This is a genomic window from Pseudomonas sp. MWU12-3088 (assembly GCF_023242405.1).
GTDB classification, from domain to species: domain Bacteria; phylum Pseudomonadota; class Gammaproteobacteria; order Pseudomonadales; family Pseudomonadaceae; genus Aquipseudomonas; species Aquipseudomonas kribbensis.
Genome location: NZ_JALJEA010000009.1, coordinates 1 through 57,671, shown reverse-complemented (window position 1 = coordinate 57,671; position 57,671 = coordinate 1). Strand labels below are relative to the sequence as shown.

At 62.1% G+C, this 57,671-nt stretch carries 49 protein-coding genes (1 of these 49 running past the window's edge); 20 read left to right on the top strand and 29 right to left on the bottom strand.

Going from position 1 to position 57,671, the window contains the following annotated elements; translation table 11 throughout:
• The 4 genes in view from atuD to M5B98_RS20460 are tightly spaced (at most 29 nt apart) and all read right to left on the bottom strand, a layout consistent with a single transcriptional unit that may run on beyond the window.
• Positions 1-463: the 5' portion of a citronellyl-CoA dehydrogenase gene (gene atuD, locus M5B98_RS20475; protein WP_085710720.1), read on the bottom strand. Its footprint begins 695 nt before the window's first position; 463 of the gene's 1,158 nt are visible here — the first part of the coding sequence; it begins with the start codon at positions 461-463; the stop codon falls past the left edge of the window.
• A 29-nt stretch (positions 464-492) separates the two neighbouring features.
• Positions 493-2,109, bottom strand: coding sequence for a geranyl-CoA carboxylase subunit beta (atuC, locus tag M5B98_RS20470; RefSeq protein WP_248743793.1), 1,617 nt, complete (start codon positions 2,107-2,109; stop codon positions 493-495).
• Between the two features lie 3 nt (positions 2,110-2,112).
• Positions 2,113-2,982: an SDR family oxidoreductase gene (locus M5B98_RS20465; protein WP_248743792.1), complete on the bottom strand. Its 870-nt coding sequence runs from the start codon at positions 2,980-2,982 to the stop codon at positions 2,113-2,115.
• A gap of 12 nt (positions 2,983-2,994) precedes the next feature.
• Positions 2,995-4,785, bottom strand: coding sequence for an acyclic terpene utilization AtuA family protein (locus M5B98_RS20460; protein WP_248743791.1), 1,791 nt, complete (start codon positions 4,783-4,785; stop codon positions 2,995-2,997).
• A 187-nt stretch (positions 4,786-4,972) separates the two neighbouring features.
• Between M5B98_RS20460 and M5B98_RS20455 the strand changes: the two genes are divergently transcribed.
• The 3 genes from M5B98_RS20455 to M5B98_RS20445 all read left to right on the top strand — a co-directional run bounded on the left by M5B98_RS20455 (position 4,973) and on the right by M5B98_RS20445 (position 7,587).
• A complete protein-coding gene (locus tag M5B98_RS20455; RefSeq protein ID WP_248743790.1) occupies positions 4,973-5,596 on the top strand; it encodes a TetR/AcrR family transcriptional regulator in 624 nt (207 codons plus the stop codon).
• 91 nt (positions 5,597-5,687) lie between these two features.
• Entirely contained in the window at positions 5,688-6,485 is a 798-nt protein-coding gene (locus M5B98_RS20450) for a substrate-binding periplasmic protein (protein ID WP_248743789.1), read from the top strand.
• A gap of 88 nt (positions 6,486-6,573) precedes the next feature.
• Complete coding sequence (locus M5B98_RS20445; protein ID WP_248743788.1) at positions 6,574-7,587, top strand: GNAT family N-acetyltransferase; 1,014 nt, start codon at positions 6,574-6,576, stop codon at positions 7,585-7,587.
• A 73-nt stretch (positions 7,588-7,660) separates the two neighbouring features.
• Here M5B98_RS20445 and M5B98_RS20440 read toward each other — a convergent pair whose 3' ends face one another.
• On the bottom strand, positions 7,661-8,215 hold the full coding sequence (locus M5B98_RS20440) for an RNA polymerase factor sigma-70 (protein WP_007955779.1): 555 nt from the start codon (positions 8,213-8,215) through the stop codon (positions 7,661-7,663).
• A 380-nt stretch (positions 8,216-8,595) separates the two neighbouring features.
• Here M5B98_RS20440 and M5B98_RS20435 point away from each other — a divergent pair, with 380 nt between their 5' ends.
• Both M5B98_RS20435 and M5B98_RS20430 read left to right on the top strand, forming a co-directional pair.
• Positions 8,596-21,597 carry a non-ribosomal peptide synthetase gene (locus M5B98_RS20435; protein WP_248743787.1) on the top strand — a complete coding sequence of 4,334 codons (13,002 nt, stop codon included), beginning with the start codon at positions 8,596-8,598 and terminating at the stop codon, positions 21,595-21,597.
• A gap of 121 nt (positions 21,598-21,718) precedes the next feature.
• Entirely contained in the window at positions 21,719-22,534 is an 816-nt protein-coding gene (locus tag M5B98_RS20430; RefSeq protein ID WP_248743786.1) for an alpha/beta fold hydrolase, read from the top strand.
• A 53-nt stretch (positions 22,535-22,587) separates the two neighbouring features.
• Here the strand turns inward: M5B98_RS20430 and dsbG are convergent, their stop codons facing one another.
• The 4 genes from dsbG to M5B98_RS20410 form a co-directional block, all read right to left on the bottom strand.
• Complete coding sequence (gene dsbG, locus M5B98_RS20425) at positions 22,588-23,358, bottom strand: thiol:disulfide interchange protein DsbG (protein WP_248740231.1); 771 nt, start codon at positions 23,356-23,358, stop codon at positions 22,588-22,590.
• The gene (locus M5B98_RS20420) at positions 23,334-24,209 is read right to left on the bottom strand and encodes a TlpA disulfide reductase family protein (RefSeq protein WP_248743785.1); all 876 of its coding nucleotides are present in this window, start codon (positions 24,207-24,209) and stop codon (positions 23,334-23,336) included. Before M5B98_RS20420 ends, dsbG begins: the two co-directional genes overlap by 25 nt.
• On the bottom strand, positions 24,209-25,942 hold the full coding sequence (dsbD, locus tag M5B98_RS20415; RefSeq protein ID WP_248743784.1) for a protein-disulfide reductase DsbD: 1,734 nt from the start codon (positions 25,940-25,942) through the stop codon (positions 24,209-24,211). Before dsbD ends, M5B98_RS20420 begins: the two co-directional genes overlap by 1 nt.
• A 153-nt stretch (positions 25,943-26,095) precedes the next feature.
• Positions 26,096-27,049 carry a tetratricopeptide repeat protein gene (locus tag M5B98_RS20410; protein WP_248743783.1) on the bottom strand — a complete coding sequence of 318 codons (954 nt, stop codon included), beginning with the start codon at positions 27,047-27,049 and terminating at the stop codon, positions 26,096-26,098.
• 191 nt (positions 27,050-27,240) lie between these two features.
• Here M5B98_RS20410 and M5B98_RS20405 point away from each other — a divergent pair, with 191 nt between their 5' ends.
• From M5B98_RS20405 to M5B98_RS20385, 5 genes are all read left to right on the top strand, one after another.
• Positions 27,241-27,921: a response regulator gene (locus tag M5B98_RS20405; protein ID WP_114884486.1), complete on the top strand. Its 681-nt coding sequence runs from the start codon at positions 27,241-27,243 to the stop codon at positions 27,919-27,921.
• Positions 27,921-29,243, top strand: a complete 1,323-nt coding sequence (locus M5B98_RS20400) for an ATP-binding protein (protein ID WP_248743782.1) — start codon at positions 27,921-27,923, stop codon at positions 29,241-29,243. Before M5B98_RS20405 ends, M5B98_RS20400 begins: the two co-directional genes overlap by 1 nt.
• 101 nt (positions 29,244-29,344) lie before the next feature.
• Positions 29,345-29,830, top strand: coding sequence for a GNAT family N-acetyltransferase (locus M5B98_RS20395; RefSeq protein ID WP_248743781.1), 486 nt, complete (start codon positions 29,345-29,347; stop codon positions 29,828-29,830).
• 143 nt (positions 29,831-29,973) lie between these two features.
• The gene (locus M5B98_RS20390; RefSeq protein ID WP_248743780.1) at positions 29,974-31,386 is read left to right on the top strand and encodes an aspartate aminotransferase family protein; all 1,413 of its coding nucleotides are present in this window, start codon (positions 29,974-29,976) and stop codon (positions 31,384-31,386) included.
• An 83-nt stretch (positions 31,387-31,469) separates the two neighbouring features.
• Positions 31,470-31,694 (top strand): MbtH family protein, encoded by a 225-nt coding sequence (locus tag M5B98_RS20385; RefSeq protein WP_248743779.1) that lies wholly within the window; start codon positions 31,470-31,472, stop codon positions 31,692-31,694.
• Between the two features lie 71 nt (positions 31,695-31,765).
• Here the strand turns inward: M5B98_RS20385 and M5B98_RS20380 are convergent, their stop codons facing one another.
• From M5B98_RS20380 to M5B98_RS20335, 10 genes are all read right to left on the bottom strand, one after another.
• Entirely contained in the window at positions 31,766-32,665 is a 900-nt protein-coding gene (locus M5B98_RS20380) for a metal ABC transporter substrate-binding protein (protein ID WP_248743778.1), read from the bottom strand.
• Complete coding sequence (locus M5B98_RS20375; RefSeq protein WP_114884478.1) at positions 32,666-33,565, bottom strand: metal ABC transporter permease; 900 nt, start codon at positions 33,563-33,565, stop codon at positions 32,666-32,668.
• A complete protein-coding gene (locus tag M5B98_RS20370; RefSeq protein WP_248743777.1) occupies positions 33,565-34,308 on the bottom strand; it encodes a metal ABC transporter ATP-binding protein in 744 nt (247 codons plus the stop codon). Before M5B98_RS20370 ends, M5B98_RS20375 begins: the two co-directional genes overlap by 1 nt.
• On the bottom strand, positions 34,305-35,234 hold the full coding sequence (locus tag M5B98_RS20365) for a metal ABC transporter substrate-binding protein (protein ID WP_248743776.1): 930 nt from the start codon (positions 35,232-35,234) through the stop codon (positions 34,305-34,307). Before M5B98_RS20365 ends, M5B98_RS20370 begins: the two co-directional genes overlap by 4 nt.
• A gap of 35 nt (positions 35,235-35,269) precedes the next feature.
• Positions 35,270-35,836, bottom strand: a complete 567-nt coding sequence (locus tag M5B98_RS20360) for a DUF6162 family protein (protein ID WP_248743775.1) — start codon at positions 35,834-35,836, stop codon at positions 35,270-35,272.
• Complete coding sequence (locus tag M5B98_RS20355; RefSeq protein WP_248743909.1) at positions 35,833-36,141, bottom strand: hypothetical protein; 309 nt, start codon at positions 36,139-36,141, stop codon at positions 35,833-35,835. Before M5B98_RS20355 ends, M5B98_RS20360 begins: the two co-directional genes overlap by 4 nt.
• Before the next feature lie 20 nt (positions 36,142-36,161).
• Positions 36,162-36,701, bottom strand: coding sequence for a thiamine pyrophosphate-binding protein (locus M5B98_RS20350; protein ID WP_248743774.1), 540 nt, complete (start codon positions 36,699-36,701; stop codon positions 36,162-36,164).
• On the bottom strand, positions 36,698-37,900 hold the full coding sequence (locus tag M5B98_RS20345; protein ID WP_248743773.1) for a PepSY-associated TM helix domain-containing protein: 1,203 nt from the start codon (positions 37,898-37,900) through the stop codon (positions 36,698-36,700). The genes M5B98_RS20350 and M5B98_RS20345 overlap by 4 nt, the downstream gene beginning before the upstream one ends.
• 223 nt (positions 37,901-38,123) lie before the next feature.
• Complete coding sequence (locus M5B98_RS20340) at positions 38,124-38,999, bottom strand: alpha/beta fold hydrolase (protein ID WP_248743772.1); 876 nt, start codon at positions 38,997-38,999, stop codon at positions 38,124-38,126.
• Positions 39,000-39,139: 140 nt separating this feature from the next.
• Complete coding sequence (locus M5B98_RS20335; protein ID WP_248743771.1) at positions 39,140-39,601, bottom strand: VOC family protein; 462 nt, start codon at positions 39,599-39,601, stop codon at positions 39,140-39,142.
• 259 nt (positions 39,602-39,860) lie between these two features.
• Here M5B98_RS20335 and M5B98_RS20330 point away from each other — a divergent pair, with 259 nt between their 5' ends.
• The 3 genes from M5B98_RS20330 (at position 39,861) to M5B98_RS20320 (ending at position 42,586) form a co-directional block, all read left to right on the top strand.
• Entirely contained in the window at positions 39,861-41,075 is a 1,215-nt protein-coding gene (locus tag M5B98_RS20330; RefSeq protein WP_248743770.1) for an SfnB family sulfur acquisition oxidoreductase, read from the top strand.
• 2 nt (positions 41,076-41,077) lie between these two features.
• Complete coding sequence (locus tag M5B98_RS20325) at positions 41,078-41,743, top strand: methionine ABC transporter permease (RefSeq protein ID WP_248743769.1); 666 nt, start codon at positions 41,078-41,080, stop codon at positions 41,741-41,743.
• Between the two features lie 72 nt (positions 41,744-41,815).
• The gene (locus tag M5B98_RS20320; RefSeq protein WP_039770347.1) at positions 41,816-42,586 is read left to right on the top strand and encodes a MetQ/NlpA family ABC transporter substrate-binding protein; all 771 of its coding nucleotides are present in this window, start codon (positions 41,816-41,818) and stop codon (positions 42,584-42,586) included.
• 36 nt (positions 42,587-42,622) lie between these two features.
• On the opposite strand, the gene soxR is transcribed toward M5B98_RS20320, so the two are convergent.
• Positions 42,623-43,081, bottom strand: coding sequence for a redox-sensitive transcriptional activator SoxR (gene soxR, locus M5B98_RS20315; RefSeq protein WP_248743768.1), 459 nt, complete (start codon positions 43,079-43,081; stop codon positions 42,623-42,625).
• A 90-nt stretch (positions 43,082-43,171) separates the two neighbouring features.
• Between soxR and M5B98_RS20310 the strand changes: the two genes are divergently transcribed.
• Complete coding sequence (locus tag M5B98_RS20310; RefSeq protein ID WP_248743767.1) at positions 43,172-43,537, top strand: antibiotic biosynthesis monooxygenase; 366 nt, start codon at positions 43,172-43,174, stop codon at positions 43,535-43,537.
• Here M5B98_RS20310 and M5B98_RS20305 read toward each other — a convergent pair.
• The 4 genes from M5B98_RS20305 to msuE are packed head-to-tail and all read right to left on the bottom strand — an operon-like array spanning position 43,534 to position 47,578.
• Entirely contained in the window at positions 43,534-44,637 is a 1,104-nt protein-coding gene (locus tag M5B98_RS20305) for a sigma-54 interaction domain-containing protein (protein ID WP_085710689.1), read from the bottom strand. The genes M5B98_RS20310 and M5B98_RS20305 overlap by 4 nt on opposite strands.
• 23 nt (positions 44,638-44,660) lie before the next feature.
• Complete coding sequence (locus M5B98_RS20300) at positions 44,661-45,848, bottom strand: acyl-CoA dehydrogenase family protein (protein ID WP_248743766.1); 1,188 nt, start codon at positions 45,846-45,848, stop codon at positions 44,661-44,663.
• 10 nt (positions 45,849-45,858) lie between these two features.
• Entirely contained in the window at positions 45,859-47,004 is a 1,146-nt protein-coding gene (ssuD, locus tag M5B98_RS20295) for an FMNH2-dependent alkanesulfonate monooxygenase (RefSeq protein ID WP_007955828.1), read from the bottom strand.
• 10 nt (positions 47,005-47,014) lie between these two features.
• Positions 47,015-47,578, bottom strand: coding sequence for an FMN reductase (gene msuE / locus M5B98_RS20290; RefSeq protein ID WP_248743765.1), 564 nt, complete (start codon positions 47,576-47,578; stop codon positions 47,015-47,017).
• A gap of 388 nt (positions 47,579-47,966) precedes the next feature.
• Here msuE and M5B98_RS20285 point away from each other — a divergent pair, with 388 nt between their 5' ends.
• The 4 genes from M5B98_RS20285 (at position 47,967) to M5B98_RS20270 (ending at position 52,191) form a co-directional block, all read left to right on the top strand.
• Positions 47,967-48,236, top strand: coding sequence for a hypothetical protein (locus M5B98_RS20285; RefSeq protein WP_248743764.1), 270 nt, complete (start codon positions 47,967-47,969; stop codon positions 48,234-48,236).
• Positions 48,237-48,337: 101 nt separating this feature from the next.
• Positions 48,338-48,952 (top strand): LysE family translocator, encoded by a 615-nt coding sequence (locus M5B98_RS20280; protein WP_085710685.1) that lies wholly within the window; start codon positions 48,338-48,340, stop codon positions 48,950-48,952.
• Positions 48,953-49,158: 206 nt separating this feature from the next.
• The gene (locus M5B98_RS20275; RefSeq protein ID WP_248743763.1) at positions 49,159-50,325 is read left to right on the top strand and encodes an aminotransferase class V-fold PLP-dependent enzyme; all 1,167 of its coding nucleotides are present in this window, start codon (positions 49,159-49,161) and stop codon (positions 50,323-50,325) included.
• Positions 50,326-50,382: 57 nt separating this feature from the next.
• Positions 50,383-52,191 carry an aminopeptidase P family protein gene (locus M5B98_RS20270; protein ID WP_248743762.1) on the top strand — a complete coding sequence of 603 codons (1,809 nt, stop codon included), beginning with the start codon at positions 50,383-50,385 and terminating at the stop codon, positions 52,189-52,191.
• Here the strand turns inward: M5B98_RS20270 and M5B98_RS20265 are convergent.
• Positions 52,184-53,092: a LysR family transcriptional regulator gene (locus tag M5B98_RS20265; protein ID WP_248743761.1), complete on the bottom strand. Its 909-nt coding sequence runs from the start codon at positions 53,090-53,092 to the stop codon at positions 52,184-52,186. The genes M5B98_RS20270 and M5B98_RS20265 overlap by 8 nt on opposite strands.
• 112 nt (positions 53,093-53,204) lie before the next feature.
• Here M5B98_RS20265 and M5B98_RS20260 point away from each other — a divergent pair, with 112 nt between their 5' ends.
• A complete protein-coding gene (locus M5B98_RS20260; protein ID WP_248743760.1) occupies positions 53,205-54,203 on the top strand; it encodes a zinc-dependent alcohol dehydrogenase family protein in 999 nt (332 codons plus the stop codon).
• Here the strand turns inward: M5B98_RS20260 and M5B98_RS20255 are convergent.
• Positions 54,200-54,790, bottom strand: a complete 591-nt coding sequence (locus M5B98_RS20255) for a 2-hydroxychromene-2-carboxylate isomerase (protein ID WP_248743759.1) — start codon at positions 54,788-54,790, stop codon at positions 54,200-54,202. The genes M5B98_RS20260 and M5B98_RS20255 overlap by 4 nt on opposite strands.
• A gap of 33 nt (positions 54,791-54,823) precedes the next feature.
• Complete coding sequence (locus M5B98_RS20250) at positions 54,824-55,552, bottom strand: SDR family oxidoreductase (protein WP_248743758.1); 729 nt, start codon at positions 55,550-55,552, stop codon at positions 54,824-54,826.
• 92 nt (positions 55,553-55,644) lie between these two features.
• On the opposite strand from M5B98_RS20250, the gene M5B98_RS20245 reads away from it, so the two are divergent.
• Positions 55,645-56,214, top strand: coding sequence for a TetR/AcrR family transcriptional regulator (locus M5B98_RS20245; RefSeq protein WP_248743757.1), 570 nt, complete (start codon positions 55,645-55,647; stop codon positions 56,212-56,214).
• Between the two features lie 10 nt (positions 56,215-56,224).
• Here M5B98_RS20245 and M5B98_RS20240 read toward each other — a convergent pair whose 3' ends face one another.
• Positions 56,225-56,506 (bottom strand): hypothetical protein, encoded by a 282-nt coding sequence (locus tag M5B98_RS20240; RefSeq protein ID WP_096821152.1) that lies wholly within the window; start codon positions 56,504-56,506, stop codon positions 56,225-56,227.
• 168 nt (positions 56,507-56,674) lie between these two features.
• A complete protein-coding gene (gene rhtA / locus M5B98_RS20235; RefSeq protein ID WP_248743756.1) occupies positions 56,675-57,562 on the bottom strand; it encodes a threonine/homoserine exporter RhtA in 888 nt (295 codons plus the stop codon).
• Between the last annotated feature and the right edge of the window lie 109 nt (positions 57,563-57,671).

The following is a 57,671-nucleotide window of genomic DNA, read 5'->3' as shown; positions in this document are numbered from 1 at the left end:
TCTTGCTGCCGTTGATCACATAGTCGTCGCCGTCCTTGCGCGCAGTGGTCTTGAGCCCGGCGACGTCGGAGCCGGCGCCGACTTCCGACACGCCGATGCAACCGACCTGTTCGCCGGTGATCGCCGGGCGCAGGAATTCGTCGCGCAATTCATCGGAGCCGAAGCGGGCGAGGGCCGGTGTACACATGTCGGTCTGCACGCCGATCGACATCGGAATGCCGCCGCAGTGGATGGTGCCGAACTCTTCGGCGGCGACGATCGAATAGCTGTAATCCAGGCCCATGCCGCCGAATTTTTCCGGTTTGGAAATCCCCAGCAAACCGAGGTCGCCGGCCTTGCGGAAAATTTCGTGGATCGGAAAGCGCCCGGCCTTTTCCCATTCATCGACGTGGGGGTTGATCTCGTGCTCGACGAACTGGCGGACGGTGCGACGCAGGGCTTCGTGTTCCGGGGTGAAGATCATTTTTATTGTTCTCCTTGAGTCCGTGGCAATCAGAACCGGCTGACGCCGAAGCTGTTGGGGGCCAGTGTGCGGATGCCCGCTTCGTGGCAGATGTCCAGCAGATAGCCGAGCAGGGTGCGGGTGTCGCGCGGATCGATCAGCCCGTCGTCCCACAGGTTGGCGCTGCCGTAGAGGGCGGTGGACTGGCTGTCGAGTTTCTGCGCGGTGACCTGTTCCAGCATGTCGAGCATTTTCGGGTCGGGAACCAGACCGTCTTTCAACTGCTTGGCTTCGGTGACGATGCGCAGCACCTTGCCGGCCTGGGCGCCGCCCATCACCGCCGTGCGGCTGTTGGGCCAGGCGAAGATGAAGCGCGGATCGAGCCCGCGTCCGCACATCGCGTAGTTGCCCGCGCCATAGGAGCCGCCGACTACGATCGTCAGTTTCGGCACCCGCGCATTGGCCACGGCCTGGATCAGTTTCGAGCCGTGCTTGATCACGCCGTGCTGTTCCGATTCGGTGCCAACCATGAACCCGGTGGTGTTGTGGAAAAACAACAGCGGCGTCTGGCTCTGGTCGCATAGCTGAATGAACTGCGCGGCCTTGCTCGCGCCGTTGGGCGTGATCGGGCCGTTGTTGCCGATGAAGCCACAGGCGCGGCCCTGAATCTTCAAGTGGCCGCAAACGGTCTGCTGATCGAACTCACCCTTGAACTCCAGGAAGCGTGATTCGTCGGTGATCCGAGCAATGATTTCGCGTACGTCGTAAGGCTTTTTCGGGTCGTCCGGGATCAGGCCGAGCAGTTCGTCGATGGGGTACAACGGCTCTTTGAATTGTGGTTCGGGCAGCCACGGCAGTTGCTCGTTCCAGTTCAACAGGCTGACGATTTCCCGCACCTGACGCACGCCGTCAGCATCGTTTTCTGCCAGGTACTCGGCGGTGCCGGCGACTTGCGCGTGCATCTCTGCGCCGCCCAGTTCTTCGTCGGTGGCGACTTCACCAGTCGCTGCCTTGAGCAAGGGTGGGCCTGCGAGAAACAGCTTGGCCTTGCCGCGCACCACCACCACGTAATCCGACAGCCCCGGCTGATAGGCGCCGCCAGCGGTGGCCGAGCCGTGCACCACAGTAATCTGCGGCAGCCCCATGGCAGACATCCGCGCCTGATTGGCAAAGCTGCGTGCGCCTTCGACGAAAATCTCCGCCGCATAATTGAGGTTGGCACCGCCGCTTTCGGCGAGGGTTATCACCGGCAGTTTGTTTTCCTGGGCGATCTGTTGAAGGCGCAGGGATTTTTTCAGGCCCGACGGGGAAATCGTCCCGCCCTTGATTGCGCTGTTGTTCGCCACGATCAAGGCGCGCACACCGGACACGTAACCGATGCCGGCGATCAGGCCGCCACCGGCCGAGCTGCCGTCCTTGTCATCGTGGAGTTTGTAGCCGGCCAGGCTCGCCAGTTCGAGGAACGGCGCGCCGGGGTCGAGCAGCAGGTTCAGGCGTTCACGGGGCAGCAATTGTCCGCGTTTGTCGAATTTCGGTTTGGCTTCGGCAGCCTTGTTCAGCAGGTTCTGTTCGAGCTGCTGGACTTGCTCGATGGCGGCGAGCATGGCTGCGCGGTTGCGGATAAAGGCTTCGCTGTGCGGGTCGAGCTGTGACTGAATGACCGGCATGGCTTACTCCTTGTCCTTCAAGACGTCTGGCATATAGGCCCGGTGAAATCCGTTGAAGGATTCGCTGTGGGTCGCCTTGTGCAACGGCCATGCGCGACTGCCCAGGCTGGCCGCGCCATCGATGCGCAACGTACTGCCGCTGATGAACGCAGCCGCGGGGCTTAGCAGAAACACGATCGCGGCGCTGACCTCGGATTCGGTGCCGATGCGCTTGAGTGGCACGTGTTCGCGCAGGGTCGGGATCACGGCTTTGAACGCGCCTTCATAGGTGTCCATGCCGCTGGAGGCGATCCATCCCGGCGCCACGGCATTCACCCGGACGCCGGCGTAACCCCATTCGAAGGCGGCAGTCTTGGTGAAGTTGTCCATGCCCGAACGCGCAGCGCCCGAGTGGCCCATTCCCGGCATGCCGCCCCACATGTCGGCGAGCATGTTGACGATGCTGCCGCCGTGTTTGCTCATCGACTGGTTGAACACTTCCCGGGCCATCAAAAAACCGCCGACCAGATTGGTGCGCAGCACGGTTTCGAAGCCTTTCTGATTGATCGAGGCCAATGGCGACGGGTACTGGCCTCCGGCATTATTGACCAGTCCGTGGATTGGGCCGTGTTCGCGGATCAGCTCGCTGACCAGCGCTTTCACCGCTTCTTCGTCGCGAATATCGCAAGCCTTCCAGTACGCTCGGCCACCGTCCTCGGCAATTTCGGCGGCAACGGTTTGCAGCTTTTCCGGCTTGCGTCCGACCAGCACCACGGTGGCCCCGAGCGCCGCCAGTTCATGGGCGGTGCAACGCCCGATGCCGCTGCCGCCACCGGTGACGATCACGGTCTGGCCGCTGAACAGATCGGCCCTGAAAATCGATTCATACGCCATGGTGCCAATCCTCTAGTCGAACTGTTCGGCGATGCTCTGCGGCACCGGGATCTGGATTTCCAGCAATTGCTGGGCGAAGGCTTTGCCCTGCGGGTCGATGCGCAGGCTCGCCACGCCACCGCCACCGAGGGCGTTTTCCAGCAGGAAATTCAGGCTGTGAGTACCCGGCAGATACCAGCGTTCGACCCGGCCGTGAATCGGGTCGAGGACATGACTCATCCAGTCGACCACCACCGCCGGTGTCAGCGCTTCGGCGATCCACGGCAGGTATTCCGGGCGACGCGGCATGACACCGATGTTGCTGTGATTGCCCTTGTCGCCGGAGCGCGCCACGGCCAGTTTCACCAATGGCACGCTCGCGTCGGCGCGCCCATGGGGTTTGGGCGTTTCGTGGGGCAGGGGCAGATCCTGACTGTCGAGTGTGGCGGAGGCGGGCAGGGCGAACGGATGACGCTCGCCGGCCATGTCGATCTGCAAGCTGCAGGCGCTTTTGTCGATCAGGAACGAGAACAGCCGGATCAGTGGATACACCGTCGGCCGTCCGCCGACGATGCCGGTCAGGCCCGGCGCCATGCCGGTGGCGGCCTGGGCGATTTCCCGGGAGAACAGGACCAGGGCCTGTTTGTTCGGGTGGCGCACGGCAAGTTTGATCACCACTTCGCGGCTGTCCCGGCGCTGGCCGTGGGGGCCGTAGGTGGCTTCGCTGCCGAGCAGTTCGATATGGGTTTCGGTGTAAGGCCCGAGACCTTTCTGGTCGAGCATTTCCGAGGTCTTGTCGATGATCGCCTGACTGACGCGCCGGGCTTTTTCCACCGCATCGATACCGGCGATCAGGCAACTGGCGGTGCAGCGGAAACCGTCCGGGTATGTCGCGCTGACCTTGTATTTGCCGCTGGGCGGCAGGCCTTTGGCGCCGTGGACCCGGACTGTATTTTTGCCTTGCTGCTGAAGTTTGACCTGACTGAAATCGCAGACCACATCGGGCAATAGATAGGCCTGCGGATCGCCGATTTCGTAGAGCATCTGTTCGCCGACGGTCAGCGGCGTCACCAGTCCACCTGAGCCTTCGGGTTTGCTGACGATGAACTGGCCGTCGGCGCTGACCTCGACGATCGGAAAGCCGATGTGTTCGTAATCCGGCACGTCGCGCCAATCGGTGAAATTGCCGCCGGTGCACTGCGCGCCGCATTCGATGATGTGCCCGGCCAATGCGGCCTGGGCGAGTTTGTCGTAGTCGTGCCACGACCAGCCGAATTCATGCACCAGCGCGGCGCTGACCACCGCGCTGTCGACCACCCGGCCGGTGATGACGATGTCGGCGCCCAGGCGCAGGGCTTCGACGATGCCCGGCGCGCCGAGGTAGGCGTTGGTCGACACGCACATCGGCGGCAGCGGGGCGCCGCTGAACATTTCCGTGATGCCTTGGGTGGCGAGCTGTTTGAATTGCGGTTGCAGGTCATCGCCCGACAGCACGGCGATTTTCAGCGCCACGCCGGCCTTGTCGCAGGCCGCTTGCAGCGCGGCGGCGCAGGCCTTTGGATTGACCCCGCCGGCATTGCTGATGACGCGAGTCCTCTGTTCCGCCAGTTGTGGCAGCAATGGCGTGAGGACTTCGATGAAATCGCCGGCAAATCCGGCCTGCGGGTCCTTCATGCGCGCGCCGGCCATGATCGACATGGTGATCTCGGCCAGGTAGTCGAACACCAGATAATCCAGCTGTCCTGCGGCCACGAGCTGCGCGGCGGCGGTCGAGGTGTCTCCCCAGAATGCGCTGGCGCATCCGATGCGAACCGTGGTGGGCATTTTCATCTCCGACTCAGCAACCTGTGACAGAAGTGCATCGAGGCTACCAAGCAAGCGCTTGGTTTGTAAACAGGCGAAGTTATCTTCTGCCCAAGCGCTTGCTTGGTCGCGGCCGGCGGCTTAAATTGCCCGCGCAACCCTGCGGTTTCGGGGCCGCAGACGACTGAACGACTGTAGGAGAGAACGGGTGGACGAGCAAAAAGCCCTGAAGGTGATGCGCGAACTGGTCGACGAAGGCCAGTTGACCGACCCGGACAGCGCTCGCGGAAAATTGCTGCAAGTGGCGGCCCACCTGTTTCGCAACAAGGGCTACGAACGCACCACGGTGCGCGACCTGGCCGGCGCCGTGGGCATTCAGTCGGGCAGCATTTTTCATCACTTCAAGAGCAAGGATGAAATCCTGCGTGCCGTGATGGAAGAAACCATCCGCTACAACACCGCGCTGATGCGGGCGGCCCTGGCCGATGCGGCCAATGTGCGCGAGCGGGTATTGGCGCTGATCCGCTGCGAATTGCAGTCGATCATGGGCGGTAGCGGCGAAGCGATGGCGGTACTGGTGTACGAATGGCGCTCGCTGTCCGAAGACGGTCAGACCAGGGTGCTGGCGTTGCGTGATATCTACGAAGATATTTGGCTGCAGGTGTTGGGCGAGGCCAAGGAGGCGGGGTTCATTCGCGGCGATGTGTTCATTACCCGACGTTTTCTCACGGGCGCGCTGTCCTGGACCACCACCTGGTTCCGCGCCGGCGGCAGTCTGAGCCTCGATCAACTGGCCGAAGAAGCGCTGATCCTGGTGCTCGAAGAACGCTGATCACTTTCTATCGGCCCGGGAAACTGGCTAACTGGGCGAAACCGCCTAGCTTGAATGCATGCAACGGTACTTTTTCGGGGAGTGGGGTGTTTTGAAGTCTTCGTCAAATCGGACGGCCGCCGGGCTGATGCTCGCAGCGCTGGCTGCACTATGGGTATTGCCCGCTCAGGCGGTGCAAGTGGTTCGGGTGGGCGCGGCGCATTTTCCGCCTTACACTATTCGCCCGGAAAACGGCGCCGACACCGGTCTGCTGCCGGAACTGGTCGAGGCATTGAACCACTCGCAGAGCGACTATCGTTTCGAGCTTGTCCCCACCTCGATTCCGCGACGGTTCGGCGATTTCAAGGAAGGTCGCACGGACATGGCGATCTTCGAGAACCCGGACTGGGGCTGGAAAGACATTCCCCACACCACGGTCGACATGGGGCTGGAAGACGCAGAGATTTTCGTCGCGCAGAAAGAACCCGGGCGCCAGCAGAATTACTTCGCCGACCTCAAGGGCAAACGGCTGGCACTGTACAGCGGCTATCACTACGAATTCGCCAACTTCAACGCCGACCCCAAGTACCTCGCTGAAACTTACAACGCGACACTGACCTATTCCCACGACAGCAACCTGTTGATGGTGCTGCGCGGTCGGGCGGACATTGCGTTGGTGACTCGCTCGTATCTGTTCGATTACCTGCTGCGCAACGACAAGGTGCGTGACGAGTTGCTGGTGTCCCAGCGCATCGACCAGATCTACCACCATTACGCGATTCTCAGCCCGAAAGCGCCGATCACCGGCGAGGCGTTCGGCAAACTGCTGCAAGGGCTGCGCGACAACGGCCAGATGCTGAAGATCTTCGATCCGTACAAGATTGCCGTGGTGCCGGTGCCTCACCCATGACCTGCGGTTTTCCCCGCACGGCCTAAATTTCCCGCTTCGGCTCACGTTCCCATCGTTGAACTGTCGACGATTATCGTGAGCCCGAACCATGTCCAATCTGAATGACCTGACTGCCCTGGCTTTGCCTTCGGGCAGTCAACTGATAGCCGATGCCACCGAAAGCCGTCTGAGCCTCAGCCTGGACGGGCAGCCGCTGATTCGCCTGCGCCTTGATCGTGAAGGCCAGGGGGCGATCCAGGTCGATGAACGTTATGCACTGCCGCCAGGCCAGGCGCTGTGGGCGGCCTGTTATTGGCTGTTTGCCCGGGATCCGGCACGTCAGCAATTGATCTGGCAACTGGATCAGCAGCCGACCGAAGCCTTGCTCAGCGGTTTGCTGTTGGACACTGAAGTGGCAGGTGAATACCGCTGCGAGCGCACGCTGTTCTGGCAACTGCCGCAGCCTTGGTTGGGTACCTCATTGACCGGCAGCTACCCGCAGCAGATGGTCATCAGCAACGGCAAGCGTCATCCGCTGCGCCCGGTCAAACCGCGCGGTGAGGTCTATCGACGTTTCGATGCGCGTCTTGGTGCGTGGATTTCTCTGCGAACGGTGGAAATCGAGCAGGATCTTGCGCGTTTCAATCGCTGGCAGAACAGTCCGCGAGTCGCCAGTTTCTGGCAGGAGGAGGGCAGCCTCGAACAGCATCGCGAGTACCTGAGCAAGCTCGACGCCGATCCGCATACGCTGACGCTGATCGGGTGTTTCGACGATCAGCCGTTCGCTTACTTCGAAGCCTACTGGGCCAAGGAAGATCGCATCGCGCCGTTCTACGATGCCGATGACTACGATCGTGGCATTCACATGCTGGTCGGTGAGGAAGACCATCGCGGGCCGCACAAAGTGGCGAGCTGGCTGTCAGCACTGGTGCACTATCTGTTTCTGGATGATCCGCGCACTCAGCGCGTGGTTGCCGAACCGCGTGCCGACAACGCGAAGATGATCGGCCACATGCACAACCAGTGTTTCCACTGCGAAAAGGAATTCGACTTCCCGCACAAGCGCGCGGCGCTGATGATCCTGGGGCGCGAGCGGTTCTTCGACCGGTGCACGCTGGTGTGACATTTCTCTGAAAACAAAAAAGATCGCAGCCCTTCGACGAAGGCTGCGATCTTTTTTTGGGCTCTGCTTTAGGTCAGCGACGGTTTGCCGACACTGCATCAGCGCGGCTGCCCGACACCTTGCGGCAGTGCACCAGCGCATCACGAATCATGAAGTTGACCAGGGTCGGCGAAACGCCGAGCTCCTTGGCGATGTCCTTCTGCGGCACACCGTGCAGACGGTACATCTCGAACGCATAGCGGGTGCGGACCGGCAGCTCGGTCAGCGCGTCGGCGATGTGTTCCAGGGTCGAGAAGTTGATGTGTGAGGTTTCCGGCGAGGCACCTTGAATGACCACGTTCAACCCTTCCTCTTCGGGGCCGGCGTACTTCTGCTCCAGCGCCTGTTTGCGGTAGTGATCGATGGCCAGATTGCGCACGATCTGGAACAGATAACTCAGCTGGGCCTTGATCGACGACGTGATCGGCGGCGCCGATTGCAGTCGGAAGAATGCATCCTGCACCACATCTTCGGCGCGTGAACGGCAGCCGGTAATGCGGGCTGCAATCTTGACCAGAATCAGTCGATTGTCGACGAATGCCTGAAGTAGCGGTGAATCGCACCTGCTTGTGGATACTTGTTCCGTCATGGAAATCACCTTGCTGCCAATAGGTTAGTGGGACGCCTGGGGGACGGGGCCGTCCTACACATCGAGCGACAAATTATGTTGAATGATAATGATTGTCAATTGAGAAAGAGAACTAATGATCCATAACGGTGCGATCTGAGAACTGCGACACGCCGCCGCACTCGTCCATGCGCCCAGCCCCATTGGCGATCCAGCCTGCCGACTAATTATTTCAAGACGTCATCCGTTCTCATTGGTGAATGGATCCGGGTACGCAGCCCAGAACCTACCGCATTCCAATGCCTTGCACGGTCGGCGAAGACCGTGTCCCGCATGCCTCTCATGGGCGTGCCGCAGCCAACCCGATTCCACCAGCAAGCCGAATTCAGGCAGGAAACCTCATGACCGACGCGTTCGAACTCCCCAGCACCCTGGTCCAAGCCCTCCAGCACCGCGCGGCCCTGACGCCGGATCGGCTGGCCTTGCGCTTTCTCGCCGAAACCGAGGAGCAGGCTGTGGTGCTCAGTTATCGCGAACTCGATCAGCGCGCCCGCACCATCGCTGCTGCGTTGCAGGCCGAGGCTGGATTCGGTGAGCGCGCGGTATTGCTGTTCCCGAGTGGCCCGGATTACGTCGCGGCGTTCTTCGGTTGCCTGTACGCGGGCGTGATTGCGGTGCCGGCCTATCCGCCGGAATCGGCCAAACGTCACCATCAGGAGCGCCTGCTGTCGATCATTGCCGACGCCGAACCGCGCCTGTTGCTGACCAGCGCCGATCTACGTGACGCCTTACAGCAAATCGAAGGCGCACCGCCGCTGTTGTGCGTCGACACCCTCGACAATGCGCTGGCCGAGCGCTGGGTCGAACCGACCTTGCCGCAAGACCACATCGCTTTCCTGCAATACACCTCCGGTTCGACGGCGCTGCCCAAAGGCGTGCAGGTCAGCCACGGCAACCTGGTGGCCAACGAACTGTTGATCCGCCACGGCTTCGGTATCGACGTGAACCCGGACGACGTGATCGTCAGCTGGCTGCCGCTGTACCACGACATGGGTCTGATCGGCGGTCTGCTGCAACCGATCTTCAGCGGCGTGCCGTGCATCCTGATGTCGCCGGCATACTTCCTCGGCCGGCCATTGCGCTGGCTCGAAGCGATCAGCCAATACGGCGGCACCATCAGCGGCGGGCCGGATTTTGCCTATCGACTGTGCAGCGAGCGGGTCAGTGAATCGGCGCTGGAACGTCTCGACCTGAGCCGCTGGCGCGTGGCCTATTCCGGCTCCGAGCCTATCCGTCTCGACACCCTCGAACGCTTCGCCGAAAAATTCACCCCGTGCGGTTTCAGCGAAAGCAGTTTCATGGCGTCCTACGGTCTGGCGGAAGCGACCCTGTTCGTCGCCGGCACACCGCGCGGCACCGGCATTCCGGCGCTACGTGTGGATGATCTGGCCCTGGCCCAGAACCGTGCCGAAGCGGGCGAGGGCAGCCCGATCATGAGCTGCGGCATCAGCCAGCCCGATCATGCGGTACTGATCGTCGAGCCGGGCAGCCTCGAAGAACTGGCCGACAACGCCGTCGGCGAAGTCTGGGCAACAGGTCCGAGCATCGCCCACGGCTACTGGCGCAATCCCGAGGCGACTGCCAAGACTTTCGTCCAGCACGCTGGCCAGACCTGGCTGCGCACCGGTGACTTGGGCTTCATCCGCGACGGCGAACTGTTCATCACCGGTCGCCTGAAAGACATGCTGATCGTGCGCGGTCACAACCTCTATCCGCAGGACATCGAGAAAACAGTCGAGAACGAAGTGGAGGTGGTGCGCAAGGGGCGCGTTGCTGCATTCGCGGTCAATCAGAACGGCGAAGAAGGCATCGGCATCGCGGCGGAAATAAGCCGCAGCGTGCAGAAGATTCTGCCGCCCGAAGCGCTGATCAAAGCCATCCGTCAGGCTGTGGCCGAGGCCTATCAGGAAGCGCCGAGCGTGGTGGTGCTGCTCAATCCGGGCGCGTTGCCGAAAACTTCCAGCGGCAAGTTGCAACGTTCGGCCTGCCGCAATCGCCTGGCCGACGGCAGTCTCGACAGCTACGCGGTGTTCCCGATGACCACGGTTGAAACCGCTCAGGATTCGACCGCGTCCGCCTCTGAACTGGAAGCGCTGATCGGCAAGATCTGGGCCGAGCAACTCAACGTCAAACAGGTCAACGCCGACGATCACTTCTTCCTGCTCGGCGGCAACTCGATTGCCGCCGCCCAAGTGATCGCCAAGGTCCGCGAAGAACTGAGCCTCGAGCTGAACCTGCGTCTGCTGTTCGAAGCGCCGACCCTGTCCGCATTCGCCGCCGCCGTGGCACAACAGCAACAGGACGGCGGCAGCGCCCAGGGCGAAATCACCGCGTTGTCGCGCACCGAAGCATTGCCGCAATCCCTGGCACAAAACCGCCTGTGGATCACCTGGCAACTCGACCCGCACAGCAGCGCCTACAACATTCCCGGCGCTTTGCGTCTGCGCGGCGAACTGGACGAAGACGCCCTGCGCACCAGTTTCCAACAACTGATCGAACGCCACGAATCCCTGCGCACGCGCTTCTTCGAACGCGACGGCGTGGCCCTGCAACAGGTCGAAGCGGCGGGTGAATTCAACCTGCAACTGATCGACATCAGCGACCTGCCCGTCGCCGAACGTGAAGCCCGTGCACAACAGATCCGCGAAGACGAAGCCCGCACCCAGTTCGATCTGGAGAAAGGCCCGCTGCTGTGGGTGACGCTGGTTCGCCTCGACGACGAAGATCACCAGTTGCTGGTGACCCTGCACCACATCATCGCCGACGGCTGGTCGCTGAGCGTATTGATCGACGAGTTCTCGCGCCTGTACGCCGCCGCTTCCCAAGGCCAGCGCGCCGAACTCGCGCCACTGCCCACCCAATACGCCGACTACGGAAGCTGGCAGCGCCAGTGGCTGGCGCAAGGAGAGGGCGAGCGGCAACTGGCGTACTGGAAAGCGCAATTGGGTGATGAGCATCCGACGCTGGAGCTGGCGACCGACCATCCGCGCTCGACCAAGCAAAAGCACAGCGCCGCACGTCACAGCGTTCGACTGGGAATCAGCCTCAGCGACGCCATCCGCCAGACCGCTCAAGCCCATCAGTCCACGCCATTCATGCTGCTGCTCTCGGCGTTCCAGAGCCTGTTGCATCGCTACAGCGGCCAGCGTGACATCCGCATCGGCGTGCCCAACGCCAACCGCCCGCGTCTGGAAACCCAGGGTCTGATCGGCTTCTTCATCAACACCCAGGTGCTGCACGCAGACGTCAATTCGCGTCTGCCTTTCACTGAACTGCTGGCGCAAACCCGTCAGGCGGCGCTCGGTGCCCAGGCGAATCAGGATCTGCCGTTCGAACAACTGCTCGAAGCCTTCCCGCAGGCCCGCGAACAAGGTCTGTTCCAGGTCATGTTCAACCACCAGCAACGCGATCTGAGTGCGCTCAAGCGCCTGCCGGGCCTGCTCGCCGAAGAACTGCCGTGGCACAGCCGCGAGGCCAAGTTCGATCTGCAGCTGCACAGCGAAGAAGACCGTAATGGTCGTCTGACGCTGTCCTTCGACTACGCCGATGAGTTGTTCGACGCCGCGACCATCGAGCGTCTGGCCGAGCATTTCAGCAACCTGTTGCGTGCTGTCTGCGAACGTCCGGAACAGGCCATCGGTGACCTGCCACTGCTGACGGCCACCGAACACACTCAGCAAAACGCGTGGAGCATCACCCCGTGCACCCCGGCTCAGCAATGGTTGCCGGAATTGCTGAATGAACAAGCACGACAGACGCCTGATCGCACCGCGCTGGTATGGGACGGCGGCCGTCTCGACTTCGCTGAACTGCACGCCCAGGCCAACCGTCTCGCCCATTACTTGCGCGACAAAGGTGTCGGCCCGGACGTGTGCGTGGCCATCGCCGCCGAGCGTTCACCGCAACTGTTGATCGGCTTGCTGGCGATCATCAAGGCTGGCGGCGCCTACGTGCCGCTGGACCCGGATTACCCGGCCGAGCGTCTGGCCTACATGCTCAGCGACAGCGGTGTCGAACTGCTGCTGACCCAGACCGCATTGCTCGACCGCTTGCCGGCCAGCGAAGGCGTCAGTGTCATTGCCATGGACACCCTGCACCTGGAAAACTGGCCGAGCCAGGCACCGGGCCTGCACCTGCACGGCGACAACCTCGCCTATGTGATTTACACCTCCGGTTCCACCGGCCAGCCGAAAGGCGTGGGCAACACGCACGCGGCGCTGGCCGAGCGCCTGCAATGGATGCAGAACACCTATCGCCTGAACGACACCGACGTGCTGATGCAAAAGGCGCCGATCAGTTTCGACGTGTCGGTGTGGGAATGCTTCTGGCCGCTGATCACCGGCGCGCGCCTGCTGATCGCCGGCCCCGGTGAACACCGCGATCCGCATCGCATCGCGCAGCTTGTTCAAGAATATGGCGTGACCACGCTGCACTTCGTACCGCCGCTGCTTTCGCTGTTCATCGACGAGCCTTTGAGCGCCGAATGCACCAGCCTGCGTCGCGTATTCTCCGGTGGTGAAGCGCTGCCGGCGGAACTGCGCAATCGCGTACTGGCGCAACTGCCGGCGGTGCAACTGCACAACCGTTACGGCCCGACCGAAACCGCGATTAACGTAACCCACTGGCATTGCACCGTGGCCGATGGCGAGCGCTCGCCGATTGGCCGTCCGCTGGGCAACGTGGTCTGCCGCGTGCTCGACAGTGATCTCAATCCAGTGCCGGCCGGTGTGCCGGGTGAGCTGTGCATCAGCGGCATTGGCCTGGCCCGAGGTTATCTCGGCCGCCCGGCGCTGACCGCCGAACGTTTCGTGGTCGATCCGCTGGGCGAGCAGGGTGCGCGTCTGTACCGTACCGGTGACCGCGCGCGCTGGACCAACGACGGTGTGATCGAATACCTCGGCCGTCTCGATCAGCAGGTCAAACTGCGCGGCTTCCGCGTCGAGCCGGAAGAGATCGAAGCGCGTCTGCTGGCCCAGGTTGGTGTGGCCCAGGCCGCCGTGCTGGTGCGTGAAACCGTCGCTGGCCCGCAACTGATCGGCTACTTCACCGCCACCGACACCAAGGAAGATCAGGACGCGCAAACCGCTCGCCTGAAAAACGCACTGGCCACCGAGCTGCCTGAATACATGGTCCCTGCGCAATTGATGCGCCTCGACGCCATGCCCCTGAGTCCGAGCGGCAAACTCGACCGCCGCGCCTTGCCCGAGCCGCAATGGCAGGTGCGCGAACACGTCGAACCGGTCTCCGAGCTGGAACAACAGATCGCCGCGATCTGGCGTGAAGTGCTGGGCCTGAAACAAGTCGGCCTGCGCGACGACTTCTTCGCCCTCGGCGGTCACTCGCTGCTGGCCACCCAAATCATCTCCCGCACCCGTCAGGCCTGCGACGTCGAACTGCCGCTGCGTGCCTTGTTCGAACACAGCGAACTGGGTGATTTCGCCGAGCAAATCCGCCAGATCCAGGCCAGCGGCCGCACCAACAAACAGCCACCGATCGACAAGGTCGACCGCAGCAAACCGGTGCCGCTGTCCTATTCCCAGCAGCGTATGTGGTTCCTCTGGCAGATGGAGCCCGACAGCCCGGCGTACAACGTTGGCGGCATGGCGCGCCTGCGTGGCGTGCTGGATGTCGGGCGTTTCGAGTCGGCGCTGCAAGCGCTGATCCTGCGCCACGAAACCCTGCGCACCACGTTCCCGAGCATCGACGGCGTGGCCCGCCAGCAGGTGCATGCCGAGACCGGCATGCGCATGGACTGGAAGGATTTCTCGAAATTCGCCGCCGACGTGCGCGAGCAGAAAGTCCAGCAACTGGCCGACGACGAAGCGCACCTGCCGTTCGATCTGGAAACCGGCCCGCTGCTGCGCGCCTGCCTGGTCAAGACTGCCGAGCACGAGCATTACTTCGTCCTGACCCTGCACCACATCGTCACCGAAGGCTGGGCGATGGACATCTTCGCCCGGGAACTCAGCGCGCTGTACGAAGCGTTTGTCGATGACCGCGATTCGCCGCTGGAACCGCTGCCGGTGCAGTACCTCGACTACAGCGTGTGGCAGCGCAACTGGCTGGAATCCGGCGAGCGTCAGCGTCAGCTCGACTACTGGACCGCGCAACTGGGGCGCGAACATCCGCTGCTGGAATTGCCGGGCGACCGTCCGCGTCCACCGGTGCAAAGCCACCAGGGCGAACTGTTCCGTTTCGACCTGAGCGACGATCTCGCCGCACGGATCCGGGCGTTCAACGCGCAGAACGGTCTGACCCTGTTCATGACCATGACCGCCGCACTCGCGACCTTGCTTTACCGCTACAGCGGCCAGACCGATCTGCGCATCGGCGCGCCGGTGGCCAACCGGATCCGTCCGGAAAGCGAAGGGCTGATCGGTGCATTCCTTAACACTCAAGTGCTGCGTTGCCAGCTCGACGGCCAGATGTCGGTCCGCGAGTTGTTCGAGCAAGTGCGTCACACCGTGATCGAAGGGCAGTCTCATCAGGACCTGCCGTTCGACCATCTGGTTGAAGCGTTGCAGCCGCCGCGCAGCGCCGCGTACAACCCGCTGTTCCAGGTGATGTGCAACGTGCAGCGCTGGGAATTCCAGCAGAGCCGCATGCTCGCCGGGATGACTGTCGAGTATCTGGCCAATGATGCGCGGGCGACCAAATTCGACCTCAACCTGGAAGTCACCGACCTCGATCATCGCCTCGGTTGCTGCCTGACGTACAGCACCGACCTGTTCGATGAGCCGACGATTGCGCGCATGGCCAGGCACTGGCGCAATCTGCTGGAAGCATTGATCGCCGACCCGCAGCAACGCCTCAGCGAACTGCCGCTGCTCGACGCCCCGGAGCAACAACAATTGCTCGACAGCCTTGGCGTCGAGCCGGGCGAGCGTCGTCTCGACCAGTGCATCCATCACCTGTTCGCCGAACAGGCGCTGGCGCGCAAGGACGCACCGGCCCTGACCTTCGCCGGGCAGACCCTGAGCTACGCCGAACTCGACGCCCGTGCCAATCGTCTGGCCTGGGCGCTGCGCGAGCGCGGTGTCGGTCCGCAAGTGCGGGTCGGCCTGGCGCTGGAGCGTTCGCTGGAAATGGTCGTTGGCCTGCTGGCGATCCTCAAGGCCGGCGGCGCCTATGTGCCGCTGGACCCGGAGTACCCGCTCGACCGCCTGCATTACATGATCGAAGACAGCCGCGTCGGCCTGCTGCTCAGCGACCGCGCGATGTTCAAAGCCCTCGGCGAATTGCCGTCGAACGTAGAGCGCTGGTGCCTGGAAGACGACAGCGCCGCGCTGGCCGATTACCCGGCTACCGAACTTCCTTTCATCAGCCTGCCGCAACATCAGGCGTACCTGATCTACACCTCGGGTTCCACCGGCAAGCCGAAAGGCGTGGTGGTGTCCCACGGTGAAATCGCCATGCACTGCCAGGCGGTGATCGAGCGCTTTGGCATGCGCCCGGACGACTGCGAGCTGCATTTCTATTCAATCAACTTCGACGCCGCCACCGAGCGCCTGTTGGTGCCGCTGCTCAGCGGCGCGCAGGTGGTGCTGCGTGCGCAAGGTCAGTGGGACGCGGAAGAAATCTGCGGCCTGATCCGCGAACATCGGATCAATATTCTCGGTTTCACCCCGAGCTACGGCAGCCAGTTGGCGCAGTTCCTCGCCACGCAAAACGACATCCTGCCAGTGCGCATGATCATCACCGGCGGCGAAGCGCTGACCGGCGAACACCTGCAACGGATTCGCGCAGCGTTCAAGCCGAGCCTGTTCTTCAACGCCTACGGCCCGACCGAAACCGTGGTCATGCCGCTGGCCAGTCTGGCGCCTGAAGTGTTGGAAGAGGGCGCCGGCAGCGTGCCGATCGGCAGCGTGATCGGTGATCGCGTAGCCTACATTCTCGACGCCGACCTGGCGCTGGTGCCGCAAGGCGCGACCGGTGAATTGTTCGTCGGCGGCGCCGGCCTGGCCCAGGGTTATCACGACCGCGCCGGCATCAGCGCCGAGCGTTTTGTCGCTGACCCGTTTGCCGCCGATGGCGGGCGCATGTACCGCACCGGTGACCTGGTGCGCCAGCGCGCCGACGGTCTGGTGGAGTATCTGGGTCGGATTGACCATCAGGTGAAGATCCGTGGTTTCCGTATCGAGCTGGGCGAGATCGAAACCCGCCTGCTCGATCACGACTCGATCCGCGAAGCCGTGGTGCTGGCGCTGGATGCGCCGAACGGCAAGCAACTGGTCGGCTATCTCGTGACCGAGGTCGCTTCGCGAAGCGAAGCCGAGCAGGCTGCACTGCGTGAAGCCCTGAAAGCGCACCTGAAGACGCAACTGCCGGACTACATGGTGCCGACGCATTTGATCCTGCTGGCGAGCATGCCGCTGACCGCCAACGGCAAGCTCGACCGTCGCGCCTTGCCGGCACCGGATCCGGAGCTCAATCGTCAGGATTACGTAGCCCCAAGTAACGAGCTGGAGCAGACCCTGGCGCAGATCTGGTGCGAGGTGCTCAACGTTGAGCAGGTCGGTCTCAACGACAACTTCTTTGAACTGGGCGGCGACTCGATCCTGTCGATTCAAGTGGTCAGCCGGGCACGGCAGCAGGGCATTCATTTCAGCCCTCGTGACCTGTTCCAGCACCAGACCGTGCAGTCCCTGGCCGCTGTTGCCAGTCGCAGTGAAACCGTGACCGCCGAGCAAGGTCTGGTGAATGGCGAATCGCGTCTGACGCCGATCCAGCACTGGTTCTTCGACACCGAGATTCCCGAGCGTCAGCACTGGAACCAGGCATTGCTGCTGGAACCGACTGTTGTGCTTGAACCGCATCGTCTGGAACAGGCGTTGCTGGCCGTGATCGAGCAGCATGACGCCTTGCGCCTGCGCTTCACCGATGCCAACGGCGTATGGCAGGCGACCCATCAACCGGTCACCGATGCTGCCGTGCTGTGGCAGGTTCGCGTGCCGTCGATGGACAAATGCGCGGCTCTGTTCGCCGACGCCCAGCGCAGTCTCGACCTTGCCCAAGGCCCGCTGCTGCGTGCGGTGCTGGTCGATGGGCCGGACGGTCAGCAACGGCTGTTCATCGCGATTCATCACCTGGTGGTCGACGGTGTGTCGTGGCGCGTTCTGCTCGATGATCTGCAAACCGTGTATCGCCAGCTCGACGCCGATCAGTCAGTGAAACTGCCGGCGAAAACCAGCGCCTTCAAGGACTGGGCGGCGCGTTTGCAGGCCTACGCCGGCAGCGAATCCCTGCGTGAAGAACTGAGCTGGTGGCAAGCGCAACTGGCCGGCCCGAACGCCGAGTTGCCGTGCGAACGTCCTGATGGTGGTCGCGAGAATCGTCACGCGCAAACCGTCAGCGTGCGTCTGGACGCAGAAAAAACCAAACAACTGCTGCAACAGGCACCGAGCGCCTATCGCACGCAGGTCAACGACCTGTTGCTGACCGCGCTGGCCCGCGTGCTGTGCCGCTGGAGCGGCCAGCCATCGGCGCTGATTCAACTGGAAGGCCACGGCCGCGAAACCCTGTTCGACGAGATCGACCTGACCCGCACCGTTGGCTGGTTCACCAGCGCCTATCCGCTGCGTCTGACTCCGCACAACATCGAAGAAGCCGCAGGGCAGGGCGCTTCGATCAAGGCGATCAAGGAACAACTGCGTGCCGTTCCGCACAAGGGCCTCGGTTATGGCGTGCTGCGTTATCTGGCCGATGACGCCAGTCGTGCAAGCATTGCGGCATTGCCGAACGCGCCAATCACCTTCAACTACCTCGGCCAGTTCGACCAGAGCTTCGGCAGTGATGCGCTGTTCCGTCCGCTGGATGAGTCGGTCGGCGCGGCCCACGATCCGCACGCACCGTTGCCGAACGAGTTGAGCGTCGACAGTCAGGTGTACGGCGGGGAATTGCTGCTGCGCTGGACCTTCAGCGCCGAACGCTACGATGCGCAGACCATCAACGACTTGGCCGATGCCTATGTCGGCGAGCTGCAGAGCCTGATCGAACATTGCCTGCAAGACGAGGCCGGTGGCCTGACGCCGTCGGACTTCCCGCTGGCGAAACTGACCCAGGCGCAACTCGACGCACTGCCGGTGCCGGCGGCGCACATCGAAGACGTGTACCCGCTGACGCCGATGCAGGAAGGCATGCTGCTGCACACCTTGCTCGAGCCGGGCACCGGTCTGTACTACATGCAGGATCGCTACCGCATCAACAGCGAACTTGACCCCGAGCGTTTTGCCCAGGCGTGGCAAGCGGTGGTCGCCCGTCACGAAGCACTGCGTGCGTCGTTCTGCTGGAACGTCGGCGAAGACATGCTGCAAGTGATCCACACCCCGGGTCGTACACCCATCGAGTATCTGGACTGGAGCGCCATCGCTGACTCCGAGCAGGAGCCGAAACTGCAAGCGCTGCTCAAGGCCGAGCGCGAGGCCGGTTTCGATCTGCTCAATCAGGCACCGTTCCACCTGCGCCTGATCAAGGTCGGCGCGGCGCGTTACTGGTTCATGATGAGCAACCACCACATCCTGATCGATGCCTGGTGTCGTTCGCTGCTGATGAACGATTTCTTCGAGATCTACACCGCCCTTGGCGAAGGTCGCGAAGCGCAATTGGCAGTGCCACCGCGCTACCGCGATTACATCGGCTGGCTGCAACGCCAGAGCCTGGCCGAGGCGCGTCAGTGGTGGCAGCAGAACCTGCAAGGCTTCGAGCGCACCACGCCGATCCCGAGCGACCGGCCGTTCCTGCGTGAACATGCCGGTGAAAGCGGCGGCATGATCGTCGGCGACCGCTACACCCGACTCAATGTCGAGGACGGCGCCCGTCTGCGTGAGCTGGCCCAGGCCCATCAACTGACCATCAACACCTTCGCCCAGGCGGCGTGGGCACTGGTGCTGCGGCGCCTGAGCGGTGATCGCGACGTGCTGTTCGGCGTGACCGTGGCCGGGCGCCCGGTGGAGATGCCGGAGATGCAACGCACCGTCGGCCTGTTCATCAACAGCATCGCGCTGCGGGTGCAGATCCCGGCGGACGATCAGCGCGCCAGTGTGCGTCAGTGGCTGAGCGGTCTGCTCGACAGCAACATGCAGCTGCGCGAGTACGAATACCTGCCGCTGGTGAACATCCAGGAGCAGAGCGAACTGCCGAAAGGCCAGCCGCTGTTCGACAGCCTGTTCGTGTTCGAAAACGCCCCGGTGGAAGTCTCGGTGCTGGACCGTGCACAGAGCCTCAACGCGACCTCGGATTCGGGCCGTACTCACACCAACTTCCCGCTGACTGCTGTTTGCTACCCGGGCGACGACCTCGGTCTGCACCTGTCCTACGACCAGCGTTATTTCGACGAGTCGACCATCGAGCGCATGCTCGGCGAGTTCAAGCGTCTGCTGCTGGCGCTGGTCGACGGTTTCCATGGCGACATGGCCGACCTGCCGCTGCTGGGCCATGAGGAACAGGATTTCCTGCTCCACGGCTGCAACCAGAGTGAGCACGACTATCCGCTGGAACAGAGCTACGTCGAACTGTTTGAAGCGCAGGTCGCGCAACATCCGCAACGCATCGCCGCCAGTTGTCTCGATCAGCAACTGAGCTATGCCGAGCTGAACCAGAACGCCAACCGTCTCGGCCACGCACTGGTCGCGGCCGGTGTGCAGATGGATCAACCGGTAGCGCTGCTGGGCGAGCGCAATCTGGATCTGCTAGGCATGATCATCGGCAGCTTCAAGGCCGGTGCCGGTTACCTGCCGCTGGATCCGGGCCTGCCGAGCCAGCGTCTGCAACGCATCATCGAGCTCAGTCGCACGCCGGTACTGGTGTGCACCGAGGCTTGCCGTGAGCAGGCGAAGACCTTGCTGGATGAGTTCAGCTGCGCCAACCGCCCACGCCTGCTGGTGTGGGAAGAGGTGCAGGCGGGCGCGGTGTCGTCGGCGAATCCGGGCATCTTCAGCGGCCCGGACAACCTGGCCTACGTGATTTACACCTCGGGCTCCACCGGGTTGCCGAAAGGCGTGATGGTCGAACAGCGCGGCATGCTCAACAACCAGCTGAGCAAGGTGCCGTACCTGAACCTGAGTGACGCCGATGTGATCGCCCAGACCGCTTCGCAAAGCTTCGACATTTCGGTCTGGCAGTTCCTCGCTGCGCCGTTGTTCGGTGCGCGGGTGGACATCGTGCCGAACACCATCGCCCACGATCCACAAGGTTTGCTGGTGCATGTGCAACAGCAGGGCATCACCGTGCTGGAAAGCGTACCGTCGCTGATTCAGGGCATGCTCGCTTCGGATCGCCTGAGCCTCGATGGTCTGCGTTGGATGCTGCCGACCGGTGAAGCAATGCCGCCGGAACTGGCGCACCAATGGCTGCTGCGTTATCCGGAGATCGGTCTGGTCAACGCCTATGGCCCGGCGGAGTGTTCGGATGACGTGGCGTTCTTCCGCGTCGATATGGCCTCGACTCGCGGCAGTTATCTGCCGATCGGTACGCCGACCGACAACAACTTGTTGTACCTGCTCGATGGCGCGCTGGATCTGGTGCCGCTGGGTGCGGTGGGCGAGTTGTGCGTGGCGGGCACCGGTGTCGGTCGCGGTTATGTCAGCGATCCGCTGCGCACCGCGCCGGTGTTCGTACCGAACCCGTTCGGCGCGCCGGGCGAGCGTCTGTATCGCACCGGTGACCTGGCGCGCCGCCGCAGTGACGGCGTGCTGGAATACGTCGGCCGGGTCGATCATCAGGTGAAGATTCGCGGTTACCGGATCGAGCTGGGTGAAATCGAAGCGCGTCTGCATGAACAGCCGGAAGTCCGCGATGGCGCGGTGGGTGTGCAGGAAGGCGTGAATGGCAAGCATCTGGTCGGCTACCTTGTGGCCGCCGATACGGCACTGAACCCAAGCGAACGACTGGAACGAATCAAGCAGCGCCTGCGCGCCGAACTGCCGGAATACATGGTGCCGCTGCACTGGTTGTGGCTCGACCGGTTGCCGCTCAACGCCAACGGCAAACTCGACCGCAAGGCCCTGCCGGCGCTGGAGATCGGCCAGTTGCAGAGCCAGGATTACCTGGCGCCGCGCAGCGAACTCGAGCAGACCCTGGCCGATATCTGGGCCGAGGTGTTGAAGGTCGAGAAGGTCGGGGTACGCGACAACTTCTTCGAACTCGGCGGCCATTCGCTGCTCGCCACGCAGATCGCCTCGCGGGTGCAGAAAGCCCTGCAACGGGATGTGCCGCTACGGGCCATGTTCGAGTGCAGCACGGTGGAGGAACTGGCCGAATACATCGAAGGGCTGGCCGCCAGTGACATTACCGAGGAGAAGGTGGATCGGTTGAATGATCTGATGGCGGAGCTGGAGGGTTTGTAGTCTTCAGCGCCTGCGTGTTCAACACCATTCAACCTGTACATTCGCGTACATTTCCAGGGTTGACGATCAAGAACCGGCAGCTCAGTCTGCCGGTTCTCTTTTTTACCGTGCAGGTGAATCGATGGCTTTCTTCGAGGTTGACGGACAGGCGCTTCATTACATTGATCAAGGCACAGGCCCGGCGGTGCTGCTGGCCGGCAGTTACCTGTGGGACCAGGCCATGTGGGCACCGCAGATTGCCGCGTTGTCGCCGCACTATCGGGTGATTGCGCTGGACCTCTGGGGCCATGGTGAATCCGGGCGCTTGCCTGAAAACACCACATCACTGGATGACATCGCCCGTCAGGCACTGGCCTTGCTCGATCATCTGGAGATCGACCGGGTAACGCTGGTCGGGTTGTCGGTCGGCGGCATGTGGGGCGTGCGCCTGGCGCTGTCGGCACCGCAGCGGCTCAACGGTCTGGCGCTGATGGACACCTATGTCGGTGTAGAGCCGGAACCGACCCGCCAGTATTACTTCTCGCTGTTCAAACAAATCGAAGAAAGCGGAGAGATCTCCGAGCAACTGCTGGATATCGTGGTGCCAATCTTCTTCCGTCCAGGCATCGACCGCGAGTCGGCGCTCTATCAGGATTTCCGTGCAAAACTCGCCGGCTATTCCGCCGAGCGCTTGCGTCAAAGCATCGTGCCGATGGGGCGTATCACCTTTGGCCGGGACGATCTGCTGCAGCGTCTGGGCGAACTGAATGCAGCAACGACCTTGGTGGTCTGCGGCGATCAGGACAAACCCCGGCCACCGTCGGAAGCACAGGAAATGGCCGAACTGATCGGCTGCCCGTGTGTGCTGGTGCCGGAAGCGGGGCATATCTCCAATCTGGAGAATCCCGGGTTTGTGACGGAGGTGTTGTTTACTTTTCTGAACGAGCACAACCGCTAGAGCGAATCTCTCTTCGCGAGCAGGCGCCCGTTCAGGCGCCTGCAAACCAAGCGTTACATCGGCCCGAGAATCTTCGCCAGTTTGTCCGGCGTCGGCGCGCCTTGCTGTTGTTGCAGTTCACCCTTGTCGTCCATGTAGAAGATCGCCGGGGTCGCCTGCAATTCCAGATCCTCCATCAACTGCATGTTCGCTGCGAGTTTGGTCTGCACGGCGGCCGGAATATCCTTCATGGCCTTGAGCGTGCTGGCCTTGCCGGCCTTTTCGTGATCGTCCAGGGCCTTGGCCGGGTCCTTTGCCGCCAGCAGCGCAGCGGATTTGGCCGGGCTGTCTTCGCGGATGATGCCGACCATGATGTGCCGCAACTGCACTTTGCCTGCCTTGACCCAAGGGCGGGCCTGTTCCCAGAACATGTTGCAGTACTGGCAGTTCGGGTCGCTGAACAGGTACACCGTGCGCGGTGCGTCCTTTTTGCCGTCCTGAATCCAGTTGCTCGCCTCGAACTTGGCCCAGACTTCCTTGGCCATCGGCGCGTACACCAGTTTTTGCAGCGGTGCGCTGCTCAGGTCGTTGCCGTCGGCGTCGTACAGATTGCCCAGCAGTACATGCTTGCCGTCCGGCGTCAGGTACAGCGCCATGCCACGGTTCTGGTATTGCGCGGCGTAACCACGCAATCCGTCGGGCGCGTCGAACTGGCCGACAATTTTGGCGCCCTTGGCTTCGATCTTCTTGATCGCGTCAGGCAATTCTTCAGCGGCCTGCACCGACGGCAAGTGCAGCAGGGCGGCGCCCAGAGACAGCGTCAGCAGGTGGCGGAGGCGGGGCATGGCAGTTTCCTTGCAGAGGTGGCCGGTGCGGCGTTTGTAGTCGGATTGGGGATGTCGAAGTTTTCCAGAGCCCGGGCCAGGCTGGCGTTCGACAACTCGCCCAGATGGCTGGCCAGCAATTGACCGTCGGGGCTATAGAACAGCGTAGTCGGCAAGGCCATGGAACCCACGGCCTGACCCAGATGACCGCTGCGGTCGAACAGTACGTTGTTCAGGCTCAGGCCCTGGGTTTCGAGGAAGGTCGCGACGCTTTGCATGCTTTCGGCCTGGTTGACGAACAGGAACGTCAGGTCCGGGCGTTGCTGCTGGGCGTTTTCCAATACGGGCATTTCCCGGCGGCATGGCGGGCACCAGGTGGCCCACAGGTTGATCACCAGCGGGCCACCCTGATAGTCGGCGAGTTTCACGGTTTCCCCGGCGGCGTTGCGCAGGGTGATGTCCGGCAGGCGCGTGCCTTGTTCATAGATGTTCAGCGACAGGGTCGCCAGCACCCAGAACGCCACACCGCTGGCCACACCGAAACCCAGCGGTCGACGCAAACCCGGCCGGCGCCAGCCGCGATACAACGCCGCCAGCAACAGCACGATCACCCCCGGCCAGGCGAGAAAGCCGCCATCGCGCAGGTCGATGATCTGCCACGGATCGTTGCGATAGTGACCCCAGTACACGGCGACAAACGCGATGCGCGCCGCGAGCATGCCCAGCAAGAACAGGCTGAACAGCGCCGACTCGGGGTTATCGCCACCGCGTTTGGCCACCCGCCAGCCGACGAAAGTCGCCAGCGCCAGGGCGCTGATCAGCAGCAGGTGATTGAGCGCAATGGCAAAGGTGCCGAGGGTGAAGGTCAGCATTAACGGGCGTCTCGGGTGGTGGTCCAGCGTTGCAGGAAGGTGTCGGCATCGACCTCGCCGGTGATGCGCTGGCTGCGGCGCTCTTCACCGTCGGTGCCGATCCACACAAAACTCGGTGGCCCCGGCACCTTGTAGCGGCCGAGCAGCTCGCGGCTGGCGGCATTGTCATCGGTGACGTCGAGACGCAGCAAACGTACATCGCTCAGGGCCTGCATCACCCGTGCCTGGCCAAACACCTTTTTCTCCATGACTTTGCACGATGTGCACCAGTCGGCGTAATAATCGAGCAGTACCCATTGGCCCTGAGCCTTGGCGGTGTCGAGTTCGCGTTGCAGGGCCGCTGGGTCCTTGATCGTAATGAACGCTTCATGACCGTTCGGTGCCGCCGTGCCGGTGCGTCCGACGCTATACACCTGCAAAGGTTGAAACGGATCATCGCTGCCACCCGCTGCACCCACCACCAGCAAACTGCCCCACAGTCCCAGCAACAGCGAGCTGGCTCCGAACAACTGGGCCACCCGGCCGAAGCCTTCGGACTGTTTCCAGGCACTATAGGCCGCGATCAGCAGCAGCGCGCCGCACAGCGCGAGCCACAGCGACGAGTCCAGCACCGGACGCAGCATCAACACCGCCGTGCCGAGGAACAGGAAGCCGAAGACGCCCTTGAGCAGGTTCATCCACGCGCCGGGTTTCGGCAGGAAGCGATTGCCGACCGTCACCAGCACCAACAGCGGGATGCCGATGCCGATGCCCAGGGCAAACAGGATCAAGCCGCCGTGCAGGGCATTGCCGCTCTGCGCGATGTAGAGCAGGGCACCGGCCAGCGGTGCGGTCATGCACGGGCCGACGAGCAGACCGGACAACGCACCCAGTACACCCGCACCGACCAGACTGCCGCCGCTGCGACTGCGCGAGGCGTGCTCCAGCCGATCACGCACGGCCACCGGCAATTGCAGTTCAAAGAAGCCGAACATCGGCAGCGCCAGAATCACGAACACCGCCGCGAACGTCCCGAGCAACCATGGGTTTTGCAACCAGGCCTGAAGGTTTGCTCCCAGCAGCGCGGCGATCACGCCCATTGCCGCATAAACCAGCGCCATACAAATCACATAGCTGCTGGCCAGGGCGAAACCGCGACGCGGCGTGGCACCGCTGCCGACCACCATGCCCGCCAGAATCGGCAGCATTGGCAACGAACATGGCGCAAAGGCCAGCAACAGGCCGAGCCCGAAGAACACCAGCAGGCTCCAGCCCAGCGAGTGCTGTTGCAGGCCGCTGGCCAACGCTTGATCCTGCGCCTCATCCGTCGCCGCAGCGGCCGCTTTGCCACCGAGATCGATCACCCGGGTCTGCGGCGGATAACACAGGCCGGCGTCGGCGCAGCCCTGATAACTGACCTTGATCTGGCCTTTGGCTGCCGCCGGGATTTTCAGTTCAAGACCCTGGCGATAGACCGTCTGTTCGCCGAAGTACTCGTCGCTGTGGGATTCGCCTTCGGGCAGAGTCGGGGCGTTCTCCGCCGCCAATCCATCGAATTTCAGGCGTTTCTGATACAGGTAGTAACCGTCGGTGATCTGCCAGAACAGTTGGGTTTCGCCAGAATCCAGACGTTCGGAGGTCAGGACGAAGGCCTTGTCGACCGGGAGAAATTCCGGTTTTGTCGCAAAAGGGTCGTTCCCTGCCTGGGCCAGACCCGAAATCAACAGTGCAAACAATAAAAAAATATGACGCATGGTGGAGCCTTGTCCCTGTGCAAGTGATGAACACGATGGGTGGTGGCGATTAACCGATGATTAACCGCGTTTGTGCCTGCTCATCGTACATTGAACCTGGAACAGGCTCAGTGCCGATCACAATGTTGTTACTGCGATCGGCACGTGATCGGATCAGATAACGTCGCTGTAGGTCAGTCTGAACTCCGACATCGGAGGATGGGATGCCTCCCATTGTCTTGCGAAGCCCTTAGCGGCGGTAATTTGCGCTGGCGTCATACTCTCGGCGATAACTTCAAGGCTTCTTCTTGCTTCGGAGTGGCGTCGAAATTCGCGTGTGCTTTCGATGACCAGCCAGATCAGCCCATAACCTTTGACCAGGTCTTGCGTGGTGCCGTATTCGGTATCGATCCCGTCGTCATTGGTGTAGATACCCCCCAGGGCGTAACCGAATTCCAGAACCCCATTGACGTCACTCATTGCTGCACGCTTCTCCATCAATTGACGCCTGACTGGAAGATTCCGACTGACGGAAGGCCGGTTCGCATACCAGTGAATCGCTTTGGAAAAGCCGGCATCGGATGCGGTTTTCAACAGTAGATCAACGGTTGTCCTGCGTGTTGTCGCGTCGGGAATCACGGCTGGATCCGTGTCGTATTTGACTGCAAGGATGTAAGTAGCCTCCATGGAACCTGCGTCGGCGGCTTTCTTCAATGTTTTTACATCGTGATCAATTTCGTACAACTGGAGCATGGCTTCGGCGTTGCCTTTGTCAGCCTCTGCCTGGGCCAGTTCTTTGGCTTTTTTCAGTGACTCGACGTCCGCCAGTCGCAGCAGAGCGTAAACGTGATTCTGGGCTGCAGCGAGTTGATACCATCGTTTTTTCTCTTCAGGATCGCTGCTTGTTTCGCGCCTTTCTATCTCGCCCATCGCGTATTGCGAGAGTCGATCGCCCCCGATTGCGCCGATGGTGAGAAAGGGTTTTGCCTGGTTGAACTCGCCGAGGTTGTACAGCGCCATCCCTCGGGTGATTGCTTCTTTTGCCTGATCATCAACTCGGGTCACGTAGTTGCTCAAGGTGTTCCGCAGGTTGAACAGGAACGATAGGGTGCTGGCATGAGAGTACATTGTGAATACCTGTTTCAAGTGGATTGGAATATGACTTGCCGATCCAGACTATCGAGCTGTATTCCCCAAGTGCGGTATGTATGTAGTGCAGACGAAGATTGAGTGCGGCTCCCTTGTCGCTATGACGTTGGGGGCATAATGTCGACTTAATCGGCCAACCGCCTAATCGGCATTTTTCTACGGGACTCACCATGCACGTACTGGTTTGCGAAGACGATGAGTTGATCGCCAGCGGCATCGTCGCCGGGCTGACGGCCCAGGGCTTGACGGTCGAACACGTCAACACTGCCTCCAAGGCCCGGGCGATCCTCAAGGTCGCCGAATTCGACGTGATGGTGCTCGACCTCGGTTTGCCGGATGAGGACGGCCTCAAACTGCTGCAGCAACTGCGCCAGCAAGGTCTGGAAATTCCCGTACTGATCCTCACCGCGCGGGATTCGGTGACCGACCGGGTCGACGGCTTGCAGTCCGGCGCCGACGATTACCTGCTCAAGCCTTTCGATTTGCGTGAACTGTTCGCCCGTCTGCAAACCCTGTTGCGTCGGGTGGCCGGGCGCAGCGTCAACCTGATCGAACACGGCGCGCTGACCTACGACCCGAGCAGCCGTGAAACCACGCTGGCCGGCCGTTCGGTGGACCTGTCCCGCCGCGAACAGTCCCTGCTGCAAGCCCTGCTGCACAACCGTGGCCGGGTGCTGTCCACCGAGCAATTGAAGGACAGCGTCTACGGTTTCAGCGATGAACTGGAGAGCAACGCCCTCAACGTGCACATCCATCACCTGCGCAGCAAACTGGGCAAAGGCATCGTCGAAACCGTGCGTGGTCTCGGTTATCGCCTGGGCCCGGCCGATGGTGGAGAACCTGACAAGTGATGAGTCTGCGCCTGCGTCTGAGCCTGACCCTCGGCGCCGCGTTCGCGCTGATCTGGGCCCTGGCGGCCGCCTGGATGCTCAGCGACCTGCGCAATCAGATGATGTTTTCCCTCGACCAGCGGCTGGTGGCGTCGGCGCGGATGGTCGCCGGGTTGCTGGAGCAATTGCCGGCGATCCCGAGCAAGGGCGAGGGCACCCATTTCAGTGCCGAACAACTGAACATTCCCGGCGGCATGGCCTGTCAGGTCAGTTCGTTGCGTGGCGAGATTCTCGCCCGCAGCCACAACAATCCGGAACAGGCACTGGAAGCGCAGAAAATGGGCTTCCACGATCAAATGATCGACGGCGCGCCCTGGCGCACGTTCACCCTGGCCCGGGGCGATGTGCGGATCACTACCGCCGACCGGGTGATCGAGCGCGAAGCCCTGAACATGTCGATCCTGCTGGCGGCCTCGGTGCCGGTGGGCGTGGCACTGCTCGGCTGCCTGTGCCTGCTGTGGCTGGGGATCGGTCAGGGGCTGGCGCCGCTCAATCGCTTGCGCGAAGCCTTGATGCGCCGCAACGCCGACTCCCTCGAACCGTTGCAGTTGCAGTCATTCCCCAGCGAACTGAAACCGCTGCTGGAAACCCAGAACCAGCTGTTCCAGCGCATCGGCAAGACCATCGAGCGCGAACGTCGCCTGACCGGTGACGCGGCCCATGAACTGCGCAGCCCGCTGACGGCGATCAAGACCCACCTGCAAGTGGCGCGCATGACCGACGGCAGCGCCCGCGATCAGTCCCTGGCCCGGGCCGAGGAGGGCGCCGATCGCCTGCACCGCACCCTGGAACAATTGCTGTTGCTGGCCCGGGTCGAGGGCAGCCTGTCGTTCGACGATGGCGTGCAGTGCAGCGCCGAGCAAGTAGCGAGACTGGCGATTCAGGACTCCGCCAGCGACGAGCGGCAGCGGATCAAAATGCACCTGCCTGAAAAACTGTCCAGCGCACCGCTGCAAATGCCGGCGGTGTTGTCGATTGCGGCCTTGCGCAATCTGCTCGATAACGCCCTGCGCCATACCCCGACGGAAGGTGCCGTGGAACTGAGTGTGGAAACCATCGGCAACCGCGTGCGTTTCGTCGTTCGCGATCATGGGCCGGGGATTGCACCGGACGATCTGCAACACCTGACCCAACGCTTCTGGCGCAACGGCCAGAGCACCGGCTGCGGGCTCGGGCTGGCGATAGTCCAGGCAATTGTCCAGCGCTGTGCCTGTACCCTGCATTTCGACAGTCGCCCGGATGGCTTGCGGGTCGAACTGACCATGCCGCTGCAACCGGCCTGAGTCCGGCACATCAAATGTAACCTCTCTCCATTGGTCATTAGCCGGGCGCGCCGCTATTGTCGCCGCAGCCTTTGACTCAATGGATTGAGGGAAACAGCGCCATGGATGCATCCATCTATATTTGTCCGGCCACTGCGGCCGATACCGGCATCATCAGCCGCATCGTCGAGCGTTCGATCCGCGTCGGCTGTGCACTCGATCATCGTAACGATCCACACCTCGTAGACGTCTGGATTCGTCAGCAATCGACGGAACACATCAGCGCCTGGCTGGCCGACCCACAGCGTTACCTGAACATTGCGCTATTGCAGGACCGTCCGGTGGGTGTCGGCATGGCGCTGGCCAATGGCGATATCACGCTGTGTCATGTGCAGCCGGAATGGTTTCGCCGGGGCGTCGGCCGGGCGCTGATGACTGACCTTGAAGGCTGGCTGCTGACTCGTGGCAGCGCCCGTTCCGTGCTCACCAGCACCCGCACCGGTGAAGCCTTTTATCGGCGTCTGGGTTATCGCGAATCGGCGCCGCCGCTCATTCGCCACGGCATGCGCAGCCTGCCGATGCACAAGTCGCTGCCGCTGTCGGCATGACAACTCGCTCAAGGGTGTAAATCCTCGACGTGCTGGTGCGTTTCCAGAACAGGAAAACCTGCATGTGCGCCCCGGGACCGGAACGCGCACCTGTGCGGTGTGCAGTTTTGGTCACTATCCATAGCGAATTGAGGGGTCGAGAGATGTCAGTCGCCACCAGCCTTATCGAAGAGTCGTCGGCCCGGATCGCCTCCGCGCCGGCGGAAACGCTGTATCAGTTCAATGAATCGCCGCTGCTGGCCCGTCAGAGCCAGCAGGAATCCAATGCCCGCAGCTACCCGCGGCGCATTCCCCTGGCGCTGAAGCGTGCCAAGGGTCTGTATGTCGAGGACGTTGAAGGCCGCACCTTCATCGATTGCCTGGCCGGTGCCGGCACCCTGGCGCTGGGGCACAACCACCCGGTGGTGATCGAGGCCATCCAGCAAGTGCTGGCCGATGAGTTGCCGCTGCACACCCTCGACCTGACCACGCCGGTGAAGGACCAATTCGTTCAGGATCTGTTCGGGTTGCTGCCGCCAGCATTGGCCAAGGAAGCGAAAATCCAGTTCTGCGGCCCGACCGGCACCGACGCCGTGGAAGCCGCGCTGAAACTGGTGCGTACCGCCACTGGCCGCAGCACCGTGCTGTCGTTCTCCGGCGGTTACCACGGCATGAGCCAGGGCGCGTTGAGCCTGATGGGCAGCCTGGGGCCGAAGAAACCGCTGGGCGCGCTGCTCAGCAACGGCGTGCAGTTCATGCCGTTCCCGTATGACTACCGTTGCCCGTTCGGCCTCGGTGGCGCGGCGGGCGTGAAGGCCAACCTGAGTTACCTGGAAAACCTGCTCAATGACCCGGAGGCTGGCGTGCAACTGCCGGCGGCGGTGATCGTCGAGGCGGTGCAGGGTGAGGGCGGGGTGATCCCGGCGGACATCGAGTGGCTGCGCGGTCTGCGTCGCATCACCGAAAAGGCCGGCGTCGCGCTGATCGTCGACGAGATCCAGAGCGGTTTCGCCCGCACCGGCAAGATGTTCGCCTTCGAGCACGCCGGCATCACCCCGGACGTGGTGGTGTTGTCCAAAGCCATCGGTGGCAGCCTGCCGCTGGCGGTGGTGGTCTATCGCGACTGGCTCGACACCTGGCAGCCGGGTGCCCACGCCGGCACCTTCCGTGGCAATCAGATGGCGATGGCTGCCGGTTCTGCGGTGATGCGTTATCTGGTCGAGCACAAGGTCTGCGAACACGCCGCCGCCATGGGCGAACGCCTGAGCGAGCATCTGCATATTCTGCAGCGTGATTTCCCGCAACTGGGCGACATTCGCGGTCGTGGCCTGATGCTCGGTGTCGAGCTGGTGGATCCGGACGGTGCACCGGATGCACTGGGCCACCCACCGGCCTTCGCACGTCTGGCGCCGCTGGTGCAGCGTGAATGCCTCAAGCGCGGGCTGATTCTGGAGCTGGGCGGGCGTCATGGTGCGGTAGTGCGCTTCCTGCCGCCGCTGGTGATCACCGCCGCCGAAATCGACCGCGTCGCCGAAATCTTCGGCCGTGCTCTGAGCGCCGCGACCGCCGCCCTGTAAATTTTTCGCCGCGCCGAACGTTCCTTCTACATACCCGGCTGCACCCGTCGTGCAGCCCACCCCTACAACGATGGAGACACAGCATGACGTCAGTATTCGACCGCGAGGACATCCTCTTTCAGGTCGTGGTCAACCACGAAGAGCAGTACTCGATCTGGCCGGATTACAAGGCCATCCCGGAAGGCTGGCGCACCGTGGGCAAGAGCGGCCTGAAGAAGGAATGCCTGGCCTACATCGACGAAGTCTGGACCGACATGCGTCCGCTGAGCCTTCGCCAGAAGATGGAAGCGCAAGCGGCTGCACAGTAAGTCTTCAGCCAAAAAGAAACCCGCTGGACTGGAAACAGTCAGCGGGTTTTTTCATGTCCGGAGGTTCGGTGTTACGCGCCGCTCAAGCCTTTGAGCAGCGCATCCACATTGCTTTCCAGCTCCGCCACCGGATCCGCCGCATCGGTGCTCAGCACCAGCAGCTGACTGCCCGACTCGGCAATCGCCGCTTTCACCGCATCCGACGGCTGTCGATGGTGCAATACCACCGCCACGTCGTTGTCTTTGAGCGTTGCTGTCAATTTTTTCAGGTCTTCCGGCGTCCATTCGGCGTCCGGTCGCGGATCCTGCCCGACCAATTCCAGATTCAGGCTGCCGATCAGATAGCCGAAGTGATCGCTCAGGCTCATCACGCTCAGATTGTCGGCACTGGCCAGACGTGCCTCGCTGTCGGCACTGAGTTTCAGCAGGCGCTGTTTCAGTGCGGCCAGGTTGGCTTCGATCTTCGGTTTGTCCTTCGGCGCCAGACGCACCAGGTCCGCCGCCATCACGTCGGCCATGCGCCCCATGTTGTTGCTGGCCAGCCACGGCTGGCTGTTCAGGCCGTCGACTTTCAGCCCCGGTTGTACGGCGATGCCGGGCAGAGCGCCGTCCACCGGGCGGGCGGCATCGACTTCGACGATGCGGATGTTGCTGCGTCGGGCCATCGGGTACAGCGGGTCATCAGCCCACAGCGAGCGCACGCCGATCACCGCATCGGCGCCGCTGGCCAGTTTGTCCAGTGCCGGCGCGCCGCGCCCGGTGAAGTAGGCGGACTGACGGCTGCCCGGCAGGTTTGCCGGCGCCGCGCGTTCGAGGCTGATGTCGGTGCCCTTGAGCAGCACTTCGCCCAAACCATAGGTGATCGGCAGCGAGGCCAGAACGCGCACGGGTTTTTCGGCGGCCAGCAATGGGCTGGAGACTGCGCCGCTGAGGGCGATGGCCAAGACAAGTTGTCGCAATGAAAAAGACATTTATCCAAGGTTCCCTTTCAGACTGGGGACGACGCCCCGGGCAATGGCGGCGAGGGCGAAGCCGATACCGGCGACGAGGATGATCGCGGCGCCGGACGGAATCGGCAGGTCGAACACGATGGGCGCAAGAATCCCGCACAGCGTACTGACCGTGGCGATCAGCACCGAACACCAGAAAAAACCCTTAAGTGACTGGCTGAGCAATCGCGCGGCAGCCGCCGGAATCACCAGCAGCGCGCCGACCAGAATTGCGCCGATGACTTTCACCGCCGCAACGGTGATCAGGGTCACCAGAATCACGAACAGATAATCCAGGGTCTTCACCGCGACGCCGCGCACCGCTGCCAGTTGCGGGTTGAAACTCGCAAGCATGATGCGGTTGTACAGCGGCAACGCCAGCGCCATCACCAGCGAACCGACGATGGCCAGCACCGCCAGATCATTGCCGTTGACCGTCAGCACCGAGCCGAACAGCACGTTCTCCAGGATGTGCACGTTGATCTTGCCCGCGAGGATCAGCAGCAGGCTGGCGCCCAAGGCGAGGGAGACCGACAGGAACACGCCGATCAAAGTGTCGGGTGCAAGGCCAGTACGGTTGCGCAGGTAATTGAGCAGGATGCCGAACAGCAGGCAGTAACCGAACAGGCTGCCGTACGGCCCGGTGTAGGGCTCGCCGAGCAGAATGCCGATGGCCACGCCGGTCAGTGCCGCGTGCCCGACCGCCTCGGAGAAGAACGCGAAACGCTTGACCACCACCAGCGTGCCGAGGCCACCCAGCACGGGGCCGATCAGCAAACCGGCAAGCAGTGCGTTGACCACAAAACCGTAGGCCAGGGCTTCCGGCAAGTATCCGGACGACGCCCAGCCCTGCACCATCAAACGAAAGGCTTCGTAACTCATCAGGCAGCGCTCCGTGGATGGGTCGAGAACAGGGTCAGCAGGCGTTCCGGGGTCAGCGCCTGCTGCGGCGTGGCGTCGAACAGCACCCGGCGGTTGAGGCCGGTGACGCGATTGGCCAGACGCCCGACGGCTTCCAGGTCGTGCTCGATCCACAGCACGGTGATGCCCGCCGCGCGCCAGTCGCCGAGCAGGCGTTCGAACACCTGGATCCCGGCTTCGTCGAGGGCCGACATCGGTTCATCCAGCACCAGCAATTTGGGAGCAGGGATCAGGCCTTGGGCGAGCAGCACCCGCTGACGCTCACCGCCGGACAGCGCACCCATCCGGCGCTTGCGCTTGTCCTGCATGCCGACCCGCTCCAGCGCATCACCGATGGCGCCGGCGTAGCGCTTGCTCAGGCCGAGAAAAGCCGGCCGGCGCTGGCACATGGCGGCCATGAAATCGTCGACGGTCATCGGCAGACCCCGATCGAATTCCAACGCCTGCGGCACATAGCCGATGGTGCCGGGTTCCCCTGGCCATTGCAGGCTGAGCCGGCCCTGATGGGGCATCTGCCCGAGCAGGGTCTTGATCAACGAACTCTTGCCGCCGCCGTTGGGGCCGACCAGCGCATGCACGTGACCGGGCTGCACCTGGAAGCTGACCTTGTCCAGAATCGTGGTGCGACCCAGCGTCAGGCTGACCTCGGCAAATTCCAGGGTCGGGCCATTACTGACGATTGAGAGGTTTTCCTGTGCCGTCATGCGCCTGACTCCTGAATCGCCCGAACCACGGTGTCGAGGTTGCCGGTCATTTCCTTTTCGTACTTGTCGGCGGTGTATTCGCCGTAGGAAATGTGCGACAGCGGGTACAGCTTCACACCGGATTCGCGCTGGATGGTCTCGACGTAGGTGGACGGGAAATCCATCTCCGAAAAGATCACCTTCACGTCCAGTTCCCGCAGTTGATCGATGGTTTTCTTCAACTGGCTCGGGCTCGGCTCGATGCCGTGGGCCGGCTCGACCACCGCTGTCACCTCCAGGCCAAACTCGCGCAGCAGGTAGTCGTAAGCCGCGTGAACGGTGGCGACCCGCAGTTCGGCGTTCGGCGCCTGGGTCAGTTTCGCCAGGGCGTCGGCGCGCATCTGCCGCAGGCGCTTGCCGTAGGCGCGGGCGTTCTGGGTGTAGGTCCTGGCGTTGTCCGGGTCGAGCTTGCCCAGCTCCCGGGCGATGTTGTTGACCTGGGCAATCGAAGCACTGATCGACAGGAAGGTGTGCGGGTTCACCACTTTGCCGGCACCGCGTGCCGCGACCCCGGTCGCGGCCAGCAGCGGCACGTTTTCGTTGGCTTCGATGGTCTTGATGTCCGGCGTTTCGCTGGCGGCGATCATGCGGTCGGCGAAGTCGTCATGGCCGACGCCGTTGAGCACGATCACGTCCAGCCCGCTGATGCGTTTGATGTCTTCGGCCCGGGGCTCGTAGGCGTGCGGATTGAAACCGGCGGGAATCAGCGGCACGACATCGGCCTTGTCGCCGACGATGTTCGCCACATAGCTGTAATAAGGGTGCAGGGTGATGCCGATGCGCAGGCGTTTGGCCGGATCGGCACTGGCCAGCGGGCTCAGCAGGCAGGCGCACAGGCCGATCAGCAGCAGGCGCAGGAAGGGGCGGCGTTGAGATGAATTAGGCATGGGCAAGCGGTCTTCTCTCGAATGAAGGCGAGGGTTCAATGACGATGTTCGCGGGTCACCCCGGCATCGAATTGCGCGACGATCTGTTTCCACCCGGCGGCGGTCAGTGCCGCGTCGGACAGGTCTGTCGGTGCCTGCAGGTCAGCGGCGCGGTTGAGCCAGATGTCCGGCGCGGCGTCGTTCAGGCGCATCAGAAACGAGCCGGCCACGGCCGGTGCCTGGCTGCGGCCGAAGTACGCGGCGTTGGCCAGCAATTGCCAGGCATGGCCGCCACGGCTCACGGAACTGGCGTCCTGGGCGAACGGCGCAAAACCGTCGTCTGCCAGGTTCTGCGGGGTTGGCAGCGCTTGCTGTTCTTCACGCAACAGGTGGATTTCGTCGAGGGTCACCCGCAGGTCCGCGTAGATGCCTTGCTCGCTGGCGCCGAGGTCGCGACGGGCGTCGAGCTGATGGCCGGAAACCGGCTCCGGTTCATGGGAAACACCTCGCCACGCCACTACGGAGCCGGCGACCGCGAGGATCAACAGGCACATCAGCAACACATTGAGGGTTTCATGGCCGGCGCCGGCGGGGCGCACGATTTGAGTGGTCGGCGTGGTCATGGGGCTTCGATATCCGCTTGGTCGATTTCGACCACATGGCCGGGGCCGGCGTCGAACAGCACGTAGAACTCGGCGCCGGGTTTCTTGAAGGTCAGGGTCGAATCGGCACCCAGCTTGCCCGGCACCAGGATGGTCTCGTCGTAACCGATCACATCGAGGGTCACCCCCGGTGCGCCGCTGCCGTCGGAGAAACCGCCGGTGCATTTGATCTGCTCGGCATCGATGGCCTTGCACTCGCACATCGGGTTGTGGGCCAGGGTGCTGGCGCTGAAGCCGGCGCACAGTGCCAGCAAGGCAGCGTTCATGATCGGGTGGAAAGGGCGGCTCATGGTTTGGCTCCTTGTTTGTTCAGCCAGGCAAGGGTGGCGGGTGAGGCCTGGCTCAGCGGAATCGAGGCTTGGTGCATGCTGCCGTCCCAGCCTTCCATGGTGATCCACAGCTCGGCGTCGGCGGCGGTCTTTTCCGGCACCGGCAACCGGGTGCCCATGCGGTACGGCGTGCCGAAGAAAATCACGCCGGCAGCCCGCAGGCTGCGGGGTTTGCCGATGCGCAGGTAGGTCGCCTTGACGTGATCGATGCAGTCGTCGCAAAGGGCGGCGCTGAAGTCCTTCATGTAACCGGCAGGGCCGGTCAGGATCGGCGCCTGATTGCGCAGCTCCGCCAGACGCAGGCTCCAGGGACCGACCTGGATCTCGCCGATCTCCCGTTCGCCCAGTCCACTGTCGCCACGAAACAGCGAAGCATCGGCAAAGTACTTGGGCATGAACCCGAGCGGGATCAGCAACAGCAGGACATTGAGGTGGAATCGCCACTTGTGCCAGAACCGGCTCAGGCGCGAGGGTGATATTGCTTTGCTCTGGCTCACGGGCTCACCTCCGAAGGTTCCTGTCGGGAAGTCGAGCGTGGTATCGCCTTGCGGTTTCTCTTGTCTTCACGCTTGAGGGCGTTGAGCGTGGCCAGTGCGGTGCGTTTGGTCCAGATCAGCAGCCCGCTGAGGACCATCATGCTCAGCAGCAAACCAAAGAAGAACCAGATCAGTTTGATCCATATCCCGCCGAAATCGCCGGTGTGCAACGGACGCATGGATTCGGTGACGAATTCTACGGCCGACCGGTCGGACAGCAGGCGTGAGGCGGCAATCTCACCGTTGTAAGGATTGAGCGTGGCAGTCTGGAACATCAGCGGATACCAGCCGCGACCACCCACACTCATGTGGCTGTAGGCGTTGCCGGGCAGGCTGACGAAACTGGCTTCCAGCCCCGGGATTTTTGTCTGGGCGATCTCGATGGCCGAATCCAGGCTGATCTTTGGCGGGGGCGTGCCGTCGGCGGAGATCGGCACACTTTCACGGGACATGGCCGGAATGATCGGCTCGCTGGAAATCGAAATCTGAAAGTCGAACAGCAGGGCGCGGATCAGAAACCAGACCCCGGTGATGGAAATCACCGCGATGAACCAGATCGACCAGATACCGCTCAAGCGATGGAAGTCGCCCCAGAAGATTCGCGCGCCGTGGTTGAAGCGCAGGGTCGGACGGAAAAAGCCCTTCCAGAAGCGCTTGTACACCACCAGCCCGGTCACCAGCGACGCCAGCATCGGCAGCCCGAGGAACGACACCAGATACCAGCCCCAGCTGAAACCGTTGGTGAACGGCACCAGCCACCAGCCGTGCAAGGCGCGGGTGAAGGCCTTGAAGTCAAAGGTCGGCGCGGTGCCCTGGATGACCCCGGTGTACGGATTGACGTAGACCGTCAGCGAGCGGCCGTCGGGGTAGCTGACCTCGACGTCGAGGGCAAAGTGCGACTCGTCAGGCCGGCTGATGCTTTGCACCAGCGTCTGCGGTTCGGCTTTTTTGATTTCGGCGAGGATCTGGTCGTAACTCAGGCGCGGTGCGTCGTCCGACGGTGCGCTGGCGCGCATCTGCGGGTTGGCCAGCCAGACGATTTCCTGGCTGACGACTGCCAGGGTGCCGGTGACGCAGACAATCAGAACAAAAAACCAGATCGGCAACGCCAACCAGCTGTGTATGAGGAACCACAGTTTCGAGCGGGATTTCTTCGACATGATGACGGGTCTTGATTCAGTGAGGGGGCTCGGCGCTACGGGCTTCGCAGCACGGGAGTCCCTGAAGGGCCAGTCGTGGCTTTTGCCTACGCGACTGGCCCGCATCTCTATAAGACGGATGACTGAAGCAAATCCCGATGAAGGATATGAAAGTAAATGTTTCGCGACTGCAATCTCACCACGACGCCTAGTGGAATCGTGGTGAGCGGATGGGCGGGATGGTTCAGCGCAGGAACGGCAGTGCCTCGGCGAGCAACAGCTCGGGCACTTCTTCAGCGAGGTAATGCCCGGCGGGCAAGGACTTGCCACGCACGTCGATGGCCACCTGCTGCCATTCCCTGAGTGGATCGAAGCAACGACCGACCGTGCCTTCGGCGCCCCACAGCACCAGCAGCGGCAAGCTCAGGTGATGGCCGGCATCGAGGTCGGCGCGGTCGTGTTCCAGATCGATAGCGGCACTGGCCCGGTAGTCCTCGCAGATGCCGCGAGCGCTGCCGGGCAGGCTCAGGCATCGCAGGTACTCAGCGAACGCTTCGTCAGTGAACGGCTTGAGCCCGGCGCTGCGGCTGCCCATGACGCTGCGCAAATAGCCTTCGGGATCGGCCTCGATCAGGGTTTCCGGCAGCGGCGCGGGGCGGATCAGGAAAAACCAGTGCCAGTAGGCCCGGGCGAAGGCTTCGTTGGTCTGGCTGTACATTGCCAGGGTCGGCGCGATGTCCAGCAGCACCATGCGCTGCACGGCAGCAGGGTGATCGAGAGCCAGGCGATGGGCGACCCGGGCGCCACGGTCGTGGGCGAGGATCGAAAATTGCGTAAAGCCCAGCGCCTTCATCAGTTCCACGCCGTCGCGAGCCATTTCCCGTTTGGAATAGTGGGCGTGCCGCTCATCGGCCGGTGGTCGGCTGCTGTCGCCGTAACCGCGCAGGTCGGCAGCAACCACGGTGAAATGCTCGGCCAGTTGCTCGGCGACCTTGTGCCAGATGACGTGGGTCTGCGGGTGCCCGTGCAACAGCAGCAGGCCCGGGCCGCTGCCGCCGAGGCGATAAGTGATGTCCACGCCATTGACGTGGCGCTGGTCTTTGACGAATCCGGCAAACATCGGGGGTGATCCTTTATTCAGGCGGTTGGCCTGCATCCTGAAATCGCCGGGCGTTCATGACAAGGCGTGAAGCGTGGTTCGACGGTTCATGAATCGTGTTCACCCATCCCCGCGCGCGGCGCGGGAATGGAGAATCGTCGTTACTGAGCCTGCTGAAACATTGCCTTCGCCCGCTGTTCGATCTGCTCCTGGGTCAGGTCTTCCTTGCGCGTGGCCAGGAACCACAGATGCCCGTAAGGATCCTTCAACGTACCGCTGCGATCGCCGTAGAACTGATCCTTGACCTCGGACACTGCCTTCGCCCCGGCATCCAGTGCGCGCTGGAACGATTTGTCGACATCGGTCACGTACAGATGCAGACCGACGGACACGGCGCTGTCCGGGTTGCTCAATGGTCCCTGGTCGCAGGGTGTACCCAGCATGATCGCGCTGTCGCCGATGCGCAGTTCGCAGTGGCCGACGCGACCGTCAGGCATGCTCAGGCGCATGACTTCGGTGGCACCGAATGCTTTTTTATAGAAATCGATGGCCTCGGCGGCCTTATGGATGCCGAGATACGGGGTCACGCTGTGGTACCCCTCCGGGATGGGTTGGACGCTCATGGCGGTACTCCCTTTTTTTATGAGTGACTGAAGGTTTGCCTTCGCCGGGGTTGCCGGTCGCTCAACTATAGATCCGTCGCGCAGCCATGAACGAGTAGCCGACGAGCAGTGTTCAGCCATCGACAGTGAAGCAACAGAATGCGCGGGTTTTTATCGCCAGGATCTGTTGATAGCCGTTGAAAGCCGCGTCAGACAAGGGCTGCCAGTCAGGCACAGAAGCTGCAATGACCCGGTACAACACCGATACCGAGAGTCATCCATGTCTGAATCTGCCGTTTATCCGATCAACCCGCCGGCCGCCCATCGGATCGCCGACGACGCCGAAGCCTTGCGCGTGGCCGCACAGGTCGCCGCCGTTTTGCAGGAGCACGCCGCCGAGCGCGACCGCCACCGTGAAGTGCCTGCCGAAATCGTCGACCTGTATTCCAACAGTGGTCTGTGGGGCATCACCGTGCCGAAGGAATACGGCGGCGCGCAGGTGTCCTGTGCGGTGCTGGCGCAGGTGATCGCGATCATTTCCGCCGCCGATCCGTCCCTCGGGCAGATCCCGCAAAACCACTACTGCCTGCTCGAGGATATTCGCCTGCAAGGCACGCCCGCACAGCAGGCGCATTTTTTTGAACTGGCACTGCAAGGTCATCGCTTCGCCAATGCGCTGTCGGAAACCGGCGGCAAGAATGTGCAGGACATCCAGACCACGATCCGTCGTTATGGCGACGGCTTCGTGATCAACGGCCGCAAGGGCTACTGCACCGGTTCGCTCTACGCCCACTGGCTGGCGGTGCTGGCGCTGGATGAGGAACAGAAGGGCCAGTTGGCCTTCGTCGAGCGCGGCACAAAAGGGCTGGTGATCGTCGACGACTGGGACAGCATCGGCCAGCGCACCACGTCCAGCGGCACCGTGCTGGCGGAAGATCTTCACGTGGTGCCGTTCAATCTGTTCCCGACGTATCGCTCCTACGAGAGCCCGACCCTGGCCGGGCCGTTCGCCCAGTTGACCACTGCCGCCATCGACGCCGGCATTGCCCGGGCGGCGCTGCGGGACACGGTTGAGTTCGTCCGTCAGTTTGCCCGGCCATGGATCGACGCCGGGGTGGACAAGGCCAGCGAAGATCCGCTGACGATCATCCAGATCGGCGCACTGGAAATCCGTCTGGAAGCCGCCGAGGCGTTGCTGGAACGCGCCGGTCGGGCGCTCGACGCTGCGCGTCCGGCACCGGATGAAGACAACGTCGCGCTGGCCTCCCTCGCTGTGGCCAAGGCCAAAGTGCTGACCACCGAAATCGCCATCGAGGCCAGCAACAAGCTGTTCGAACTGGGCGGCACCCGTTCGACCCTGAAGAAGCACAACTTCGACCGCCACTGGCGCAACGCCCGGGTCCACACCCTGCATGACCCGGTGCGCTGGAAATACCACGTGGTCGGCAACTGGCTGCTCAACGGCGTCAAACCACCGCGTCACGACTGGTCCTGATCATGGCTGAGTGGTTCAAACATATTTACTGGGCCGACATCGCCCAGGCCTGTCTCGACACCCTGAGCATGCTCGGCGCGGCGCTGCTGTTCACGGTGTTGCTCGGCTTGCCGCTGGGGCTGCTGCTGTTTCTCACCGGCAAGCGCCAGTTGCATGAAACGGTCGGCGTGTACCGGGTGCTGTCGGTGATCGTGAACATGCTGCGTTCGCTGCCGTTCATCATTTTGCTGATCGTGCTGATTCCGCTGACCACGTTGCTGGTGGGCACGTCGCTGGGCGTGCCCGGGACCATTCCGCCGCTGGTGGTCGGTTGCACACCGTTCTTTGCGCGGCTGGTGGAAACCGCGTTGCGCGAAGTGGATCGCGGCGTGGTCGAGGCGACTCAGGCCATGGGCGCCAACACCTGGCAGATCATTCGCCACACCTTGTTGCCGGAAGCCCGCGGCGGGCTGCTGGCGGCGGTGACGGTGACCGCCATCGTGCTGGTGGATTACACGGCAATGGCCGGCGTGATCGGTGGCGGCGGGCTCGGCGATCTGGCGATCCGCTTCGGCTATCAGCGCTTTCAGACCGACGTGATGGTGGTCACCGTGGTGTTGCTGCTGATTCTGGTGCAGGCCCTGCAAATGTCCGGCGACCGTCTGGTGGCGCACTACAGCCGCCGCTGAAAAAACAGTTCATCCCATAAAGGCCCCACGTCCACCCCACGACGGCCACTCAAATCTGCCTTGGAGCAAACCATGAAAAAGACCCTGGCCGTTCTGGCTGCCGTGCTGTCGTTCGGCGCTCACGCCAACGAAAAACTGATCGTCGGTGCCACCCCGGTGCCGCACGCGGAAATCCTCGAGTTCGTCAAACCGACCCTGGCCAAGGAAGGCGTGGATCTGGACATCAAGGTCTTCACCGACTTCATCCAGCCCAACCAGCAACTGGCGCTGAAAAACCTCGACGCCAACTACTACCAGTACCGGCCGTTTCTTGATGATTTCAACAAGACCCGCCACACCGATCTGGTGCCGGTGGTCGGCGTGCACATCGAACCGTTCGGCGCCTACTCGACCAAGATCAAGAACATTTCGGAGCTGAAGGACGGCGCCAGTGTGTCGATCCCCAACGACCCGGTGAACACTGGTCGCGCCTTGGTGCTGTTGCACGAGGCGGGGCTGATCAAACTCAAGGATCCGAGCAACACTCTGGCCACCCAGCGCGACATCGTCGAAAACCCCAAGCACCTGAAAATCCGTGAACTGGAAGGCGCGTTGCTGGCCCGTTCCGTCAGCCAGGTGGACCTGGCCTTCGTGTTTGCCAACTACGCGCTGGAAGCCGGGATCGACACCAACAGTGCGCTGATCGTCGAGAAGGGCAAGAGCCTGTACATCGAGTTTCTGGTCGCGCGTCCCGACAACATCAACGATCCGGGCCTGCAGAAACTGGCCAAGGCGTTGAACTCCGATGAGGTGCGCCAGTTCATCCTGACCCGCTACAAAGGTCAGATTGCACCGGGCTTCTGATTGATCGATTCGACGGTTCCCATGCCGTGGGGACCGTCAATCCGGGACATCGAGAAAGTGCGCTCCCGGCCCTTGCTCGCCCAGCACATCGCCCTGATTGCGCAGCGGGCAGGCTTCCATCGACAGGCATCCGCAACCGATGCAACCGGTCAGCCGATCCCGCAGCAGCATCAATTGATTGATTCGTTCATCCAGCTCCCGCCGCCACTGTTCCGACAACACTTTCCAGTCCGCCGCCGTTGGCGCGCGGTTGTCCGGCAACTGTTTCAGCGCCTCGCCGATTTCCGCCAGGGGAATGCCCAGCCGTTGCGCCACCTTGATCAGCGCCACCCGCCGCAGCACTTCCCGTGGATAACGGCGCTGATTGCCGGCATTGCGCTGGCTTTTGATCAAGCCTTTGGATTCATAGAAATGCAGGGCGGTAACGGCGACACCACTGCGGGCCGCGACTTCGCCGACGGTGAGTTGCCTGTGCAATTTTTCCGCTGTGACCATTTGAAAATTGCCCCTTGACCTCTAGTTAACTCGAGGTTTTACCCTGCAGGCCTTCGAATCGCAAGATTCGCCTGACCGAGTGGGGGCGTTATGCAAGTCACAGCGAAAAACCGCAGCTTTACCCAATTGATTGAATTCGAAATCGAGCCCGGCCAGCAACCGGCGCTGGTCTCGGCGCTGATTGTGCAGACCGAGCATCTGGCCCAGCGTTACGCCGGTTTCGTCAGCGCCAGCGTCCAGGCCAGCGACGATGGCCGGCGGGTGTTGGGTTTCCTGCAATGGCGATCCCGCGAGGCGGGGGAGGCGGCGTTCCAGAGTTTTGAAACCGGCGAGCAGGATTTCTGGCAGTTGATCCGCACCCATCAGGCGCGAACCGTGACCTTCGGTTCATTCCAGGTGCTGAGCAGCATCGCCCGCAGTCACGACGATGGCTTGCACTGTCAGTTGGTGGGTTAAATCGACAGCTGGATCAGGCGCTCGCCCTGCAGGTTTTCCGTGGGCCGCCGCTTGTTCACCGCCAGTTCGCCGATCTTGATCAGCCGCGTGCGGGTCACATTGCGGCTCAGGCCGAGCAACGCGGCAGTGTGCACCTGATTGTAGTGGCAGAAGCGATAGGCCGAACGCAGCAACGCGTCCTCGACCTTTTCATGCAGCGCGCCGGCCTGTTGTTCGAAGAGTTTCTGGAAGGCGCGTTCGAGCAGCGCTTCCGGTGAATCGTCGACGCTGCCGTGCTGATCGTCGGGACGGTCGATGCGCAGGTTCGACAGGCGCAGGTCGTCGCGTTCGATCACGCCGTTGCGGCAAATCAGCAGCGTGTGGTGGATGACGTTTTCCAGTTCGCGGATGTTGCCCGGCCAGCTGTAGCCGCGCAGTTTGTGCTCGGCGCCGGGGCTGATGGTGATGCGCCCGTAACCCAGACGCTGACTGTAGGCTTCGATGAAATGCCGGGTCAGCGGCAGGATATCGCCGGGCCGCTCGCGCAACGGGCTCAGTTCCAGATTGACCACGTTCAGGCGGTAATATAGATCCTCACGGAAATGCCCGGCGTTGATGGCTTTCTCCAGTTGCACGTTGGTCGCAGCGAGCACCCGCACATCGATGGGAATGCTCTTGCGTGAGCCCAATCGCACCACTTCGCGCTCCTGCAACACCCGCAGCAATTTGACCTGGATCGCCATCGGCAAATCGCCGATCTCATCGAGGAACAAGGTGCCGCCATCCGCCTCTTCGAACCACCCGGCCTTGGCACTGAGGGCGCCGGTGAAGGCGCCTTTTTCATGGCCGAACAATTCGGCTTCCACCAGCGATTCGGAAAACGCCCCGCAGTTCACCGCAATGAACGGCCGATTGCGCCGGTTGCTCAGGTTATGGATGTGCCGCGCCACCAGCTCCTTGCCGGTGCCGGTTTCGCCGATGATCAGCACGCTGGCTTCGCTCGGCGCGACTTGTTGCAGATGCGCGAGCAGGGCCTGGGATTTCGGGTCTTCGAACACCTGGGCAGTGGCGCGGATCGAAGTGGCCAGAGCGGGTGAGGGCGGCAGGGTCAGCAGTTGCATGGGGCTCGCTCCACGAAAGGAAATCAGGAATAGAACGTCGGCACCGGCAGGGCCTGGTTCAGCGCCCAGTCGCCCAGCTCATGGAGTTTGTAATCCAGCGGGTCGTGCAGGGTTTGCGTGCGCAGGTTGCGCCAGTGGCGGTCGAGGCGCAGCGAAGCATGAGTCGAGCGGGCACCGGTGACTTCGAACAGTCGGCTGCAAATCTCCAGGCCCTGGCGACTGGCGGCGACCTTGGCCGTGGCAATTGCCGTGGCCAGGTGACCGCGCTCTTCGGCGCTGAGGCTCGGGCCTTTGGCCCAGGCCTCGTCGAGCAATGCAGCGGCGCGTTCCACCAGCAGACGGATGCCTTCGAGGGCGACCCAGAATTCGCCGTAATGGGCCAGCACATAAGGGTCTTCGCGCACCTCGCGCACCGAAGATTTGTGCCAGACCCGGGTTTCGCTGAGGGTGTATTGCCGCGCCTCTTCAAAGGCCCCTTCGGCGATGCCGAGAAACAAGTGGGTGAACGTCAGTTGCGCGATCAACGGGCGCAGGCAGGCGAGTGGTGTGCTTAAAGGGCCCGGATCCAGCAGCAGTTCCGATTCCTCGACCCGCACCCGTTCGAACGTGGCGCTGCCGCTGTCGGTCTGGCGCTGGCCGATGTTGTTCCAGTCGTTGTGCAGGGTGATGCCGCTGCGGCCGCTGGGGATCGCCGCGATCAGCAGTTTGCCGCCGTTGCTTTCGTCCACCGCCGAGGCGATCAGCATCTGCGAATCGCTGGCGCCGGAGCAGAAGCTTTTCTTGCCGGAAAACTCGCGCCAGCCGCCCAGGTCCTTGACCACGGTGCGGGTGTCCAGCGGATTGAGCGCGTTGCCCCAGAACCAGTTCTGCCGCGCGGTCTGCTCAAACCACGGCTGCCATTGTTCGGGGCGGGAAAACAGCCGCACGGTGGCCAGCATCAAATGATGAAAGCCGAAGACGTGGGCGATCGAGCTGTCGACCTTGGCGAACTCGCGCACGACTTCCAGGGTTTCGCTCCAGCGCGCGCCGAGGCCGCCGTAACGGGTGGGAATGCTCAGGGCCAGCAGTCCGCTGTCGCGCAGGGCATCGCGTTCGGCTTTTGGCGTGCCGCCGCGTTCGTCGCGCTCGACGGCGGTCAGGGCGAATTCGGCGGCCAGTTGTCGGGCGGTCTGCAACGGGGAGAGCAGGGTGCTTTGCGGTTTGGCAGTCACTCGGTCTTCCTCAGGCGTTGGCTTTGGCGGGCAGAACATCGTTGGCGATCATTTCGCCAAACGGCCCGGTGAGATTGGTGACGCCGCGCCCGGCCAAGCTTGCATACGGCTCGGGCAACAGCGGGAAGACCAGCTCGGCAAAGCGGTAGGCCTCTTCGAGATGCGGGTAACCGGAAAAGATGAAGCTCTCGATGCCCAGGTCTGCGTACTCCTTGATCCGCGCCGCCACTTGCTGCGGATCGCCGACCAATGCAGTGCCGGCCCCGCCGCGCACCAGGCCGACGCCGGCCCACAGGTTGGGGGCGATTTCCAGGTTGTCGCGGCGCCCGTCGTGCAGGGCGGCCATGCGTCGCTGGCCTTCGGAATCGAAGCGCGAGAAGGATTTCTGCGCGGCCTCGATGGTTTCGTCGCTGATGTGCTCGATCAGTTTGTCGGCGGCTTTCCAGGCTTCTTCGGCGGTCTCGCGCACGATCACGTGCAGGCGAATGCCGAACTTCACCTTGCGTCCGTGACGGGCGGCGCGTTCACGCACGTCGGCGAGTTTTTCGGCGACGGCGGCCGGCGGTTCGCCCCAGGTCAGGTACACGTCGACCTGCTCGGCGGCCAGATCGTGGGCCGCGTCGGAGGAACCGCCGAAGTACAGCGGCGGGTAGGGTTTCTGCACCGGTGGATACAGGGCCTTGGCGTTTTGTACCTTCAGGTGTTTGCCTTCGAAATCCACCGCCTCGCCTTGCAACACGCGGCGCCAGATTTTGAGGAATTCATCGGTGACTTCGTAGCGCTCGCTGTGGCTGAGGAAACTGCCGTCGCCACGATTTTCGTCCGGGTCGCCGCCGGTCACGACGTTGATCAGCAAGCGGCCGTTGGACAGTCGATCCAGGGTGGCGGCCATGCGCGCAGAGACCGTCGGCGAGATGATCCCCGGACGGATCGCCACCAGATAACGCAGGCGTTCGGTCAACGGCACCAGCGCCGAGGCGATCACCCACGAGTCTTCGCAGGAACGCCCGGTAGGAATCAGCACACCGTGGTAACCGAGGCTGTCGGCGGCTTGCGCAACCTGTTTCAGGTAATTGAGGGTGACCGGGCGCGCGCCTTGGGTGGTGCCCAGATAGTGACCGTCGCCGTGGGTCGGCAGGAACCAGAAAACATCCATGAACAGCTCCTTAAGCGATTTTCAGCAACGGTTTGATGTGAGCACCGAACAGCGGCGCGGCGCGTTCGGCGGCCAGACGGATGCGCGCTTTTAGCGGCTCGCTGGTGATCTGGTAATCGGCGAAGTCGGCCTCGGTGGCGTACACGCCGATCGGCAGGGTCACGGCCTGGAAGAAACTGAACAGCGGGCGCAACTGGTGATCGAGGACCAGCGCATGGCGTTCGCTGCCACCGGTGGCGGCGAGCAGCACAGGGGTGTCGATCAGCGCATTCAGGTCGATCAGGTCGAACAAGTGCTTGAGCAACCCTGGATAGGAACCGCGATACACCGGCGCCGCGACGATCAGCAGATCAGCCTGTTCGATGGCTTGCAGCTCGGCTTCGATCTCGGCCGGCAGTTCCTGACGGGACAGTGCGGCGCCGAGCGGGCGGGCGATGTCGCCGAGTTCGATCAAGTGACTCTCGACGGGCAAGTGCCCGGACAATTCGGTCAGCAGGGCCTGGGTCAGCACCAGGGTGCGCGATGGACGCCAGGTTCCGCCGGACAGGGCGACGACTTTCAGTGGACGCGACATGGTCAGTTCCTTTTTCAACAGTTGCTCGGCGAGCAGTGAGTATTCACTGGAGCAGAGCAAGCGCTGTACCAATTCCTGTAAGGCCCGTATTCCGGGGCTTTGAGCGTTGTCGACGGCTGTGCTTGTGTGACTTTCGGGCCGGTTTGTTGAACCGCTGTTGCCTGGGGAACAGTTGCTGGAGCAACAGTGCCGAACGCGATGAAGGATTTATAAGGGCTGGCTGTTATTCCGCAAAAGACTGTTAATTGATATTGATAGATCTTTTATGAATATTTGAAGCTGACGTGTCGGAAACCTGATAGCCACTATTGAGAGCGTTGATTTCTGCCGGAACGTGCCCGGGCGTAGCCTTTCTCCATCGACCCACACTGCTCGCCAGGATGCTCCCATGAATCGTTTACTGACTGTTTCGCTGATGCTCGCTGTCTCCGTTCTCGCCGGTTGCGCGAGCCACGTTTCCCCGGAACTTCGCCCCTACACGGCGGAAGAAACTCGCGAACTGGCCCTCGAAAGCCTGAACCGCCGCGGCTTGTCCTTCGAGGAATATCAGGTGAAAAAAGCCGAATTGCTCGGTCAGCCGCAGAAGCCTTTCGGGTTTGATAACAAGGGTGAAATGAGCGCCGAGCGGGCCGTACAGCTGCACGGTCGTCCTAGCTGATCCGCAACTGTACTGCTCGAAGTTTTACCCAACTGTCCGTGGGTTTGCGCAGCGCCGTGGGATAGGGTCAACACCTGAATGACCCTGACGGACTGCCTGCCATGACCCTCTCGCTCGACCTGTTGCTGGGCTTTGCCCTGTTTGCCCTTGTCACCTCGATCACACCGGGGCCGAATAACACCATGTTGCTGGCATCGGGCGTGAATTTCGGCTTTAACCGCACCATCCCCCATATGCTCGGCATTACCTGCGGCTTCTTTGTGCTGGTGGTGGCGGTGGGTTTTGGTCTGGGCGCGGTGTTCCAGACTTATCCACTTCTTTACACAGTTCTGCGTTACGTCGGTGCGGCGTACTTGCTGTATCTGGCTTGGAAAATCGCCCATTCCGGCCCGGTCGGCGAAAGCGAATCCGGCGAGGCGAAACCGATCAGCTACCTCGGCGCAGCGGCCTTCCAGTGGGTCAATCCCAAGGCGTGGATCATGGCCATCGGTGCCATCAGTACTTACACGCCGATGCAGGGTTATTTCACCAACGTGATCGTGATTGCGGCGGTGTTCGCCATCATCAACCTGCCGAGCGTCGGCGTCTGGGCGGCGTGCGGGACCTTGCTGCGCAACGTGCTCAAGGATCGTCGCTGGTTGCGGGTGTTCAACTGGGGCATGGCGGCGCTGCTGGTGATTTCGCTGTATCCGTTACTCCTTGAAAGCTTTAGCTGACGCAGTGCTACAACCGCCGGCCCGATGCCTGTTAAAGTCGCGTTCAGGAGCGTTCCTACGCACTTTTAAATGAAGTTGTTCTTCTTTAACGGCATCCGATCAGGTATTGATGACGCTCTCGAACCCGGACGCGGCTCACAAGGCTGCGTCGTGCCGTTTGTAGACACGAGCTTCCTGATCCCGGAACACGCTCTGCGAGTCTTTTTATGAACACACGTCCGCTGTATTTCGATTACGCCGCCACCACCCCGGTGGACGAGCGGGTCATCCAGGTGATGATCGAGTGTCTGGGTTTCAACGGTAACTTCGGCAACCCGGCCTCCAGTTCCCACGCCTTCGGCCAGCAGGCCCGGCAAACGGTCGAGAATGCTCGCCGGCAAGTCGCCGAACTGGTCGGCGCCCAGGCGCAACAGATTGTCTGGACCTCCGGCGCCACTGAATCCAACAACCTTGCCCTCAAGGGCGTCGCCCAGGCCCGCGGCGTGTCCGGTGGCCACATCATCACCAGTCAGATCGAACACAAAGCCATCCTCGACACCGCCCGGCAATTGCAGGACGCAGGTGTTGCGGTGACTTATCTGGTGCCGGACGCCGAAGGCCTGATCACCGCGCAAGCGGTCAGCGAAGCAATGCGCGAAGACACCTTTCTGGTGTCGCTGATGCTGGTCAACAACGAACTCGGCACCGTCAACGACATCCCGGCCATCGGCGAAGTGGTGCGCGGTCGCGAGGCGCTGTTCCATGTCGATGCTGCCCAGGGCGCCGGCAAGGTCGCGATCGATCTCGCGCAATGGCCGGTGGACCTGATGTCGTTCTCGGCGCACAAACTCTACGGCCCCAAAGGTATCGGCGCGCTATACGTCGGCCCTCGGGCGCAGCAGCGTTTGCAGGCGCAGATTCACGGTGGCGGCCACGAGGGCGGCTTGCGTTCCGGTACGCTGGCGACGCATCAGATCGCCGCGATGGGCTCGGCGTTTGCCCTGGCCGCCGAGGCTTTCAATGACGAGAAGAAAACCATCGTCGCGCTGCGCGAGCGACTGCTCGAACAACTGTTGAACCTGCCCGGCGTGCGGCTCAACGGCAGCAGCACCCAACGTATCCCGCACACCCTGAGCCTGACCTTCAGCGAAGGCGAGTTCAACCCGGCTGCATTGAGCCATTCGATCGCGTTTTCCGCGACCTCGGCCTGCAATTCCGCGAGCAACACACCGTCCCACGTGCTGCTGGCATTGGGGCACGACGCGCATCTGGCGGGGCGTACCATTCGCCTGAGCCTCGGCCGTTTCACCACCGCCGAGGACGTCGACAAGGCTGTAGATCTGATCAAGACCGCCTGCGCCAGTGCTCCGGCATTCTGGGCGACAGGGCTTTAACGAGCCGGCTTCGAACGGCACCGAACAATAACGATGAAGTGATTGGCAGGAGACACGATGAGTACCCAGACTTTGACCGAAGGAACGGTTCCCCAGCGCCTGGCGCACACCCGCGAACTGATGCGTCGCGAAGGCATTCACGCACTGTTGGTGCCGTCCGCCGACCCGCACCTTTCGGAATACCTGCCGGGTTACTGGCAGGGGCGGCAGTGGTTGTCGGGTTTCCATGGCTCAGTGGGGACATTGATTGTCACCACCGATTTCGCCGGGGTCTGGGCCGACAGTCGTTACTGGGAACAGGCGACCAAGGAACTCAAGGGCAGCGGCATCGAACTGGTGAAGCTGCAACCGGGTCAGCCGAGCCCGCTCGACTGGCTCGCCGAGCAGACACCGGAAGGTGGCGTGGTCGCCGTCGATGGCGCGGTCATGGCCGTGGCGTCGGCGCGGACCCTGGGCAGCAAGCTCGAAGCGCGGGGCGCCAGCCTGCGTACCGACCTCGACCTGTTGAACGCAGTCTGGAGCGACCGTCCGGGTCTGCCGAACGCGCCGATCTATCAACACTTGCCGCCGCAGGCGACCGTCAGCCGTGGCGAGAAACTCGCCCAGTTGCGTGAAGCCCTGCAGGAACGCGGCGCCGACTGGCACTTCATCGCCACCCTCGACGACATCGCCTGGCTGTTCAACCTGCGTGGCGGCGATGTGTCGTTCAACCCGGTATTTGTTTCCTTCGCGCTGATCAGCCAGCAACAAGCCACGCTGTTTGTCGCACTGAGCAAGGTCGATGCAGAGTTGCGTGCCGTATTGGAAAAAGACGGCGTGACCCTGCGCGACTACAGCGAAGTCGCTGATGCCCTGCGTGCAATTCCGAACGGCGCGAGCCTGCTGGTGGATCCGGCGCGGGTGACCAGCGGCCTGCTGGGCAACCTCGACAGCGGTGTGAAACTGGTCGAAGGCCTGAATCCGACCACATTGGCCAAATCACAAAAAAGCCCGGCGGATGCCGAGCACATTCGTCAGGCGATGGAGCAGGACGGCGCAGCACTGTGCGAGTTTTTCACTTGGCTGGAATCGGCCTGGGGCCGCGAGTGCATTACCGAGCTGACCATTGACGAGAAACTCACGGCGGCCCGTGAGCGTCGTCCGGATTATGTGTCGCTGAGTTTCAACACCATCGCTGCGTACAACGCCAACGGTGCGATGCCGCACTACCACGCCACCCCGGAAGAGCACGCGGTGATCGAGGGTGACGGCTTGCTGCTGATCGATTCCGGTGGCCAATATCTGGGCGGTACCACCGACATCACACGCATGGTGGCGGTCGGTACGCCGAGCGCAGAACAGAAACGTGACTGCACCCGCGTGTTGAAGGGTGTGATCGCATTGTCCCGCGCGCATTTCCCGAAAGGCATTCTGTCGCCGCTGCTGGATGCGATTGCCCGTGCGCCGATCTGGGCCGAAAACGTGGATTACGGCCATGGCACCGGTCACGGCGTAGGTTATTTCCTCAATGTGCACGAAGGTCCGCAGGTGATCGCCTATCAGGCTGCGCCTGCGCCGCAAACCGCCATGCAACCGGGGATGATCACCTCCATCGAACCGGGTACTTACCGTCCGGGTCGCTGGGGTGTGCGGATCGAGAACCTGGCAATGAACGTAGTTGCCGGAAGCAGTGAGTTCGGCGAGTTCCTCAAGTTCGAAACCCTGACCCTGTGCCCGATCGACACCCGTTGCCTGGAACCGTCCTTGCTCACGCAGGAAGAGAAGCAGTGGTTCAACGCCTATCACGCCGAAGTGCGCGAGCGTTTGAGCCCGTTGCTCAGCGGTGAGGCACTGGCGTGGTTGAATACTCGCACTGCCGCTATTTGATGGGTTGAAGCTCGGGCGCTGCTGCCAGCGCCCGGGTCATGTACTCGACAAACGCGTTGACCCTGGCGGACTGACGACGGTTCGCCGGGGACACGGCGTGTATCGGCAGTGATCGGGTCTGGTAGTCCTGCAACAGGGCGATCACTCGACCGGCCTTCAAGTCCTCGCTGAACAGCCAGACCGGTGACAGCGAAATCCCTAATCCTCCCAATACCATCTCGCGGATCGCCTCGGAGTTGTTGCTCTGGGCATTGCCTTTGATGCGCACCTCGTGATGCTGGCCGTCCTTTTCGTAAGCCCACAGGTTTTGCGATTCGAGCAGGTTGAATTGCAGGCAGTTGTGCTGCGCCAGATCCTGCGGCGATTGCGGATGTTCATGGCGTTGCAGATAGACAGGTGCTGCAACGGTGACGCGGTGAGTGGTGCCGATGCGACGGGCGATCATGCTGCTGTCATTCAACTCGCCGATGCGCAGGCTGACATCCAGGCCTTCGCTGACCAGATCCAGATTCTGATCGTTGAGGTGCAGGTCGATCTGAATCTGTGGGTATAGCTTGAGAAAATCGGGGAGTCTTGGAGCGATCTGCAGGCGGCCGAAACTGACTGATGAGCCGATGCGTAACGTCCCGGCGACTGTTTCCCGACCGGACTGGAAACTGTGTTCGGCAGCATCCACCGCTGCAAGAATATTCCGGCATTCGTTGTAGTACCGCTGACCTTCATCGGTCAGCGACAGCTTGCGCGTACTGCGGGCAATCAGCTTGCCGCCCAGCTGGGTTTCCAGGGCGCGCAGAACCTTGCTGATGGTGGGTTGGGTGGTTTGCAGCTCCCGGGCCACGGCGGAAAAACTACCGCGCTCGACCACCCGGACGAAGATTGCCATTGCGTTGAGCTTGTCCACGGAGTGCCTCATTCATGCCGGATTGGCATGATCACTATAGTCATTCGGCGTCTTATCGGCATGAGTCGGTTGGGAGAGCATGGCTTCACTTTCTCCCACAGGAATGACCGAAATGACTGACTCACTGCACATGCGCGCGCTGATGGTGGACACCGCTAACAGTCCGCTACGCTTGGTTTCCCTTGAACGTCCCGTGGCGGGTGTTGGACAGGTATTGGTACGGATCAAGGCTAGTGGTGTAAATCCGCTGGATCTGAAAATCCGTGCCGGGCAGGCCGCCCATGCTCGACAGCCGTTGCCGGCGGTGTTGGGGCTGGATCTGTCGGGTGTGATTGAAGCGGTGGGTGAGGGCGTGCAGGGCTGGGCGCCGGGCGATGAGGTTTATGCGTTGGCGACCGGCATTGGCGGCGTGCAGGGTTCGCTGGCGGAATTTGCGGTGGTTGATGCGCGGCTTCTGGCGCGTAAACCGGTAAATCTGAGCATGCGCGAGGCCGCTGGTTTGCCGCTGGTACTGATTACTGCCTGGGAAGGCCTGGTTGATCGGGCACGAGTGAGTGCCGGGCAAAAGGTATTGATTCACGGCGGTGCGGGTGGCGTCGGGCATGTGGCGGTGCAAATTGCCCACGCATTCGGTGCCGAGGTTTTTGCGACGGGGTCTGCGGGGCAGCGCGGGATAATTGAAGGTTTTGGCGCAACGTTCATTGATTACCGAGAGATGTCGGTCGAGGACTATGTTCGCGAGTACACGGCGGGGGAGGGGTTCGATATCGTTTATGACACGGTCGGCGGTGAAACGCTGGATGCGTCCTTCAAGGCTGCGCGCATCTACCACGGGCATGTCCTGAGTTGCCTGGGCTGGGGGCAGCATAGTCTGGCGCCGCTGTCCTTTCGCGGCGCGACCTACTCAGGCGTGTTTACCTTGATGCCTCTGCTGACCGGGAAGGGTGGAGAGCACCATGGTGAGATTTTGCGTCAGACCGCGTTGTTAATTGAGGCTGGGAAGGTGAAGCCGCTGCTCGATGCGCGTCGGTTCACGCTTGAATCAGCCGGCGAGGCCCATGAGCTGCTTTCGTCGAAAGCAGCCCGGGGACGTCTGGTGGTAGAGATCTAGCGCAGGGCTTCTTCGACGAAGTCGAGCCGGTCCTGACCGAAGAACAACTGATTATCGATGAACATGCTCGGTGCACCGAAGACGCCACGTTTCACGGCTACCTCGGTGTTGTCCTTGAGGGCAGTCTTGACCGCTTCATCATTGGTCAATGCCAGTACCTGCTCAGGATTGAAGCCATGTTCGGTCAGCACCGCTGCAACCGTTGCCGGTTCATCGAGGCTGCGACCCTCAACCCACAACGCTTTGAACAGGCAGTCGATGAACGCGTGGAAGCGCTCCGGATGGCGCAATTGAATGCCGGTCACCGCCCGCATCAGCATCAGGGTATTGATCGGAAAGTGCGGGTTGAATTTCAGGGGGACGCCGTAGCGCTTGGCGTAGCGGTCCAGGTCCTGAAACATGTAGCGGCCCTTGGCCGGGATCATCGCCGGTGAGGCGTTGCCGGTGGCCTTGAACACGCCGCCCAGCAGCATCGGGATATAAGTCAGCTGGCTGCCGGTCTTGGCGCAGATTCCTGGCAGCTGGGTGTACGCCAGATAGGTGGCGGGGCTGCCGAGGTCGAAGTAGAACTCCACGGTTTTGCTCATGCTTGCTGCACTCATTGTTGTTATTGGGAGGGGTTACCAGCGTTCGTTCCAGGGACGCAGGTCCAGCTCGAAAGTCCAGGCGTCCCTTGGCTGGCTGTGCAGGTACCAATAGTTCTCGGCGATGTGCTCGGGATTGAGAATACCGTCCTGATCCTTGGTGGCGTATTTGTCGGGGAAATTGCTGCGGATGAAGTCGGTGTCGATGGCGCCGTCGACCACGATGTGGGCGACGTGAATGTTCATCGGACCGAGTTCCCGGGCCATGCTTTGCGCCAGTGCGCGGATGCCATGTTTGGCGCCGGCGAATGCGGCAAAACCGGAAGCGCCACGCAGCCCGGCGGTAGCACCGGTGAACAGAATGGTGCCGCGCTGGCGGGTGACCATGCGCTTGGCGACTTCGCGGGCATTGAGGAATCCGGAGAAACAGGCCATTTCCCAGATCTTGAAATACTTGCGTGCCGTTTCTTCGAGAATGCTGCAAGGCACATTGGCGCCGATGTTGAAAACGAATGCTTCGATCGGACCGAGGCGGTTTTCGATATCTTCGATCAGCGCAATCACGTCTTCTTCCTTGCGCGCATCGCAAGCAAAACCGTGGGCTTCGCCGCCGTCTGCCTGGATGGCTTCCACCAATGGCTGTAATTTGTCGGCACTGCGTCGTGTGACGCAAGCGATGAAACCTTCCTTGGCGAACCGCTTGGCAATGGCGCTGCCCGTGGCGTCACCTGCACCTACAACCAATACGACCTTCTTGTTATTCATGGGTGGATCCCTTTAGTAAACGATCGTTAAGTGAACGAACGTTATGCTAGGATTTGCCCAGCGTCAAGGCAGTCCATTGCGAGGGCAAATACATGCGGTACTCCGCCGGTCACAAACTTGAAACCAAGGAAAAACTGCTGCAAAGCAGTTCGCTGTCTGCGAAAAAAACCGGTTTTTCAACCATGGGCGTCGACGGACTGATGAAGGCGATCGGCCTCAGTGGCGCGGCTTTCTACAGCCATTTCTCATCCAAGGATGCGTTGTTCGCGGCTATCGTCGAGCGCGAGTTGTGCCAGAGCCTGGAGCGGCTGGGCGGGCGGGGTGAGCAGGATCGTGAAAGGTTGGAGCGGTGCCTGAAGCTGTATCTGAACATGGCTCATGTCGAGCAACCTGAGCTGGGTTGCGCGTTACCGGCATTGGGCGCCGAGATTGCGCGCTCGGATGTCGTCGTGCGAGAACAGGCCGAGCTGTGGATTTGTCGGCTTCAGGAAAGTTGGGCGCAGATTCTGGAGAGCGACAGCCTGGCCTGGGCGATTCTGTCGCAATGTGTCGGGGCATTGGTGGTGGCGCGGATGTTGGCATCCCCGCAGATTCAGCAGCGGGTGCTCGAATCCAGTCTCGAAGAGATTGGCCGCCAGCTCGCCGTTCAGCGAGCACAATAACGGCGATGGCTTATTTGCAGATGACAATCATGCTTCGGCTGGTATAGCCGGCGGGGTTGAGGCCGAAGGGATAATCACCCGGCTCCTCCACCGCATCCCCGGATTTGGCGATGACTTTGTAACCTTTTGGCGCGCAGGAGTTGGCGGCACTGGTGTAGCACTTGTCCCAGGAAGAGGAGAGCCCTGAACAGTTGATGTGCAGCCCTTTTTTGCCGTGCTTTACCTGAGCCTTGGAGGTCGCCGCGCATCCCGAAATGGCGAGTACGGCGATCAGTATCAAAATTCGTTTCATTACCGTCCTTATAGCGGCCTCGAGTCTGGCGCTCGGGTCTGCCTGCATTCGCTCTCGCTTGACGCGTTCCGATGTCCCTATCCGAAAAAGTCCATATCTGGCACTGAGTTGCGAGGCTAAACATGGCCTAAATGAGCGGCAAATGCCAGACCTTCGTTACAACCGCTTTCAATCCGCCGCAATCACGGGCTTGGCGTGGCTGCCCATGGTCATTGTTGCACCGACGGAAGCCAGAATAATGCACAGGATGGCCATCCATTGTGACAAGGAGAGATATTCCTGCAGGAACAGCAGCCCCGATAGCGCACCAAATGCCGGCTCAATGCTCATCAGCGTACCGAAAGTACGAGCGGGCATACGGGTGAGGGCGACCATTTCCAGGGTGTAGGGCAGGGCGGTGGAAAGTATTGCGACACCAATGGCTATCGGGATCAATGACGGCGTCAGCAATGCGGCGCCGGCGTGGAAGATCCCGATGGGCGCGACGAAGAGGGCTGCGATCATCACGCCCAGTGCTGCGGTCGTCACGCCGTTGTCAGCGCCAGCCTTCTGACCGAAGAGAATGTAGAGGGCCCAGCAAACACCAGCGCCCAGCGCATAGGCCACACCGGTAAGGTCGAGACCCGCTGTCGCTGCACCTGTTGGTATCAATAGCAGCAACCCGACGGCGGCGAGGGCAATCCAGAGGAAGTCGATTGCACGACGGGAGGCGTAGATGGCGACGGCCAGCGGCCCGGTGAACTCCAGCGCGACCGCAATGCCGAGCGGCACGGTACGCAAGGACATATAGAAGAGGAAGTTCATGCCGCCCAGCGCCATCCCGTACACGATCACGGTTCGTAGCGATCTGGCCGTCAGCTTTGCCCTCCAGGGTCTCAGCAATAGCAGCATGATCACACTGGCGAACATCAGGCGTAGCGTCGTTGTGCCTTGGGCGCCCACGATGGGGAACATGCTTTTGGCCAGAGACGCGCCTGACTGGATCGATGCCATGGCGATCAATATCAGGCCAACCGGAAACAGGATGGATACAAGACTGCGGGGTTGGTCGTTCATTGCGCGGCATCGTCCGATAGTAAAGGCAGTAGAGGGCACTAAATGAGTGATGGGCAATATACTGCGCATTCGCTGGTGTTGCGTCTATATATAAGCGGGCTTTTTGAGT

Bases quoted from the DNA above. Each gene is read 5' to 3' on its own strand.
- M5B98_RS20320 (WP_039770347.1), top strand. From the start codon at position 41,816: ATGAAAAAGACCCTGGCCGTTCTGGCTGCCGTGCTGTCGTTCGGCGCT.
- M5B98_RS20380 (WP_248743778.1), bottom strand. From the start codon at position 32,665: ATGTCTTTTTCATTGCGACAACTTGTCTTGGCCATCGCCCTCAGCGGC.
- M5B98_RS20305 (WP_085710689.1), bottom strand. From the start codon at position 44,637: ATGCAACTGCTGACCCTGCCGCCCTCACCCGCTCTGGCCACTTCGATC.
- M5B98_RS20375 (WP_114884478.1), bottom strand. From the start codon at position 33,565: ATGAGTTACGAAGCCTTTCGTTTGATGGTGCAGGGCTGGGCGTCGTCC.
- soxR (WP_248743768.1), bottom strand. From the start codon at position 43,081: ATGGTCACAGCGGAAAAATTGCACAGGCAACTCACCGTCGGCGAAGTC.
- M5B98_RS20390 (WP_248743780.1), top strand. From the start codon at position 29,974: ATGTCAGTCGCCACCAGCCTTATCGAAGAGTCGTCGGCCCGGATCGCC.
- M5B98_RS20310 (WP_248743767.1), top strand. From the start codon at position 43,172: ATGCAAGTCACAGCGAAAAACCGCAGCTTTACCCAATTGATTGAATTC.
- M5B98_RS20395 (WP_248743781.1), top strand. From the start codon at position 29,345: ATGGATGCATCCATCTATATTTGTCCGGCCACTGCGGCCGATACCGGC.
- M5B98_RS20440 (WP_007955779.1), bottom strand. From the start codon at position 8,215: ATGACGGAACAAGTATCCACAAGCAGGTGCGATTCACCGCTACTTCAG.
- M5B98_RS20335 (WP_248743771.1), bottom strand. From the start codon at position 39,601: ATGAGCGTCCAACCCATCCCGGAGGGGTACCACAGCGTGACCCCGTAT.
- M5B98_RS20325 (WP_248743769.1), top strand. From the start codon at position 41,078: ATGGCTGAGTGGTTCAAACATATTTACTGGGCCGACATCGCCCAGGCC.
- M5B98_RS20255 (WP_248743759.1), bottom strand. From the start codon at position 54,790: ATGAGCAAAACCGTGGAGTTCTACTTCGACCTCGGCAGCCCCGCCACC.
- atuC (WP_248743793.1), bottom strand. From the start codon at position 2,109: ATGCCGGTCATTCAGTCACAGCTCGACCCGCACAGCGAAGCCTTTATC.
- M5B98_RS20285 (WP_248743764.1), top strand. From the start codon at position 47,967: ATGAATCGTTTACTGACTGTTTCGCTGATGCTCGCTGTCTCCGTTCTC.
- M5B98_RS20385 (WP_248743779.1), top strand. From the start codon at position 31,470: ATGACGTCAGTATTCGACCGCGAGGACATCCTCTTTCAGGTCGTGGTC.
- M5B98_RS20435 (WP_248743787.1), top strand. From the start codon at position 8,596: ATGACCGACGCGTTCGAACTCCCCAGCACCCTGGTCCAAGCCCTCCAG.
- M5B98_RS20245 (WP_248743757.1), top strand. From the start codon at position 55,645: ATGCGGTACTCCGCCGGTCACAAACTTGAAACCAAGGAAAAACTGCTG.
- M5B98_RS20465 (WP_248743792.1), bottom strand. From the start codon at position 2,982: ATGGCGTATGAATCGATTTTCAGGGCCGATCTGTTCAGCGGCCAGACC.
- M5B98_RS20430 (WP_248743786.1), top strand. From the start codon at position 21,719: ATGGCTTTCTTCGAGGTTGACGGACAGGCGCTTCATTACATTGATCAA.
- M5B98_RS20365 (WP_248743776.1), bottom strand. From the start codon at position 35,234: ATGCCTAATTCATCTCAACGCCGCCCCTTCCTGCGCCTGCTGCTGATC.
- rhtA (WP_248743756.1), bottom strand. From the start codon at position 57,562: ATGAACGACCAACCCCGCAGTCTTGTATCCATCCTGTTTCCGGTTGGC.
- M5B98_RS20405 (WP_114884486.1), top strand. From the start codon at position 27,241: ATGCACGTACTGGTTTGCGAAGACGATGAGTTGATCGCCAGCGGCATC.
- M5B98_RS20460 (WP_248743791.1), bottom strand. From the start codon at position 4,785: ATGCCCACCACGGTTCGCATCGGATGCGCCAGCGCATTCTGGGGAGAC.
- dsbG (WP_248740231.1), bottom strand. From the start codon at position 23,358: ATGCCCCGCCTCCGCCACCTGCTGACGCTGTCTCTGGGCGCCGCCCTG.
- M5B98_RS20260 (WP_248743760.1), top strand. From the start codon at position 53,205: ATGACTGACTCACTGCACATGCGCGCGCTGATGGTGGACACCGCTAAC.
- M5B98_RS20270 (WP_248743762.1), top strand. From the start codon at position 50,383: ATGAGTACCCAGACTTTGACCGAAGGAACGGTTCCCCAGCGCCTGGCG.
- M5B98_RS20400 (WP_248743782.1), top strand. From the start codon at position 27,921: ATGAGTCTGCGCCTGCGTCTGAGCCTGACCCTCGGCGCCGCGTTCGCG.
- M5B98_RS20280 (WP_085710685.1), top strand. From the start codon at position 48,338: ATGACCCTCTCGCTCGACCTGTTGCTGGGCTTTGCCCTGTTTGCCCTT.
- dsbD (WP_248743784.1), bottom strand. From the start codon at position 25,942: ATGCGTCATATTTTTTTATTGTTTGCACTGTTGATTTCGGGTCTGGCC.
- M5B98_RS20370 (WP_248743777.1), bottom strand. From the start codon at position 34,308: ATGACGGCACAGGAAAACCTCTCAATCGTCAGTAATGGCCCGACCCTG.
- M5B98_RS20250 (WP_248743758.1), bottom strand. From the start codon at position 55,552: ATGAATAACAAGAAGGTCGTATTGGTTGTAGGTGCAGGTGACGCCACG.
- ssuD (WP_007955828.1), bottom strand. From the start codon at position 47,004: ATGGATGTTTTCTGGTTCCTGCCGACCCACGGCGACGGTCACTATCTG.
- M5B98_RS20340 (WP_248743772.1), bottom strand. From the start codon at position 38,999: ATGTTTGCCGGATTCGTCAAAGACCAGCGCCACGTCAATGGCGTGGAC.
- M5B98_RS20330 (WP_248743770.1), top strand. From the start codon at position 39,861: ATGTCTGAATCTGCCGTTTATCCGATCAACCCGCCGGCCGCCCATCGG.
- M5B98_RS20420 (WP_248743785.1), bottom strand. From the start codon at position 24,209: ATGCTGACCTTCACCCTCGGCACCTTTGCCATTGCGCTCAATCACCTG.
- M5B98_RS20345 (WP_248743773.1), bottom strand. From the start codon at position 37,900: ATGTCGAAGAAATCCCGCTCGAAACTGTGGTTCCTCATACACAGCTGG.
- M5B98_RS20240 (WP_096821152.1), bottom strand. From the start codon at position 56,506: ATGAAACGAATTTTGATACTGATCGCCGTACTCGCCATTTCGGGATGC.
- M5B98_RS20275 (WP_248743763.1), top strand. From the start codon at position 49,159: ATGAACACACGTCCGCTGTATTTCGATTACGCCGCCACCACCCCGGTG.
- M5B98_RS20410 (WP_248743783.1), bottom strand. From the start codon at position 27,049: ATGTACTCTCATGCCAGCACCCTATCGTTCCTGTTCAACCTGCGGAAC.
- M5B98_RS20360 (WP_248743775.1), bottom strand. From the start codon at position 35,836: ATGACCACGCCGACCACTCAAATCGTGCGCCCCGCCGGCGCCGGCCAT.
- msuE (WP_248743765.1), bottom strand. From the start codon at position 47,578: ATGTCGCGTCCACTGAAAGTCGTCGCCCTGTCCGGCGGAACCTGGCGT.
- M5B98_RS20355 (WP_248743909.1), bottom strand. From the start codon at position 36,141: ATGAACGCTGCCTTGCTGGCACTGTGCGCCGGCTTCAGCGCCAGCACC.
- M5B98_RS20445 (WP_248743788.1), top strand. From the start codon at position 6,574: ATGTCCAATCTGAATGACCTGACTGCCCTGGCTTTGCCTTCGGGCAGT.